Origin of the sequence: Streptomyces sp. NPDC002130 (assembly GCF_040296465.1) — a bacterium.
GTDB lineage: Bacteria > Actinomycetota > Actinomycetes > Streptomycetales > Streptomycetaceae > Streptomyces.
This window is the reverse complement of the sequence record NZ_JBEOXI010000052.1, coordinates 1-41,219: the sequence shown is the minus strand read 5'-3', so window position 1 is coordinate 41,219 and position 41,219 is coordinate 1. Positions and strand designations below refer to the sequence as shown.

34 protein-coding genes are annotated in these 41,219 nt (G+C 72.0%); 17 read left to right on the top strand and 17 right to left on the bottom strand.

What is annotated here, in order from left to right; genetic code table 11:
- The first annotated feature begins 275 nt into the window (after positions 1-275).
- On the top strand, positions 276-1,493 hold the full coding sequence (locus ABT116_RS12945; RefSeq protein WP_351631748.1) for an alpha/beta fold hydrolase: 1,218 nt from the start codon (positions 276-278) through the stop codon (positions 1,491-1,493).
- 7 nt (positions 1,494-1,500) lie between these two features.
- Here ABT116_RS12945 and ABT116_RS12940 read toward each other — a convergent pair whose 3' ends face one another.
- On the bottom strand, positions 1,501-2,619 hold the full coding sequence (locus ABT116_RS12940; RefSeq protein ID WP_351631754.1) for a glycerate kinase: 1,119 nt from the start codon (positions 2,617-2,619) through the stop codon (positions 1,501-1,503).
- 247 nt (positions 2,620-2,866) lie between these two features.
- On the opposite strand from ABT116_RS12940, the gene ABT116_RS12935 reads away from it, so the two are divergent.
- From ABT116_RS12935 to ABT116_RS12925, 3 genes are all read left to right on the top strand, one after another.
- Positions 2,867-3,940 (top strand): ADP-ribosylglycohydrolase family protein, encoded by a 1,074-nt coding sequence (locus tag ABT116_RS12935; RefSeq protein ID WP_351631745.1) that lies wholly within the window; start codon positions 2,867-2,869, stop codon positions 3,938-3,940.
- A gap of 44 nt (positions 3,941-3,984) precedes the next feature.
- The gene (locus ABT116_RS12930; protein ID WP_351631742.1) at positions 3,985-4,479 is read left to right on the top strand and encodes an NUDIX domain-containing protein; all 495 of its coding nucleotides are present in this window, start codon (positions 3,985-3,987) and stop codon (positions 4,477-4,479) included.
- Between the two features lie 80 nt (positions 4,480-4,559).
- Complete coding sequence (locus ABT116_RS12925; protein WP_351631740.1) at positions 4,560-5,294, top strand: SIR2 family NAD-dependent protein deacylase; 735 nt, start codon at positions 4,560-4,562, stop codon at positions 5,292-5,294.
- A gap of 44 nt (positions 5,295-5,338) precedes the next feature.
- Here ABT116_RS12925 and ABT116_RS12920 read toward each other — a convergent pair whose 3' ends face one another.
- Positions 5,339-6,001, bottom strand: a complete 663-nt coding sequence (locus ABT116_RS12920) for an SCO2521 family protein (protein ID WP_351631751.1) — start codon at positions 5,999-6,001, stop codon at positions 5,339-5,341.
- Between ABT116_RS12920 and ABT116_RS12915 the strand changes: the two genes are divergently transcribed.
- On the top strand, positions 5,970-6,131 hold the full coding sequence (locus ABT116_RS12915; protein ID WP_351631756.1) for a hypothetical protein: 162 nt from the start codon (positions 5,970-5,972) through the stop codon (positions 6,129-6,131). The genes ABT116_RS12920 and ABT116_RS12915 overlap by 32 nt on opposite strands.
- 48 nt (positions 6,132-6,179) lie before the next feature.
- Here the strand turns inward: ABT116_RS12915 and ABT116_RS12910 are convergent, their stop codons facing one another.
- Together ABT116_RS12910 and ABT116_RS12905 are read right to left on the bottom strand one after the other, a co-directional pair.
- The gene (locus ABT116_RS12910) at positions 6,180-6,662 is read right to left on the bottom strand and encodes a methylated-DNA--[protein]-cysteine S-methyltransferase (RefSeq protein ID WP_351631738.1); all 483 of its coding nucleotides are present in this window, start codon (positions 6,660-6,662) and stop codon (positions 6,180-6,182) included.
- A 9-nt stretch (positions 6,663-6,671) separates the two neighbouring features.
- On the bottom strand, positions 6,672-8,153 hold the full coding sequence (locus tag ABT116_RS12905) for an AlkA N-terminal domain-containing protein (RefSeq protein WP_351631735.1): 1,482 nt from the start codon (positions 8,151-8,153) through the stop codon (positions 6,672-6,674).
- 144 nt (positions 8,154-8,297) lie between these two features.
- Here ABT116_RS12905 and ABT116_RS12900 point away from each other — a divergent pair, with 144 nt between their 5' ends.
- Positions 8,298-8,660 carry an ArsR/SmtB family transcription factor gene (locus ABT116_RS12900; RefSeq protein WP_351631732.1) on the top strand — a complete coding sequence of 121 codons (363 nt, stop codon included), beginning with the start codon at positions 8,298-8,300 and terminating at the stop codon, positions 8,658-8,660.
- Between the two features lie 27 nt (positions 8,661-8,687).
- On the opposite strand, the gene ABT116_RS12895 is transcribed toward ABT116_RS12900, so the two are convergent.
- Positions 8,688-12,581, bottom strand: coding sequence for a glycoside hydrolase family 2 TIM barrel-domain containing protein (locus tag ABT116_RS12895; RefSeq protein WP_351631729.1), 3,894 nt, complete (start codon positions 12,579-12,581; stop codon positions 8,688-8,690).
- Between the two features lie 584 nt (positions 12,582-13,165).
- Here ABT116_RS12895 and ABT116_RS12885 point away from each other — a divergent pair.
- Entirely contained in the window at positions 13,166-15,211 is a 2,046-nt protein-coding gene (locus ABT116_RS12885; protein ID WP_351631726.1) for a SpoIIE family protein phosphatase, read from the top strand.
- Between the two features lie 12 nt (positions 15,212-15,223).
- Here ABT116_RS12885 and ABT116_RS12880 read toward each other — a convergent pair whose 3' ends face one another.
- A complete protein-coding gene (locus ABT116_RS12880; RefSeq protein ID WP_351631723.1) occupies positions 15,224-15,640 on the bottom strand; it encodes a DUF7144 family membrane protein in 417 nt (138 codons plus the stop codon).
- Between the two features lie 342 nt (positions 15,641-15,982).
- Here ABT116_RS12880 and ABT116_RS12875 point away from each other — a divergent pair, with 342 nt between their 5' ends.
- The 3 genes from ABT116_RS12875 (at position 15,983) to ABT116_RS12865 (ending at position 19,096) form a co-directional block, all read left to right on the top strand.
- Positions 15,983-16,561, top strand: coding sequence for a potassium channel family protein (locus tag ABT116_RS12875; RefSeq protein ID WP_351631722.1), 579 nt, complete (start codon positions 15,983-15,985; stop codon positions 16,559-16,561).
- A 3-nt stretch (positions 16,562-16,564) separates the two neighbouring features.
- Positions 16,565-17,974 carry a DUF2252 domain-containing protein gene (locus ABT116_RS12870; protein WP_351631719.1) on the top strand — a complete coding sequence of 470 codons (1,410 nt, stop codon included), beginning with the start codon at positions 16,565-16,567 and terminating at the stop codon, positions 17,972-17,974.
- Positions 17,975-18,262: 288 nt separating this feature from the next.
- The gene (locus ABT116_RS12865) at positions 18,263-19,096 is read left to right on the top strand and encodes a class II glutamine amidotransferase (RefSeq protein WP_351631717.1); all 834 of its coding nucleotides are present in this window, start codon (positions 18,263-18,265) and stop codon (positions 19,094-19,096) included.
- Between the two features lie 18 nt (positions 19,097-19,114).
- Here the strand turns inward: ABT116_RS12865 and ABT116_RS12860 are convergent, their stop codons facing one another.
- The 4 genes from ABT116_RS12860 to ABT116_RS12845 form a co-directional block, all read right to left on the bottom strand.
- Complete coding sequence (locus ABT116_RS12860) at positions 19,115-19,624, bottom strand: O-acetyl-ADP-ribose deacetylase (protein WP_351631714.1); 510 nt, start codon at positions 19,622-19,624, stop codon at positions 19,115-19,117.
- Positions 19,621-21,030 (bottom strand): phytoene desaturase family protein, encoded by a 1,410-nt coding sequence (locus tag ABT116_RS12855; RefSeq protein ID WP_351631713.1) that lies wholly within the window; start codon positions 21,028-21,030, stop codon positions 19,621-19,623. The genes ABT116_RS12860 and ABT116_RS12855 overlap by 4 nt, the downstream gene beginning before the upstream one ends.
- A gap of 181 nt (positions 21,031-21,211) precedes the next feature.
- Complete coding sequence (locus ABT116_RS12850; RefSeq protein ID WP_351631710.1) at positions 21,212-22,057, bottom strand: inositol monophosphatase family protein; 846 nt, start codon at positions 22,055-22,057, stop codon at positions 21,212-21,214.
- Between the two features lie 144 nt (positions 22,058-22,201).
- Complete coding sequence (locus ABT116_RS12845) at positions 22,202-24,028, bottom strand: gamma-glutamyltransferase family protein (RefSeq protein ID WP_351631708.1); 1,827 nt, start codon at positions 24,026-24,028, stop codon at positions 22,202-22,204.
- Between the two features lie 382 nt (positions 24,029-24,410).
- On the opposite strand from ABT116_RS12845, the gene ABT116_RS12840 reads away from it, so the two are divergent.
- The gene (locus tag ABT116_RS12840) at positions 24,411-24,710 is read left to right on the top strand and encodes a hypothetical protein (protein ID WP_351631705.1); all 300 of its coding nucleotides are present in this window, start codon (positions 24,411-24,413) and stop codon (positions 24,708-24,710) included.
- 232 nt (positions 24,711-24,942) lie between these two features.
- On the opposite strand, the gene ABT116_RS12835 is transcribed toward ABT116_RS12840, so the two are convergent.
- Complete coding sequence (locus ABT116_RS12835) at positions 24,943-25,971, bottom strand: hypothetical protein (protein WP_351631703.1); 1,029 nt, start codon at positions 25,969-25,971, stop codon at positions 24,943-24,945.
- Between the two features lie 506 nt (positions 25,972-26,477).
- Here ABT116_RS12835 and ABT116_RS12830 point away from each other — a divergent pair.
- The 6 genes from ABT116_RS12830 to ABT116_RS12805 all read left to right on the top strand — a co-directional run bounded on the left by ABT116_RS12830 (position 26,478) and on the right by ABT116_RS12805 (position 33,933).
- Positions 26,478-26,678 carry a hypothetical protein gene (locus tag ABT116_RS12830; protein WP_351631700.1) on the top strand — a complete coding sequence of 67 codons (201 nt, stop codon included), beginning with the start codon at positions 26,478-26,480 and terminating at the stop codon, positions 26,676-26,678.
- Positions 26,679-27,172: 494 nt separating this feature from the next.
- Complete coding sequence (locus ABT116_RS12825) at positions 27,173-28,876, top strand: NAD-dependent malic enzyme (protein ID WP_351631697.1); 1,704 nt, start codon at positions 27,173-27,175, stop codon at positions 28,874-28,876.
- A 128-nt stretch (positions 28,877-29,004) separates the two neighbouring features.
- Positions 29,005-30,063 (top strand): AEC family transporter, encoded by a 1,059-nt coding sequence (locus ABT116_RS12820; RefSeq protein ID WP_351631696.1) that lies wholly within the window; start codon positions 29,005-29,007, stop codon positions 30,061-30,063.
- A gap of 89 nt (positions 30,064-30,152) precedes the next feature.
- Positions 30,153-31,892, top strand: a complete 1,740-nt coding sequence (locus ABT116_RS12815; protein WP_351631693.1) for an FUSC family protein — start codon at positions 30,153-30,155, stop codon at positions 31,890-31,892.
- 240 nt (positions 31,893-32,132) lie between these two features.
- Positions 32,133-33,044 (top strand): LysR substrate-binding domain-containing protein, encoded by a 912-nt coding sequence (locus tag ABT116_RS12810; protein WP_351631691.1) that lies wholly within the window; start codon positions 32,133-32,135, stop codon positions 33,042-33,044.
- A gap of 220 nt (positions 33,045-33,264) precedes the next feature.
- Complete coding sequence (locus ABT116_RS12805; protein ID WP_351631689.1) at positions 33,265-33,933, top strand: hypothetical protein; 669 nt, start codon at positions 33,265-33,267, stop codon at positions 33,931-33,933.
- 25 nt (positions 33,934-33,958) lie between these two features.
- Here ABT116_RS12805 and ABT116_RS12800 read toward each other — a convergent pair whose 3' ends face one another.
- From ABT116_RS12800 to ABT116_RS12775, 6 genes are all read right to left on the bottom strand, one after another.
- Complete coding sequence (locus ABT116_RS12800) at positions 33,959-35,479, bottom strand: NCS1 family nucleobase:cation symporter-1 (protein WP_351631686.1); 1,521 nt, start codon at positions 35,477-35,479, stop codon at positions 33,959-33,961.
- A gap of 135 nt (positions 35,480-35,614) precedes the next feature.
- Positions 35,615-36,637 (bottom strand): TIGR03842 family LLM class F420-dependent oxidoreductase, encoded by a 1,023-nt coding sequence (locus tag ABT116_RS12795; protein WP_351631684.1) that lies wholly within the window; start codon positions 36,635-36,637, stop codon positions 35,615-35,617.
- A gap of 11 nt (positions 36,638-36,648) precedes the next feature.
- Positions 36,649-38,052, bottom strand: a complete 1,404-nt coding sequence (hydA, locus tag ABT116_RS12790; protein WP_351631681.1) for a dihydropyrimidinase — start codon at positions 38,050-38,052, stop codon at positions 36,649-36,651.
- A 94-nt stretch (positions 38,053-38,146) separates the two neighbouring features.
- The gene (locus tag ABT116_RS12785; protein WP_351631678.1) at positions 38,147-38,989 is read right to left on the bottom strand and encodes a nitrilase-related carbon-nitrogen hydrolase; all 843 of its coding nucleotides are present in this window, start codon (positions 38,987-38,989) and stop codon (positions 38,147-38,149) included.
- A gap of 155 nt (positions 38,990-39,144) precedes the next feature.
- On the bottom strand, positions 39,145-40,710 hold the full coding sequence (locus ABT116_RS12780; protein WP_351631675.1) for a PucR family transcriptional regulator: 1,566 nt from the start codon (positions 40,708-40,710) through the stop codon (positions 39,145-39,147).
- Positions 40,711-40,735: 25 nt separating this feature from the next.
- Positions 40,736-41,219, bottom strand: a 484-nt coding sequence (locus ABT116_RS12775; protein ID WP_351631672.1) for an aminotransferase class III-fold pyridoxal phosphate-dependent enzyme, incomplete at its 5' end; no start/stop codon positions are given.

Genomic DNA, 41,219 nt, shown 5'->3' with positions numbered 1-41,219 from the left:
GGCGGGGCCTCTGGGGCGGGTCTCCGGTCGGGGCCGGCCCCGGGCGGGGGGGGGGGGGGGGCGCTGTGGCCGTTAGCCCGCCCAGGCCGTGGGGGTGGGGCCGGGGGCCGGGGGCCCGGGCCCACACCCGTTTCTGGTTCAAGGACGTCACCTTCTTGCCCTTGACCGGTCAACTACCGTCGTTCGAGGCTGATTTGCGGAGAAAAAGCAGGAAGAGGAAGGTAGGAAGAGGGGATTGAATCCACTTCGTCCCATTTTCCCACCGGGAGGCGGCCATGCCCGCACCCATCCTCAAAGAGCACAAAGTCACACTTGAGTCCAAGATCCCCGCGAACGCCGGCGACATGGTGACGCTGCCCGTACGGGAGTACGACGGCACCAAGCCGAACCATCCGCACCAGCCGGTGCTCATGCTGCACGGCAGGAGCGTGCCGGCGCTGGCAGGCTTCGACCTCGCGCCGGTGCCCGGAGGGCTCGCCACCCGGTACAGCTGGGCACAGGAACTCGCGGACGACGGCTACGACGTCTTCATCATGGATCTGCAGGGCTCCGGCCGGTCGCCACGCCCGAGGATGGACGACCCGTGCAACGCCAACCCGGTCCAGCAGCCGGTCCTCGTCCCCAATCCCCTCCAGGCGCCCTGCCCGCCCCCTCCCCCGTACCCGCACCAGCTGGGCAACTCGGAGAGCGAGTGGGCGGAGGTGGACGCGGTGGTCGAGTACATCAGGGGCCTGCCTGGCCGGAAGAAGCCGATCCGCTTCATCGCCTGGTCCCTGGGCGCGGCCATCATGGGCCCCTACACCCTCCAGCATCCCGGCAACGTCGAGAGCCTGCTCCTGCTCGCCCCGGTCTTCCCGCCCAACGGACGATGGTCGGACAAGCCCGACGACCCGTTCGGCCGCCCGGCCGAGGCCCAGACGCTGCCGATGTCCAAACCGTCTGTCACCTGGGGCTTCCCGATGTTCGTCGGCACCAGGACGGGGTTCAGGACCGGGCTCGACGGCAACCCGGACCTGCGCGAGCCGGGCGTCGTGGACCTCGCCTGGGAGGCCTGCATGCGCAGCGACCCCCTCGGCAGCAAGTGGGGCCCCGAAGTCGCCCCGGGTGAGTACGAGGGCATTCTCCGGTACCGGAACACGTACTGGTGGGGCTGGAACAACCGGACGGTGCCGCACGAGAACCCGGCCGGCACACCCGTGCTCGGAAACCGGATTCCCGTGCTCATCGTCTACGGGGAGCGGGACCGGGCCGCCAACAGCCCGGCCACCTTCCCCGACCCCATCCGCTTCTCCGTGCCGGACCTCTACAAGGCAGTCAAGGGACCCCGCAAGCTGATGTTCTGCCTCGAGGGTGCGGGCCACTCGCTGGTGTGGGAGATCACCGCCAAGACGGTGCACCACATGTCGAAACAGTGGTTCAAGAACGGCAAGGTGGAGGGCCAGAGCTCCGGCAGCTTCTTCCGGGATTCGAACGGCGAGCTGATCCCCCTGTAGTGACGGCTTACGTCAGGAAGTCCCGGGCGATGCGCTCCGCCACCCGCTCCAGGATCGGGCCCGCCTCGGCGATGCACTTCGCGACGTCCGGTTCCGCGTCCGTCAGGGGGTAGGCCCGGCGGAAGCCGGCGCGGCCCAGGACCTGGGGTGGCAGGGCGAGGCGGCCGCAGACGGCCACGACGTCCTTGTCCGCGGCGCGGGCCGCCGCTGCGACGCCCGCCGGGGCCTTGCCGTGGAGGGTCTGCTCGTCGAGGGAGCCCTCGCCGGTGATGACCAGGTCGGCACGGTCCAGGGCGGGGGCGAAGCCCAGGACGTCCAGCATCACCTCGATGCCGGGGCGGAACCGGGCTCCCAGCAGCAGGGCGCCGTAACCGATGCCACCCGCCGCGCCCGCGCCGGGCGAGGCGGCGTACTCGGCGGCCTTCGGTCCGGCCGGTCCCTCCAGCACCTTCGCGAAGTGCGCGAGGGCGGTGTCCAGGGCCTCCACGTCGTCCGGCGAGGCGCCCTTCTGCGGGCCGTACACCGCGGGTGCGCCCGTGGGGCCGGTCAGGGGGTTGTCGACGTCGCTCGCCAGGACCAGCTCGACCTCGGCGAGACGCGGGTCGAGTCCCGACAGGTCGGCGGTGGCGAGCTCGGCGAGTCCGCCGCCGCCCGGGGGCACCGGCTCCCCGTCCGCGTCCAGGAACCGGGCGCCCAGCGCCGACAGCATCCCGGCGCCGCCGTCGGTGGTGGCGCTGCCGCCGACCCCGAAGACGATCGTGCGGGCGCCCGCGTCAAGGGCGGCTCGCAGCAGCTCGCCGGAGCCGTAGGTGGACGCCGTGAGCGGGGCGAAGACCCCGGCGGGCAGCCGTTGCAGCCCGCTCGCCTCGGCCATCTCCACGACCGCGGTGCCCTCACGCAGCGCGAACGCCGCCGTCACCTCGTCGCCGAGGGGTCCGGCGACCCGTACCTCCCGGCGGTCGAATCCGGCCGCGACGGCCGCGGCCACGGTCCCGTCGCCGCCGTCGGCCACGGGCAGCGCCTCGACCTCGAGGTCCGGCAGGACCCTCCGCAGCCCGGCCGTGACCCGCTCGGCGACCTCCACGGCCGTCAGCGACCCCTTGAACTTGTCCGCGGCGACGAGCACCCGCTGTGCCTTCCGGGTGCCGCTCACTGCAGCGTCCGCCACTTGCACTCCCCTTGCTCTCCGGGCCCTCACGCATGTCAAGGCCAGTCGCGCCGCTGTGACCTTAACCGCAGGAGCCCCCGCCCGTCAGCCTTTGCCCAACCCCTGGACCGACGTCAGGGGCGCGGGGAACTGCGCGAACAGCCACCGAGCACCGGCAGCCCCGAGCGCGCCGCAAGCCCCCTCCCGAAACGGGTAGACCACAACCATGACCCTCGTTGACACCGGAACGGCGCTCTCCGACCGCATCCTCGGCGGCTGGACCGGCCGCATCGCGGGAAACATGCTCGGCAAGCCGGTCGAACAGGGCGAGGTGTGGACCCGCGACCGCATCGACCGCTACCTCAGACAGGCCGCGGCCCTGCCGCTGACCGACTACCTGCCCGAGCCGATCAGCGAGCACGACGGCTTCGCGATGCGCCCCGAGTGGCGCAGTTGCGTCCGCGGCCGCATCCACGGCAGCTGCCGTGACGACGACGTCGACTACGCGATCCTCGGCCTCGATCTGCTCGAGACCCACGGCTTCGGCTTCACCACCGAGCAGGTCGGCGACCTGTGGCTGCTGCGGCTGCCGTACCTGCAGACGTTCACCGCCGAGCGGGCCGCGTACCGCAACCTCGCAGGCGGGCTCAAGCCGCCACTGACGGCGACGTACGACAACCCGTACCAGGAGTGGATCGGCGCCCTGATCCGGGCCGACGTCTTCGGCTGGACCTGCCCGGGTGTCCCGCGCCGCGCCGCCCTGCTCGCCCGGCGGGACGCGGTGCTGTCGCACACCGGCAACGGGGTCTACGGCGCGATGTGGGCGGCGGCGCTGATCGCGGCGGCGTTCACGGCGCCCACCGTGCGGCAGGCCGTCGACGAGGCCCTTGCCGTGATTCCGGCGAGCAGCCGGCTCGCCCGCGCGGTACGCCGGGTGGTCGCTCTGCACGACACCCGGATGTCCTGGGAGGACACCCTCACCACACTCGCCGAGGAGACCACCGGGATGGGCTGGATTCACTCCGTGCCTAACGCGGCCGTCCTCACCGCCGGCCTGCTCTACGGCGACGGCGACTTCACCCGGACCATCACGCTCACGGTCCGCGGCGGCCTGGACACCGACTCCAACGGCGCGACCGCCGGTTCGGTGGCCGGCGTGTTCGGCGGGGCCGCGGCCATCCCGGACCAGTGGAAGGCGCCGCTGGAGGACACGGTCCGCAGCGCGGTGTTCGGCTTCGACGGGGTACGGATCAGCGAGCTGGCGGAACGGACGCTGCGGCTGGCGGAACAGGCGGCCTGACCGCCCGGGGGACGATGCGGGGAGGTGCTGGTTACCCTGCACCGGTGACTTCCTCTCCTGACTACGCCGCCTACATCGCGTCCCTCCCCCGCGTCCTGGCCGGCGCCGCCGCGCTGTTCCGGGACGACGAGGGCCGTGTGCTGCTCGTCGAGCCGAACTACCGGGAGGGCTGGGCGCTGCCGGGCGGCACCGTCGAGTCCGACGACGGTGAGACCCCGCGGCAGGGCGCGCGGCGTGAGACGGCCGAGGAGATCGGTCTCGACCGTGAGCTCGGCCGGCTGCTGACGGTGGACTGGGTGCAGGGCGCGGGCCGTCCGCCGCTGGTGGCGTACCTGTACGACGGTGGGGTGTTGAGCGAGGACGAGTTCAAAGCCATCCGCCTCCAGGAGGAGGAGCTGCTGTCCTGGCGGCTTGTGGCGCGCGAGGAGCTGACCGAGTACCTGTCAGGCGCCAACAGCGGCCGGGTCCTGGCCGCCCTCGACGTCCTGGCGGACGGGTCGGGGACGGCGGAGCTGGAGAACGGCAGGCGGGTGTACTGACGGGTCCGGCCGCTCACCCCTCGGCGTCCCGTTCGATATCCGCTCGCCGCCGCCCCGCGGACCGGCCTACCCTCGGCGACATGGCCAAACCCCTCGTCGCCCTGCTCACCGGTGCCGGCATCAGCACGGATTCGGGGATCCCTGACTACCGCGGGCCGAACGGGCTGTGGCGGCGGGATCCCGAGGCGGAGAAGCTCGTCACGTACGAGTACTACATGGGCGATGCGGAGATCCGCCGCCGCTCCTGGCTGATGCGGCGGGAGACCGGGGCGCTGCGGGCCGAGCCCAACGCCGCGCACCGGGCGGTGGCCGAGCTGGCGCGGTCCGGTGTGCCGGTGCGGGTGATCACGCAGAACGTGGACGGGCTGCACCAGCTCGCCGGGATGCCCGCCCGCAAGGTGCTCGAACTGCACGGGTCGGCCCGCAGTGTCGTCTGCACCGGCTGCCGCGCCCGCGGCCCGATGACGGACGCGCTGGCCCGGGTCGAGGCAGGTGAGGACGATCCGCCCTGCCTGGAGTGCGGCGGGATCCTGAAGCCGGCGACGGTGATGTTCGGCGAGCGGCTCGACCCCGTCGTCCTCGGCGAGGCGGCCGCCGTCAGCAAGGCCTGTCAGGTGTTCGTCGCCGTCGGTTCGAGCCTCCAGGTGCAGCCCGCGGCCGGTCTCGCCGGTGTCGCCGCCGACCACGGCGCCCGCCTGATCATCGTCAACGCCGAACCGACCCCGTACGACGACCGCGCGGACGAGATCATCCGCGATCCCATCGGCACGGCACTGCCGAGACTGCTGAAGCAGTTCGGGGACGACGGATCCTGATGCTCCAGTCCTGCGTGACCCACCCCGGGTACGGTGAGTGAGCCTCACGCATGCGGCGTCAGATGGTCACGTATCCGGCCCACGCAAACGCTCCATTGGCGTGAGAATCCCGCGTGGGCCTCCAACCGGTCCCAGACCTCCTGGAGCCCGGCCGTGACCACTGCGCCGGGCATCCACAGGTGGGCGAGGTCGAGAATCAGCGGACGCAGCCTCTCCGCCGCTGACACCTCGTCACGATCTGTGCCGGTTCGTTCAGCGGCCGACGTCACCCTGGTGAGCAACCAGTCGTGGAAGGCCAAGTCCTCGCACAAGGTGGTCAGTCGCTCTGGTGACGCGTCGACCGACGGGGGAATCACGAGCCGGAAGGTGCGAAGGCGCTCGTCGATGAGTGTGAAAGCCCCCTGGAAGCGCTGGGAGCCGTGGTCCACGACAGCCGACCAGCGCAGCCGGGTACGCCGAGTGCGCAGCGGCGGATGCTGGTCCAGCAGCCGGGACGCCTGGAGCCGGACGAGCAGCGAGGTATTGACCGCGTTCACGTCCAGGCTGTCGGAGGCGTCCGACTCCACGAAGCTCCTCGCCAGGTCCGCGCGATTTCCGCGGCCGTTCACCTCGACCACTCCCCCGGCTGTTCCAGATAGTGGCCCCAAACCCCAACGCGTTCGGTGACCGTTTCCCGTGCTGAAGACGGCTCGTGTCGCCACCAACATCGTCCTCAGTCGCCTGCCCCTCGTGTCCAGCTCGATCGGAACGCTCAGCGATTCCGATTGCGCGGAGTTGGAGCGGATCTGGGAGCTGGGCTTCGGGCGCCAGAACGAGGTGTTGCCGAACTGCACATGAGGCCCCACCGGGGTGATCGGTCTGCGCCTGCAGACCGAGATGGCCTGCTCAGAAGAGCGCCGACCCGCGTTCGAAGTCCAGCAGGCGCTGCTTGCGCTCCAGGCCGCCGCCGTAGCCCGTCAGGCTGCCGTTCGCGCCGATGACGCGGTGGCAGGGGACGATGATGCCGATGGGGTTGCGGCCGTTGGCGAGGCCGACCGCGCGGGAGGCGGTGGGGGCGCCGAGGGCGTCGGCGAGCTGGCCGTAGGTGCGGGTCTCGCCGTAGGGGATGCGGCACAGCTGGTCCCAGACGGTGCGCTGGAAGGGGGTGCCGGCCAGGCGCAGGGGGACGGTGAACTCCTTGAGGTCGCCCGCGAAGTAGGCCTTGAGCTGCTTCTCCGTCTCCCCGAACAGCGTTTCGTCACGGGTGCCGAAGGTCTCCTCCGCCGGGCGGTGGCGCTGGTCGGTCATGTACAGGCCGCACAGGACACCGTCGTCGGCGACGAGGGTGAGGGGGCCGTACGGGCTGTCGGTCACGGTGTGCTGTTTCATCGAACGTCCCTATACCGGAAGGAAGTTGATCGGGTGGCTGTCGGTCGCCCAGAGGTACTGGACCGCGTAGGCCCGCCAGGGGCGCCAGGCCGCCGCGCGGGCGGTGAGGGCGGCCGGGGTGGACGGCAGGCCCAGTTCCCGGGCGGCGCGGCGGATGCCGAGGTCGGTGGGGAGGAAGGCGTCGGGGTCGCCGAGGGCGCGCATGGCGATGACGTCCACCGTCCAGGGGCCGAAGCCGGGCAGGGCGAGGAGCTCGGCGCGGGTGCGCGGCCAGTCGCTCTCGACGCCCAGGTGGAGGTCGCCGTCGGCGAGCCGGCCCACCAGGGTGGTGAAGGTCGTGCGGCGGGTGCGCGGCATCGCCAGCGACTCGGGGTCGAGCGCCGCGAGGGACCCGGGGGACGGGAAGAGGTGGGTGAGGCCACCCTCGGGGTCCTCGACCGGTTCGCCGTACGCGGTGACCAGGCGGGCCGCGTGGGTGCGGGCGGCGGCGGTGGAGACCTGCTGTCCGAGCACGGCCCGGACGGCGAACTCGGCCTCGTCGACCGTGCGTGGCACCCGCCGCCCGGGCGCCTTGTCCACCAGGGGGGCGAGGACGGGGTCCGTGCGGAGCTGGTCGTCGATCGCGACGGGATCGGCGTCCAGGTCGAGCAGGCGGCGGCAGCGGCTGATGGCGACGGTCAGATCGCGCAGGTCGCTGAGGGTGAGGCGGCAGGCGATGTGGTCGGGGTTCGGGGTGAGGGCCACGATGCCGTGGCCGTACGGGAGGCGCAGGGCGCGGCGGTAGGAACCGTCGCGCCACTCCTCCACACCGGGTACGGCCGTCGCGGCGAGGTGGCCGAAGAGGTTGTCCGGGTTGAGGGGTGCGCGGAACGGCAGCCGCAGGGACAGTGCGCCGGGAGTGCTCGCACCCTGCCGTTTCGGGGCGCGGGCGCGCAGCTCGCTCGGGGACAGGGCGAAGACCTCGCGGACCGTGTCGTTGAAGGTCCGGATCGAGGCGAAGCCGGCGGCGAAGGCGATCTGCGCCATGGGCAGGGCGGTCGTCTCGATGAGCAGCCGGGCCGTCTGGGCGCGCTGGGCGCGGGCGAGCGCGAGGGGGCCCGCGCCCAGCTCGGCGAAGAGCTGGCGTTCGACCTGCCGGGTGCTGTAGCCGAGCCGCCCGGCGAGGCCGGGCACGCCCTCGCGGTCCACGACCCCGTCGGCGATCAGCCGCATGGCGCGGGCCACGAGGTCGGCCCGCTGGTTCCACTCCGGGGAGCCGGGGCTGGTGTCGGGTCGGCAGCGCTTGCAGGCCCGGAACCCGGCCTGCTGACAAGCCGCCGCACTGGGGTGGAAGACCATGTTCTCCGGCTTCGGCGGCACCACCGGGCAGCTGGGACGGCAGTAGATGCCGGTGGTCAGGACGGCCGTGAAGAACCAGCCGTCGAACCGCGCGTCCTTCGAGCGGACGGCGCGCACGCAGCGCTCGGTGTCGGTGTGCATGCCCTTCTGCATGGGTCCAGCATCCGGCACCGGGCGGCGCGGGGCTGGCGAGAATCCGACATCGACGTGTCAGCGCCCCGGCGCCGCGCCCGACCACCGTACCGAGACAGATGAAGATTCATTCATGTGTTCGTGCGGGGCCGGTACGATGACGGCATGGGTCATGGAGCCGTCACCACCGCGCAGGACGCCGCCGAACGCGTACGCCTGGACGCGGACAACGTCGCGAAGGTCGCCACCACGCTCCAGGCCCTGTCCACGCCCTCCCGGCTGCTGATCCTCGCGCGCCTGCGCGAAGGGCCGCTGCCGGCCACGGAATTGGCCGCCGAGGTGGGCATGGAGCAGTCGGCCTGCTCCCACCAGCTGCGGCTGCTGCGCAATCTGGGCCTGGTCGTGGGCGAGCGGCAGGGCCGTTCGGTGGTCTACGCGCTGCACGACCATCATGTCGCCGAGCTGCTCGACCAGGCCGTGTACCACGTGGAGCATCTGCGGCTCGGCATCAGCGACGCCGCCGACTGATGCGGCGCCGCTGTCCCACCGTCGGTTCTAGTCGGTGCCGGTCCGCCGCCGCGAGGCCTCCATCGCCTCGCCCACCCGTGTCAGCGGACGCAGCCGGTAGGTGTACGCGTAGTCGCGGTCGGCGAGCAGCTTGAACTCGGGGTGCGTGTGCGCGCCCCAGCTGTCGTCGCCGCCCACGCCCATCTGGCGGTGGTTGAGCCGCAGGACCACCGCGTCCCGGGGGGTGAGCTGGTAGTCGTGGCGGGCCCCGACGGACAGGTCCTCGGGCGTGAAGTGCGAGGCGTTGACCTCCAGCAGCGGCTCACCGGACACGAGCAGTCCGCGCCCCCTGCCGTCGGTCAGCGCGGCCCAGCGGACGTCGGTCTTGTTGCCGTTCTCCTGGGGGCGCAAGTAGGAGGTCCACTGCCCGGAGACGGTGCCGGAGTACAGGCCCACGTCGGTGGCGTTGTTGCGGTCCCACATGTTCTCCTCGGGGCCCCGGCCGTAGTAGTGCAGCCGGTCCAGGCCCCGCGGGAGGAACAGCAGGGTGCCGACCTCCGGGATGTACGGCAGGTTCGCCGCGCCCGGGTGCAGGGTGTTGTCGACCTTGATCTCGCCGTTGCCGAAGACCGTGTACGTCGTGCTGTACGTGGACTCCGTACTGGTGGGCAGCGTGCCGGTGACGGTGACCTCGACGGCCCGGTCGGCCAGGGGCCGGACGCGTACGTCGGACACCTTCCGCTTCGCTCCGGCGTCGCGCCACGTCTGGTTGCGGGTGTGCTGGCCGTTGCCGTGGTCGTTGTCGGTGGGCGCGCGCCAGAAGTTCGGGACGGGTCCGGAGGTGATGAGCCGGGTGCCGCCCGCCTCGTAGGAGGTGATGGTTCCGGTGCCCTTGTCGACGGTGACGGCGAAGCCCTTGCCCCTGACCGTGACGGTTTTGTCCCCGTCGGTGTGGCTCAGGGCGGGCACGCTCCGCAGCGGGGCGGGCCGCACGGCCGGGCTGTCCGTGTCGAGGGCGAGCTGCTGCTTGGCCACCTCGAAGCCGGCCTTCGCCCACGGGGTGGCCTCCCTCGTGGTGAAGGAGAGCTGGAGGAAGTACTCCGTGCCGGGCTCGGGCCTGGCCGGGACCCGCACCGGGACCTTGATGTCCTTGCTGCTCAGCGGAGCCACGTCCAGCTGGTCGCGGGTCAGCCGGCCCCGCTGGACGACCTTGCCGTCGGCGACCAGGGACCAACGTCCCTCGAACTCGCGAAGGTTGGTGAACAGGTACTCGTTGGCGAGCGTGACGGCACCGGGGCCGCCCGAGGCCGACGTGACGCCGACGGCCTGGTAGATCTGCTTGACCTCGGCGGACTTGCCGGTGAGGCCGCGGTCGGCCGTGACGATGCCGTCGCCGGAGAAGGCACCGTCGTTGGGGTTGTCGCCCCAGTCACCGCCGTAGGCGTAGAACGTCTTGTCACGCGGGCGCTTCTCGGTGAAGCCGGTGGTGGCGGCGTCGAACCAGAAGCGCACGCCCTCGTCGTCGGGCCCTCGCGTGTCCGAGGCCAGCTCCGCGGCGCTCAGGGCGCGGGCGTACACCCGGGCCCGGCGGATGGTGCCGCTGAACTCCCGGGTGGGGTTGTCGACGTCGGTGGCGAGCGACAGGGACGCGGTGTTGTTCGCGGGGCGGCGGGTGGTGGTCCTGGTGCCCCGCGCCTGGCCGTCGACGTACAGGGTGAGCGTGCCCGCGTCCGCGTCGAAGACGCCGGCGATGTGGTGCTCCTTGCCGGTCCAGCCGTCGGGCAGCGCCCAGCTCGCGGTGACCCACTGGCCGCCGCCGTGGATGAAGAACTCCAGGTTCTTGTCGGTCTGCTTGAGGGCGTACTGGGTGTCGCCCTTGGCGACGATGGGCTGATGGCCGCCGGTCACGTCCGGGGTGACCCAGGCCTCCAGGGTCAGGGAGCCGGTGAGGTCGAGGCGGGTGTCGCGGGGGAAGACGGTGCCGCCCGAGACGCCCTTGGCGCGGTCGAAGGTGCCGGCGGGTGCCATGACCTCGCCGCGCAGTGAGCCCGGGCCGGACTCGGTCAGCAGCTTGCGGGTGGGGGTGGGCCAGCGCAGCGCCTGGTCGACGAAGTCCCAGATCCAGCCGCCCTGGAGGACGTCGTACCGGCGGACGATGTCCCAGTACTTCTTGAAGTTGCCGTTGGAGTTGCCCATGCCGTGGGAGTACTCGATCATCACGTACGGCCGGGTGTCGCTCGTGTCCTTGGCGCGCTGCTCGACCCGCTGCGGGCTGTCGTACATCTCGGAGCGGATGTCACTGATGCCCGGGCGGTCGTCGCCCTCGTACTGGATGACGCGGGTGGAGTCGTAGGAGCGGATCCAGTCGTGCATGGCGTTGAAGGTCGTGCCGCCGCCGGCCTCGTTGCCGAGGGACCAGATGACCACCGAGGCGTGGTTCTTGTCGCGGTGGACCATGTTCTGGGCGCGGACCACACACGCCTCGGTCCACTCCGGGTGACCGCTGCCGGGGAACTTGTCGCGGATGCCGTGGGTCTCCAGGTTGGTCTCGTCGACGAGGTACAGGCCGTACTCGTCGGCGAGTTCGAGCCACAGGGGGCTGTTGGGGTAGTGCGAGGTGCGGACGCTGTTGATGTTGAGGCGCTTGATGATCTCGATGTCCTCGACCATCTGCGCGCGGGTGAGCGCCGAGCCGGTGACAGGGTGCATCTCGTGCCGGTTGGTGCCGCGGAAGGAGACCGGCTTGCCGTTGATGCGCATCAGGCCGTCCTTCAGCGCGAACTCGCGGAAGCCGACCCGGTGCGAGAGGGTCTCGACCACCTTGCCGGCCGGGTCGCGCAGGCGGAGCACGGCGGTGTAGAGGTTCGGGTGCTCGGCCGACCACAGCTTGGGGGTGGGGACGGCCCTGGACGCCTCGGCGGTGGCCTCGTCGCCGTCGGGGACGTCGACGGCCCGGTTCATGGGCCGGGGCCAGACGGCGTGACCGCGCGCGTCGTAGAGCTGGGTCTCGACGGTGTAGCGGCCCGCGCCCTCGCCGCCGTAGTCGCGGACCTGTGCGGTGACCTTGAGCTCGGCGGAGGTGTAGCCGTCGCCCAGCGGGGTGTCCAGGCGGAAGTCGCGCACGTGCACGCTGGGCGTGGAGAACAGGTGGACCGAGCGGAAGATGCCGCTCAGCCGGATCATGTCCTGGTCCTCAAGCCACTCCGCGTCGGAGTAGCGGTACACCTCGACGGCGATCTGGTTGGTGCCCGGCTTGAGGTGGGGGGTGATGTCGTACTCGGCGGAGGTGTAGGAGTCCTCGTGGTAGCCCGCCAGCTTGCCGTTGATCCACACGTAGTGGGCGGACTTGACGCCCTCGAAGTGCAGGAAGGTACGCCGGCCCGACCAGTTGCGGGGCACGGTGAACGTGCGGCGGTACTGGCCGACGGGGTTGTAGCGGGTCGGGGCGGCGGGCGGCTGGGCGTTCTCGCCGCCGCCGTTGGGGCCCCACCAGGGGTAGGTGATGTTGACGTAGATCGGGAAGTCGTAGCCGTGCATCTGCCAGGCCGAGGGCACGGGGATGGTGTCCCAGCCGGAGTCGTCGACGTCGGTGCCGTAGAAGTCCGGGTCACGGTCGTCGGGGCGGTCCGCGTAGGCGAACTTCCAGGTGCCGTCGAGGCTCAGCCGGTACGGCGAGCGCTCGCGGTCGCCCTTCAGGGCCTGCCCGAGGTCCGCGTAGGGCATGAGGGTGGTGTGCGGTGGCTCGGTGCCCACCCGGTACACGCTCAGGCCGTCGTTCCACTCCGGAGGGCCGTCCGCTGCCGGGCGCCGGCCGGCCGCGTGCGAGGCGGTGGGCGACGCCGAGAGGGCGAGCGCGCCGAGCACGGCGGCTCCTCCCTCCAGCAGACGACGGCGGCTGACGACGGGGCGGTCGGCGGGGGACGGATGCGGGGGGTGCGGCATGAACGTGGCCTTCCTCGGTTCGACAGGTGCGGTGCTGCACGGACTGAGGGCACGTCAGATGCGATCCTCAACTGCGCACCCGTGGTGGGTGTTTCTGTTGATTCGATTGGCAACTGACGGTGACAGAGCAACTGCTGAGCAGGCACACCCTAGAACTCGCACACAATCGAAGCAATGACCGCGTCGGACTTTGTGCGGTCCTGATGATTCAGGCCATGAGGAGGGCGAGCAGCTCGCTCGTCAGCCGCGCGGGCGCGTCCAGCGGGACGAAAGGGGATCTCGTCGGTGCGGCGCTGGTCGGCCTGCCCGATCTGCCGGGGGAAGGCTGCCTGCCCCTCCTCCCCCGTCCAGGGCCTGACCAGGGCGCACCGGTTCCGGCGCACCGTCCCCGGCCCCGTGAGGAGGCTCTCCCGCGGGGTCCAGTCCTCCGGGATGCCACTCGCTCCCTCTGTCCGTACCGACCCGCGCCCTTTTTGTCATTTCGGCGCGACAGTGCCGCTCCTCCGACCGTAATGTGACCTCATCGGACAGCCCGCACAACAGATCATGGCGGTACCTTTGCCGCGCCGGAAGGAGCGGCCCGCATGAACGGCTACGCGACCTCGGACCGCGACGCCGTCACGGCCGCGCCCGGTGGGCTGCTGGATCTGCTCAAGGTCGCCGCCGTGGTTCTCGACGCGGGCGGGCACATCGCGCTGTGGAGCCCCGAGATCGAGCAGCTGCTCGGCTGGACCGCGCAGGAGGCCCTTCGGCAGCGCGCCGACACCCTCCTGGTCTCCCCCGAGAACCGCCCCCGGGGCAGGGAACTGTTCGCCCAGGTCAGCACGGGGGCGCGGTGGGCCGGTGTGTTCCCGCTGCGGCACCGCGACGGCACGGAACGGGCCGTGGAGTTCCGTACGATGCGCCTCCTGGACCCCGAAGGGCAGCCCCACCTGCTGGGACTGGCCACGGACGCGACGACCGTGCGCCAGGTGGAGCGCGACCTCGCCCTCTCCCACAGCCTCGTCAACCAGACCCCGCTCGGTATCGCCGTCTTCGACAACGACCTGCGCTGGGTCGGCGTCAATCCCGCGCTGGAGCGGATCAACGGCGTGCCCGAGGAGGCCGTGCTGGGGCGCCGGGTCGGGGAGGTGCTGCCGGACCTGGACGTGGCGGCCATCGAGACCCGGATGCGGCACGTCCTGGAAACCGGCAGACCGCTGCTCGACCAGCAGACCGTCGGGCGTACGGCGGCGGACGCGCAGGACCGCGCCTACTCGGAGTCCTACCACCGCATCGAGGACACCGACGGCCGGGTGCTCGGGCTCGCGATGGCCGTGCTGGACGTCACCGAACGCCAGCAGGCCGCGGCCGAGGTCGCACAGGCACGCCAGCACCTGTCGGTGATCGCCGACGCGGGGATGAAGATCGGCACCACGCTGGACCTCCAGCAGACCGCCCGGGAACTGGCCGGCGTGGTCGTGCCCCATCTGGCGGATCTGGCCGCCGTGGACGTCCTGGAGTCGGTCGTGTCCAGGGGCACCATCACGCCCGTGTCGGGCGGCTCCCCTGCCGAGTTCCGGGCGCTGGCCGTCGCGGCCGGTTACCCCACCGACGCCATCCACGCCGCCGACCCGGTGGGCGAGCTCGCCACGTACGGTTCGTCGCGGATCATCACGCAGTGCGTCCGCAGCGCCCGCCCGGTCCTGGTCGAGCGCGTGGACGGCAAGATGCTGCGGCGTCTGGCCCGGGACTCACGCGCCGCCCAGGCCCTGCACGAGGCCGGTGCCCACTCCTACCTGGCGCTGCCGCTGATGGCCCGGGGCAAGGTACTCGGCACGCTCTCGCTGTACCGCACGGTCAACGAGCGCCCCTTCGACGACCGGGACCGGGTGCTCGCCTCGGAACTCGCCGCGCGCGCCGCGATCTGCATAGACAACGCCCGCCTCTACGGCCGCGAGCGCGGCACCGCCCTGACCCTGCAGCGCAGCCTGCTTCCGAGCACGCCCGCCGAGCGGGAAGGGCTGGACATCGCCGCCCGCTACCGCCCGGCCCTCAGCGAGGTCGGCGGCGACTGGTACGACGTCCTCCCGCTGGGTCCGGGACGCACCGGGCTGGTCGTCGGGGACGTCATGGGCAAGGGTGTCCAGGCCGCGGCGATCATGGGGCAGCTGAGCACGGCGACGCGGGCGCTGGCCCGGCTGGACCTGCCGCCCGCCGAGCTGCTGCGGCACCTCGACGACATCGCCGGCTCGCTCGGCGACGCGATCGCGACGTGCGTGTACGCGGTGTGCGACCTGGGGCGCGGCACCTGCGAGCTGTCCAGCGCCGGGCATCTGCCGCCGGTGCTCGCCGGGGCGGACGGCAGTGCGCGGCTCGTCGACGTGCCGGGCGGTGTGCCGCTCGGGGTCGGCGGCGTCGAGTTCGGCACGGTGGAGGTGGAACTCCCCCCGGGGTCCCTGCTCGCCCTGTACACGGACGGCCTGGTCGAGAACCGCGGGGAGCCCATCGACACCGGCCTCGGCACCCTGACCCGGCTGCTCCAGCACGCGGGACCCAGCCTTCAGCGCGCGAGCGACAGTCTGCTCAGCGCGCTGAGTCCCGAGCCGGACGACGACGTGGCTCTGCTGCTGGTCCGCACGCGCGCCTGAGCCGCGAGGGGCTCAGGCGTCACCCCTGCGCGGCGTGCACAGGGCCCAGATGATGAACGCGGACATCGCGATCATGATCACGGACCAGACCGGGTAGGCCGGCAGGGAGAGGAAGTTGGCGATGATGACGAGGCCGGCGATGCCCACGCCGACGACGCGCGCCCAGCCCGCCCCCTGGAACAGGCCCATGCTCACCAGCACGGCGGCCACGCCCAGGGCGAGGTGGGTCCAGCCCCAGCCGGTGAGGTCGAACTCGAAGATGTAGTTGCGGGTCGCAACGAAGACCTCGTCCTCGGCGATGGCCGCGATGCCGCGCAGTACGGCGAGGATCCCGGCGATCATGAGCATGATCGCCGCGAAGGCCGTCATGCCGGTGGCCCAGCCGCGCTTCGCCGTCGTGCGCCCGTGCGTGGGGTGTGTGGCAGCCATCCTGCTCCTCGATTCTGCTGGGTCCGGATCGGTCAGCGACAGGAAGCGGGGACCGGGACGCCCTGTGCGGCGAAGCCGCCGCGCGCCAGGTCCGCCGGACAGCCCGGCGAGCTCCTCGGCACCGCTGGGCCGGTCCTCGCGCCCCGGGAACCGCTCCTTGCGGTCCTTACGTCCCGGGGACCCGCCCGGCAGCGGTCCCCGTCCACCTCAGCCTGCCGGGGCACGAGCCGGACCGCCTCACCCGTGGCGGGTGATCCCTGTGCGGCGCGGGGGCGCTGAGGTGGTGGGACAGGCCTTGTGGGGCCCGGTGCCGGAGGCAGGACCGCGACCGAGAGGCGCGCGATGGACGATCCAGCGGAGCAGCCGCACCGGCGGTGGCCGGGACGGCAGCGGCGTGCGGCGGTCTCGACCCTCGTGCGTGCCGCGCTCGTGGCGGCCGGGCTCGTCACCGTCTACTACGTGCTGCCCCTGGACGGACGCGGCACGAGAGGCGATTCGGTGCTGCTGGCCTGCGGTCTGCTGCTGGTGGTCGTGGTCTTCTGGTGGCAGGTGCGGGCCATCGTGACCTCGCCCCACCCCCGGCTGAAGGCCGTCGAGGCCCTGGCCACGACGGCCGCGCTCTTCCTGCTGCTCTTCGCCGGTGCCTACTTCCTGCTGGAGCACACCACCCCCGGCTCGTTCAGCGAGCCGCTGACCAAGACGGACTCCCTGTACTTCACGCTCACGACGTTCACCACCGTCGGGTACGGCGACATCGTGGCCCGCTCGCAGACCGGGCGGGTGCTGACCATGATTCAGATGGCGGGCGGTCTGCTGCTGGTGGGCGTGGCGGCGCGGATCCTCGCCGGCGCCGTGCAGGCGGGGCTGCGCCGGCAGGGCCGGGAGCCCTCGGACGACTTCCCCACGCGGCGGAAGGACTGAGCCATGACCGTACCGAGCCCCTTCACGGCCTTCATGTCACCGGCCGAGCGGGCGGCCGCCGGCCGGGAGGCGCGGCGGCGGGTGCCGCGGTCCTCCCACGCCCGGTTCGAGGCGGGGCCGGACCGGTTCGACCCGGTCGACGTACTGGAGCACCAGTCGGCCACCCGCGTACCGGAGTTGGTGCCGCTGCGCTACGCCCGCATGCTGGAGTCCCCGTTCCGCTTCTACCGCGGCGCGGCGGCGATCATGGCTGCGGACCTGGGGGCCACCACGGACACCGGGCTGCGGGTGCAGCTGTGCGGGGACGCCCACCTGCTGAACTTCCGGCTGCTGGCCTCGCCGGAGCGCCATCTGGTCTTCGACATCAACGACTTCGACGAGACGCTCGCCGGGCCGTTCGAGTGGGACGTCAAACGCCTCGCGGCCAGCTTCGCCATCGCGGGCCGCGCCAACGGCTTCAAGACCGCTGAGCAGAACAGTGCGATCGAATCCTGTGTCCGGGCCTACCGGCGGCGGATGCGGGACTTCGCCGGGATGCGGAACCTGGACATCTGGTACGCCCAGGACGACGCCGACCACATGCGGGAGCTGATGGCCGCGTCGATGTCCAAGGAGGCACGGCGCCGCACCGCGAAGGCCACGGCGAGCGCCCGGACCCGCACCCACATGCAGGCCTACGCCAAGCTCACCCGGAACACGGCCGAGGGGCGGCGGATCACACCGGACCCGCCGCTGATCACCCCGCTGCGGGACCTGGTGGGCGACTCCCCGGAGCACGGACGGGAAAAGGAGCTGCGCGCCGTCCTGGAGGGATACGCCCGCAGCCTGTCGTCCGAGCGCCGGCATCTGCTGCGCCGGTACCGCCTGGTGGACATCGCCCGCAAGGTGGTCGGGGTCGGCAGTGTCGGCACCCGCTGCTGGATCGTGCTGCTGCTCGGCCGCGACGACGACGATCCGCTGCTGCTCCAGGCCAAGGAGGCACAGGAGTCGGTGCTCGCGGCGCACAGCGGCGGCGACCGCTACGACAACCAGGGCCGTCGCGTGGTGGCGGGACAGCGGCTGATCCAGACGACCAGCGACATCCTGCTGGGCTGGACGCACGCCGTGGGCCTCGACGGGCAGGAGCGGGACTTCTACGTGCGGCAGTTGCGGGACTGGAAGGGCATCGCCCAGCCGGAGACCATGGACCCGGGCCTGCTGCGGCTGTTCGGGCGGCTGTGCGGAGCGAGCCTGGCACGGGCTCACGCCCGCTCCGGTGACCCCGTCGCCATCGCGGCCTACCTGGGCGGCGGCGACCGCTTCGACCGTGCCCTCATGGTGTTCGCCCAGGAGTACGCCGACCAGAACGAGCGGGACTTCGCGGCGCTGCGGACGGCGGTCCGCTCGGGTCGGGTCCGCGCGGCGGCGCAGTGATGCCCTACCCGCGGGCGGCCCCGGGCAGACCGCGGGTACGCCCCCGTCCTGCCGGGGTCCGCTCCGGCGGGACGTTCGCTCCGGCGGGACGTCACGCTCTCACCCGCCGCCGGCGCACCCCCGGCGCGACCCGGGGTTCCGTGGAACCCACGGACACCACCCGCGTCACGCTCTCACCCGCCGCGGGCGATGCGCCCCCGGCGCGACCCGGGATTCCCTGGGGTCCACGGACACCACCTACGGAGCCGCACGGGTCCGGCCCGGGCGGCTCGGAACGGGGGTACGGCCATGTGCCGCTGGCTCGCCTACTCGGGCACTCCCGTGCTGCTCGACGACGTCCTCTACCGCCCTCAGCACTCGCTGATCGACCAGAGCCTGCACGCGCGGATGGGGGTCGAGACCACCAACGGGGACGGTTTCGGCGTCGGCTGGTACGCGTGGCATCTGCGCACCCCCGCCGTCATCCGCGACACCGGCCCCGCCTGGAGCAACCGCAACCTGAGGGAGATCGCCGACCACGTCCGCTCGCCGCTGTTCTTCGCGCATGTGCGTGCCTCCACCGGATCGGCCGTGCAGCAGACGAACTGCCATCCGTTCCGCCACGGGCGGTGGATGTGGATGCACAACGGGGCGATCGACGGGTTCCGCGAGATGCGCCGGGACCTCACGCTGGCCGTGGACCCGGGGCTGTTCGCGTCGATGGAGGGCACGACGGACTCCGAGGTGATGTTCCACGTGGCGCTCACCCTGGGGCTGGACGGCGACCCACCGGGCGCGGTGGCCCGGATGACGGGGCTGATCGAGCGGCTGGGCCGCGAGCACGGGGTGCCGCAGCCGCTGCAGATGACGGTCGCGGTGACCGACGGCGAGCGGGTGTGGTTCTTCCGCTACTCCAGCGCGGGAAAGTCACGGTCGCTGTACTACAGCAGCCGGGTGGAGGACGTGCGCGCCCTCCACCCCGACCTCGGCTTCCTGAACCATGTCTCCGACGAGACCCGGCTGGTCGTGTCGGAGCCGCTGGGCGATCTCCCCGGCGTGTGGAACGCCGTACCGGAGAGCACCTACGGTGTCGTGCAGCCCGGGCGGGACCTGCTGCGGCACTTCGAGCCGGAGCCCGTCTGAGCCCTGCCTTCGCCCGGCTCAGCGCAGTCGCGCGGCGAACGCCTCGTACGCCCGCTCGTCGAAGAGGACGAACCTGACCTCCTCGACGGTGGTGTCCGCTGCCCGGACGGTCTCGACCGCGATGCGGGCGCCGTCGTCCATCGGCCAGCCGTAGACACCGGTGGAGATCGCGGGGAACGCCACGGTACGGGCGCCGAGTTCACCGGCGACGCGGAGCGACTCGCGGTAGCAGGAGGCGAGCAGGCCGGAGCGGTCCTCGGTCGTGCTGTACACCGGGCCGACGGTGTGGATGACCCAGCGGGCGTCCAGGTCGCCCGCGGTGGTGGCGACCGCCCGGCCGGTGGGCAGGCCCTTGCCGAGGTGCGCCGCGCGGAGCCTGCGGCAGTCCTCCAGGATCGCGGGGCCGCCGCGACGGTGGATCGCCCCGTCGACCCCTCCCCCGCCCAGCAGCGAGGAGTTGGCCGCGTTGACGATCGCGTCGGCGCTCTCGCGGGTGATGTCGCCCCGGACCAGTTCGACGGCCGTCATATCTGCCTCAGTCGCTTCCAGACGGCCTTCGCCGCGTTGTGCCCCGACATGCCGTGCACACCCGGGCCGGGCGGGGTCGCCGACGAGCAGATGAAGACGGCCGGATGCGGGGTGCGGTACGGGAACAGCGTGGGCCTCGGGCGCAGCAGGAGCTGGAGGCCGGAGACCGCGCCGGAGGCGATGTCCCCGCCGATGTAGTTGGCGTTGCGGGCGGCCATTTCGGGCGGCCCCGCCGTGGCACGGGCCAGGACGCGGTCGCGGAACCCCGGGGCGAAGCGCTCCAGTTGGCGCTCGATGGCGTCGGTGAGGTCGCCGGTCCAGCCGTGCGGGACGTGACCGTAGGTCCAGAAGACGTGCTTGCCCGCAGGGGCCCGGGTGGGGTCGACGACGCTCGGCTGGACGGTGATCAGGAACGGCCGGTCGGGGGCCCGGCCTTCCCGGGAGGCCGCGCGCAGGGCCGATCCGATCTCCGCGCTGCTGGCGCCGACCTGCACCGTGCCGGCGGCGCGGGCCTCCTTCGCGGTCCAGGGCACGGGGCCGTCCAGCGCGTAATCGATCTTGAAGACGCCCGGTCCGTAGCGGTAGCCGCCGTAGTGGTTGCCGAAGCCGGCGATGCGGGCCAGGGCGGTGGGTGAGGTGTCGAAGACGTAGGCCCGGGCCGGCGGCAGGTCGTCGAGGCGCCTGACCTCGTAGTCGGTGTGAACGCTGCCGCCGAGGTCGCGCAGGTAGGCGGCGAGGGCGTCGGAGAGGGACTGGGAGCCGCCGCGGGCGACGGGCCAGCCGCGGGCGTGCGCCGCGAGGGCGAAGACCAGGCCGATGGCGCCGGTGGCGAAACCGCCGAGCGGTGCCATGACGTGGGCGACGAGCCCGGAGAACAGGGCCTTGGCCGGTTCGTCGCGGAAGCGGCGCATCAGCAGCGTCGACGGGGGCAGCCCGGCCAGACCGAAGCGGGCGAGGGTCACCGGGTCGCGGGGCAGGGCGGTCAGCGGCAGTGACATGAAGTCCCGGGCGAGGGTGTCCCACTTGGGCAGGAAGGGCTCGACGAGCCTGCGGTACGCGCCGGCGTCGCGCGGGCCGAAGGAGGCGGCCGTCTCGCCGACGGTCCGGGCCAGGACGGCCGCCGAGCCGTCCGGGAAGGGATGCGCCATGGGCAGCTCGGCGTGCAGCCACTCCAGGCCGTACCGCTCGAGCGGCAGGGCGCGGAACGCCGGGGAGTTGATGGCGAGCGGGTGGGCCGCTGAGCACGGGTCGTGACGGAAGCCGGGGAGGGTGAGCTCCTCGGTACGGGCGCCGCCGCCCACGGTGCTCCGGGCCTCGAAAACGGCGACGGAGAAACCGCGGCGGGCCAGCTCCACGGCCGCGGTCAGTCCGTTCGGCCCCGCACCCACTACGACGACATCGAGCATCGACGGCACCTTCGGACCCCTTCGTCAGCCGACGGCCACTGAGCCTCAGGATATGCCCGGAGACTGACAGTCACCGGCCGCAGGTGATTTCCGCTGCGGAAGGCCACTTCGCGGCGGCCGAAACGCCCACGTGCGCACACTGCGTAACCAACTGTGTGCGACACGCAACGGTATTCCGTACTCAGGCCCCGTCCGACAGCAGGCCCACCACTCTGCGGGCCGTGGCCGCGTCACGGGCGGCCGTGAAGGGCAGGGCGTTGCCGCCCTGGATGCGGAACGGGTCGCCCGCGAGGGTGAGGTGAGCGCCGCCCGCCTCCTCGACCAGGAGCAGACCGGCCGCGTGGTCCCATGCCGCTTCCCAGGAGAATGCCACCGCGTCCAACTCGCCGCGCGCGATGGCGAGATACTCCAGTCCGGCGGAGCCGCACGGGCGCGGTGCCACACCGTCGGCGCGCAGGCCGAGCAGGGCGTCCTTCTGCTCGTCGGTCGTGTAGTCGGGGTGGGAGGTGGCCACGCGCAGGTCCCGGCCGGGCTCCGGCACTCCGGCGAACAGCCGCTCCCCGTCGAGGTGGGCGCCCTTGCCCCGCTGGGCGAAGGCGAGCCGGTCGCGGGCGGGCGCGTACGTCCAGGACGCGAGCACGGTGCCGCGGTGGGCCAGCGCGACCAGGGTGCAGAACCCGGCCTCGCCGCGCACGAACTGGCGTGTCCCGTCGACCGGGTCGACGATCCAGACCGGGGCGTCGCCGCGTATCGCCTCGTACGACGCGGGGTTGGCATGCACCGCCTCCTCGCCGACCACGACCGAGCCCGGCAGCAGGGCGACCAGGGCATCGGTCAGGTACAGCTCGGCCTTGCGGTCGGCGTCGGTCACCAGGTCGTGCGGGCCGCTCTTCTGGTCGACCTCGTGCGCGGCGAGCCGGCGCCAGCGGGGCAGGATCTCGGCGGCGGCGGCCTTGCGGATCGCCTCTTCGACGTCGGAGGCGTGCTCTGCGAGAAACTCTTCGATGGTTTCGTTGCTGTCGATCACCCCTCCATGACAACACGGGCCACTGACAAGCCCTGCCCGGCGGGTGCACTCCGGATGGCATCGCGATGAACAGCGGGGGCGGCCGGGGCGCGGCCGGACGCCGATGCGCGCCACGCGCTCGCGCGTCTGCCGATCCCCGCCGGATCACCGGCCCACCGCGTACCCCTGCATCCCGCGCGGGTTCGCGGCCGCCGACAGCACGCCCGTCTCCGGGTCCCGTGCGACCACGCACAGCCGGCCTTCCGACCAGGGGCCGCCCACGGTCACGTCGTGGCCGCGGCGCCGCAGCTCCTCGACGACGGCGGGGGCGGTGCGGGACTCCACGGTCACGCTGCCCGGGCGCATGCCGCGCGGGTAGAAGGAGCCGGGGAAGCTGTCGTTGTGCCAGTTCGGGGCGTCGATCGCGCCCTGGAGGTCGGGGCCGCCGCGCACGGGGCCGCGCAGGGCGACCGCGAGGAAGAAGTGCAGCTGCCACTGGTCCTGCTGGTCCCCGCCGGGCGTGCCGAACGCCATCACGGGCACGCCGTCGCGCAGGGCGATCGAGGGCGTCAGGGTGGTGCGGGGGCGGCGGCCGGGGGTGAGGGAGTTCGGCAGGCCCTCCTCCAGCCAGGTCATCTGGAGCCGGGTGCCGAGCGGGAAGCCGAGTTCGGGTACGACGGGGTTGGACTGGAGCCAGCCGCCGCTGGGCGTGGCCGAGACCATGTTGCCCCAGCGGTCGACGACGTCGAGGTGGCAGGTGTCGCCGCGGGTGGTCCCGTCGGAGAGGATCTCCGGCTCGCCCGGCACGGGGGACGCCGGGCCCTTGGCGACGGTCGGTTCGCCGGCACCCAGGGCGTCGAAGCCTTCCTGTGCGACGGCCGCCACGCGCGCGTGCGCGCACAGCCGCGGGGTGCGCCCGCCGGGGCTGCCGGGCCGCAGGTCGTTCTCGGCCCGCTCGCCGACGAGGGCCCGGCGGGGCGTGTTGTACGCGTCGGACAGCAGGTCGTCGAGGGGCACATCGGCAGCGTCGCCGTACCAGGCCTCCCGGTCGGCCATGGCGAGCTTGCAGTTCTCCACCAGGAGATGGACGTAGTCGGCCGAACCGTACGGGGGCAGTTCGGCCGGGAGCAGGGCGAGTTGCTGGAGGAGGACCGGACCCTGGCTCCAGGGGCCCGGCTTGCACACGGTCCAGCCGTTCCAGTCGTACGTCGCCGGTGCCTCGTACGTCGCGGACCAGGCGGCGAGGTCGGCGGCCGCGAGGGTGCCGGTGTGGTGTTCGCCGCTGGTGTCCCTCGTGGGGCGCCCGGCCTGGCGGACGAGGGCGTCGGCGATGAAGCCGGTGCGCCACACCTGCCGGGCGGCCTCGATCCGTGCCTCCCGGTCGCCCGCGCCGGCGGTCTCGGCGAGCAGGCGCTTCCAGGTGGCGGCGAGAGCGGGGTTGGCGAAGAGCTCGCCGGGGCGCGGCGCCTTGCCGCCGGGGAGGTAGACGTCCGCCGAGGAGGTCCACTCCGTCTCGAACAGCTCGCGCACGGTCTCGACGGTCTCGCCGACCCGCTCCACGGGTGCGTGTCCGTGCTCGGCGTAGCCGATGGCGTACGCCAGGACGTCGTCGAGGGACTTGGTGCCGTGGTCGCGCAACAGCAGCATCCAGGCGTCGAACGCGCCCGGCACGGAGGCGGCGAGCGGCCCGGTGCCGGGGACGAGATCCAGTCCGAGGCCCTGGTAGTGCGCGACGGTCGCGCCCGCCGGTGCGACGCCCTGCCCGCACAGCACCCGCACCTCGCCACCGGCCGGGGCGAGCAGGATCGGCACCTCGCCCGCCGGGCCGTTGAGGTGCGGCTCGACGACGTGCAGCACGAACGCGCCCGCCACGGCTGCGTCGTAGGCGTTGCCGCCGCTCTCCAGGACGGCCATCGCCGACTGCGAGGCGAGCCAGTGAGTGGAGGACACCATGCCGAAGGTGCCCTGGAGGGTGGGGCGGGTGGTGAACATACGGCCTCTCACCTCGCTGTTTACGTGTACCGGCCCGGACGATGGGCACCCAGCACGGGTGCTGGGGGAGAATCTGGGGAGTTTGCGCCAGGGACCTCCTCCCGCTCCCCCAGAAGGCTATCGATCGCCTTGACGTTCCGGACCGGAACGCAGTGGGTCCACCTGCCGCAGAAGTACGGCAACTGGCGAGGCGCCTGCAACCGGCTGCCGATGTGGGCCATCGACGGCTTGCGGGCCCCGGCCGCGTGCTGTGTTCGTTCTCATGGGGGACGACTCCGCACTGAGCCGCCAAGCCGGCAACGTTTTCCAAGGTCCGGCCCGATCCGGGTCATTACTGAGTCAAGCCTCTTGCAGGTGCTGGAATCGCAGGGATCATGACCACATGCACTGGGCATTGGTGGGGGTGGCCGTCGTCTGCGTGACGGTCATGGCTGCGGGAGGTGTCGCGGCCGTCCTTTGGCGGTGGGTACCGCCGTTCGGCCGCGACCGGGCGCTGCGGCCGAAGCTGTGGGGCGCCGGGGTCCTGATGAGCGCCGCCGGTCTCGGCCTCTTCATGTTCCTCGGGCCGCTGGGCGCCGAAGACCCGGCGGTGAACTTCGCCGTCCCGCTTGCCGGGATGGGGATCAACTTCGCCGGGCTCGCCGTCCAAACGCTCGCCCGGCGCCCTGGACGCGTCACCTGATGTTGCGCCGGCTCTCCGTGGGCGAACGGCCGACCGCTTGATGCGGTGCCTGGGTCCGCTGCGCCTGGGGCCGGTGGGCCAGGTTTGAGCGACGCAGATCGCTTCTCATGCCGAGGCCGGAGGTCCACGGTTCAGCAGCCCTCGCGGGATGCGGGAAGCTGCGGAGGAACTACGAGTGATCATCGGGTCCGCCTGTTCGAAGGGGAACGCAGGCGGGGGTCTGCTCCGGCCGTCAGGATCGCGGGGCCCACGGGTCGTGCTCCGTCGGATCAGGCTGTTCGGGGTGGAGCATCTCTCGGACGCAGCGCTGCAGTCCCGTCTCGCTGGATCCGCCCGCGGCGGCCATCCAGGGCAGGTCGTCCATGGCGTGGGCACGCTCGTCGGTGGCGAGGTCGTCGACGGCTGCGCGCAAGTCGTCAGGGGCGGGTTCGTCGGTGAGGCAGAGCCAGCCGATCGCGGCGGCCAGCAGGGCCTCGGGCACTTGCGTTCGGTCCCGCCAGCGCTCCCGCATCCACACGGTGGTCGGCGGGTGGGGGTGGGCGCGGGTGGCTTCGGCTGTGGCGAAGACCAGGGCGGCGTGGACGATCGGGTCCTGCTCGGCGTCGAGCCGGGTGCGGAAGGCGGCACAAACCGCGCGGTCGAGGTCGGTGGCGGCGGCCAGTGCGTAGGCGGCGCGGATCCGGATCGCGGGGTCTGGGTCATGCAGAAGAGGCGTCAGGAGGATGGCGTCGGCGGTGATCGCGCCCCGGGCGGCGACAACCGACCAGCCCGCCGGGTAACCAGTCACCTCGACGCCGTAGTCGCCGTAGAGGTCGTCGTACTGGGGCTCGGCGCGGTGGCGCAGCAGTTCGCCGCGGGAGGCGACGCCGAAGTAGCGGGCGCGGGCCGGGGAGGAGACTTCAGCGAGCGCGTCGGCACGGTAAGGGTGGCGGGGGTCGGTAGCGATCCGGATCAGAAATGGCACGGCGAGTACGGCGGCGGCCCGCATGTCATTGGCGCACATACCGCTCACAACACCCGTTCCGGTGCGAACGGGCGAGCCACTGGTGTGGAGCAGGTGGATGGCCTCCCTGACGTGATCCCCCTGCGGGAAGTTCTCCCAGGGGACTTCGTGGAGCAGGAATCCGTCCTTGACCTCAGGCCGTATGGCGGCCACCACCGCACGCACATCGAACGGCCCGCCCACGAACGAGTACAGATCTGCCCCGTCCGTCAACGCCCGGCACATCGCGAACGTCGGATCGGTTCGCCACTCGCCCACGCCACGTCACCCCACCGCTGAGTCCCATCGGAGTAGATCATGTCCGAGCGGACCGACATCGCTTTCGAGGCACTTCCCTTGCGCGGCATCCACCCCTCCGAGGTCAAGCCCACCACCGTGGTGCGATCACCGGAGCACACCTGGTGCGCCCCTGGTCCGGGCTGGCGCGAGGTTCAAGGATGGGATCCTGATCGAGCGCCAAGAGCAGGCCGCGTAAGCGGGAGGATGAGCCACCCCTCCCCCATCCACCCTCGGAACAAAGGTGATCAGACATGGTTCCTCGGATCGGCGACCACGTAATCGTCTCCTGTGAGCCGGCAGCCGCTCGGGTGGTTGGGGTAGATCGCTACATCACGCTGGAATGGCCATGGAGAGCGATCGACAATTCCTCCAGTTTCCGATGGAACGGGCAGGTCGCACTCCCGCACGGCGAGTCCCACGAGGAATGGAGCCCATTTCGTCTCGAGCCGGCACCTTCCACCCTCCGCGATGGACACGTTTGCGCCGTGTCCATCCCGCCGACCAGGCTCTACGTGGGGCACTACGAGGAGTACCACCCTCCACGCAACCTCGGCTGGGCTCCCGCGCCCACCGCAGGACTTTACGTCGTACCACCGGAGCGGATGGACGTAGACATGGAGTACGCGGGGTACATGCTCTACCTGGGCGGATCTGATCCCATTCGCGTCGAACCACTCAACGACTGACCCGACACGTCGGTCTCCAGCATCACGCAGCCGAAGTACACCGGGGCAAGGGAGTTGGGTTGCACAGCAGCCACCTCCTGCACCGACCCGCGCCCCGGCGCCACGGCCGGTGCTCGACCGCGCCCTGCGCCCACTGGAGGTGACGGAACGCCACGGCGTGCCGCTGCGCGTGCCGTCATAAGAATCGCCCTGCACACCAAGGTCCCGCGCCGGCCGCGTCGAGGAGTACGAGGCGGCGCACCAGCGGTACCGACCTGTTCCACGTCCTGAGGTCGGGGACTTCGCCGCTGGGGGGCTCCCTCCCCTTCGCTGCCCCCACCCGCGCGACGTCGATCACAGTCGGCGGCTCGGCCGACTCCGCGCCGACGTGAAACCGCAGGTCAAAGTTCGAATGTCCTGAGGTTATGGATCTCCGTCATGTCAGGCATTGGACGCATGCCACGCAGGGTCACAGTCTGGAACGAGCCCCGGTACCGACATTCTGAGGAGTCATCATGGGCACAGAGAGGAGCACCGTCGACGGTGTCATCCGGACGAGCGCGCGCGGACACTCCGTTCTGAACAGTCCGCGTCTGAACCGGGGTACGGCCTTCACCCGGCGGGAGCGGCAGGAGCTCGGGCTGACCGGCCTGGTGCCGCCGCAGGTCCTGACGCAGGACCAGCAGGCCGCCCGCGCCTACGCGCAGTTCCGGTCCCAGCCCGACGACCTCGCCAAGAACGTCTATCTGACGGCACTGCGCGACCGCAACGAGGTGCTCTTCCACCGGCTCCTCGGCGACCATCTCGCCGAGATGCTGCCGATCGTGTACACCCCGACTGTCGGCACGGCGATCGAGCGCTACAGCTACGAGTACCGCCGCCCGCGCGGCGTGTACCTCTCGGTCGACGACCCCGAGTCCATCGAGAGCTCCCTGCGCGCCTCCGGGCTGGGCGCCGACGACGTCGACCTGATCGTGGCGACGGACGGCGAGGCGATCCTCGGCATCGGTGACTGGGGTGTGGGCGGTATCGACATCGCGGTCGGCAAGCTCGCCGTCTACACGGCCGCCGCCGGCGTGGACCCGGCCCGCACCCTGGCGGTGATGCTGGACGTCGGCACCGACCGGCAGGAGCTGCTGGACGACCCGCTGTACCTGGGCAACCGGCACCCGCGCGCGGACCGGGACCGCTACGACGCCTTCGTCGACGCCTACGTCGCCGCGGCCACGAAGCTGTTCCCCGACGCCCTGCTGCACTGGGAGGACTTCGGCTCGTCCAACGCCCGCCGCATCCTGGACCGCTACCGCGAGAAGACGCTCACGTTCAACGACGACATCCAGGGCACCGGCGCCGTCAATCTGGCCGCCGTGCTCTCCGGCGTGCGCGCGGGCGGTGCCGCACTGCGCGACCACCGGGTGGTGCTCTTCGGCGCCGGAACCGCCGGCATCGGGATCGCCGAGCAGCTCCGCGACGCGATGATCGCCGACGGGCTGACGCCGCGGGAGGCCGCGGAACGCATCTGGGCCGTGGACCGCCACGGCCTGCTGACCGAGGGCCAGCAGGGGCTGCGGGACTTCCAGACGCCCTTCGCCCGTGGCCGCGCCGAGGTCGCCGGCTGGCGGCACGACGAGAACCTCGGTGGCGTGCCGCTGGCCGAGGTCGTCGACCGGGTGCGCCCGAGCGTCCTGATCGGCACCTCGGGGCAGGGCGGCGCCTTCACCGAGGACATCGTCCGCGCCATGGCCGCGCACACCGACCGTCCGGTCGTCCTGCCTCTGTCCAACCCCACGCGGCTGGCCGAAGCCGTCCCCGCCGACCTGCTCGCCTGGACCGGCGGCCGGGCCCTGATCGCCACCGGCAGCCCCTTCGAGCCGGTGGAGACGGACGGCGTCACCCACCACATCGGACAGGCGAACAACGCGCTGGTCTTCCCCGGTCTGGGGCTCGGCACGGCCGTCGCCCGGGCCGAGCGGATCACCGACGGCATGCTGGTGGCCGCGGCCCGCGCCATCGCGGACCAGACCGACCCCGCGGCACCGGGCGCGCCGATCCTGCCCCCGATCGACCGGCTGCGCGACACGTCCGTGGCGGTGGCCGTGGCCGTGGCCCGCGCCGCGGTCGCCGACGGCGTCGCCCGGGAGAGCGCCGACGAGACGATCGAGGAGCGCGTCCGCGCGGCCATGTGGCATCCGGTGTACCCGCCGATCGAGGCCGTCTGACGGGCCTCCGCCCGGGTACCGCTCCCCACCCCCAAGGGGGCGCCGACCGGATTGTCTCGGCTCTCTGACATACCGTCACCGGCCCCCACGGTCGCGCCTCCGCCTTGCTTCAAAGGATTGACGCAGTCATGTCTTTCGCCGAGATCTTCACCGTCGTGGTGCCGGTCTTCCTCCTCATCCTGGTCGGCTACGGCACCGGCCGCCGGGCGCTCTTCGACGCGGGCGGTGCCCAGGCACTGCGCGAGCTGACCATGCAACTCGCGCTCCCTGCCGCCCTGTTGCTGAGCATCTGGCAGACGCCACGGCACGTGCTGGTCGAGCAACTGCCCCTGGTGAGCCTGCTGGCGTTCGGGTTCCTCGCCGTGTACGCCGTCCTGCTGGGCGTGCTGCGCCTCGCGGCCCGCCGGCCGCTGAGGCGGGCGGCCCTGTTCGCGCTGGCGTGCGTCCAGCCGCAGTACGCCTTCATGGGCACGTCCATCCTGGGGGGCCTGTTCGGGACCGCGGAGGCCGCCGTGCCGATCGCCGTCGCGGGCATCATCGTCAACGTCGTTCTCGACCCGGTCGTCCTGATCCTCCTCGGCATGCCGGAACATGCGGAGCCCCGGACGGTCACCTCCAAAGCGGCGGCCCCCACGCGGCGGCCCGTCCTGGCGGCCGTCGGCGGGGGTGCGCCCGAGGCGGCCGCCCGGCCGGCCCCCGCCGAGTCCGGGTCGCCCGGCCCCCGCCCCTCCGTGCTGCACACCGTCGGGCACGCGCTGCGCGAGCCGTTCTGCTGGGGCCCCGTACTGGGCCTGGTGCTGTCGGTCGCGGGAGTCGGTGTACCTCAGATCGCCGACTCCGCGCTGAGTCTGCTCGCGGGCGCCGCCTCGGCGACGGCCCTGCTGTACGTCGGCGTCTCCGTCGCCCGGATCGGCCGGCCCGCGCTGTCCCCCGCCGTGTGGGCGGTCTCCCTCACCAGCGTGGTCGTCCTGCCCCTGCTCGTCTACGGGACGGGGCTGCTCCTGACCTCCGAGGCGGTCGCCGCCCAGGCCGCGCTGATTCTCGCGTTCCCCGTCTCGCCCGTCCCCCTGATGTTCGCCGCCCGGCACGGCTCGGCCGAGGACGTGCGGACCATCGGCTCCGCCGTCGTACTGAGCCTGCTCCTCTCCTTCGTCACCCTGCCCCTGCTCATCGAGCTGGTCGGCTGACCTCGGCCGGGGCGGCACTGCCGGCCCCGACCACCTCGCGCGCTCCGCACACCGGACTCCAGCCGACCACCCCGAAGGGACACGGCCTCATGACATCAGCCGCAGACCCGCGACCGGACCGTCCGCGCCGCCCGTCGCGGCCGTGGTGGCCGCGCTCCGTTCTCGGCCGCCTGCCCGGGTCCCTGCCCTTCGCCGCGGCGGCGCGGGGGGCCGTCGCGCTCGCGCTGCCCCTGCTCGCCGGGCTCGCCACCGGGTGGGTCGTGCTCTCGGCGATCGCCGCCATCGGCGCCCTGTGGGGGGTGAGCCAGGACGGTTCCGATCCGTACCGGGTCCGGGTGCGGCGGCTGGGCTGGACCGGGGTGTCCAGCGCGCTCGGCCTGCTCGCCGGTGAAGTCGCCCTGCGCAGCGGGGAACCGGCGGCGGTGGCGGGGTGTCTGGTGGCGGCCGCGCTCGTGGCGGGCGGTGTCGGCCTGCGCGGGCGGATCGCGTCCGTGTCGGGCATGCACCTGCTGCTCGGCGTCACGATCGGCAGTGGCATCCCCGTGCCGGGGCCGTGGTGGCAGCCGCCGCTGGCGCTGCTCGCCGGTGTCGTCCTCGTCCTCGTGCTGTCCGCGGCGCCCTGGCTGTGGCGTCGGCACCACGTCGAACGGGCCGCCGTGCTCGCCGTGTACCGGAGCGCGGGCGAGGCGCTGACCGCGGCGGGTACCGATGCCGCCGAGGAGGCCCGCAGGCGGATGACGCTGGCCCTGAACCACGCCCACGAGGTGATGGCCCCCCATCTCGCCCCGCGCGGGCGGCGGCAGCGGGAGGACACCGGGGACCTGGTCCGGGCGTTCCACTACGCCGTGCGGCTGGGCGAGGCCGTGACGGCGGTGGTGTGGGAGGGCCGTGCGCTTCCGCCCGCCCTGACCCGCGTACCGCGGCACCTGGCCGGACGTCTGCTGCCGGGCCGGCTCGCGGCCCCGGAGGACCGTGCGGCGCAGGCGGCACCGGTGAGCGGCTCACCGGGCAGGCGCGCTCTGGCCGAACTGGTCACCGCCGTGGACGGTGAACCGGACGGGGCCGACCTGGAGTTGCGTCTGCCGGCGCACGACGGGCCCGGGCGGGCGGCGCGGGTGCGGTACGCCCTGCTGCTGGCCGGGTGCGTGCTCGCCGCCCATGTGCTCGCAGAGGTGTTGCACCGGCCTCGCGGTTACTGGCTGCCCATGACGGTGGCCTTCGTCTACAAGCCCGACTTCGGGCCGCTGTTCCCGCGGGCACTGCACCGGTGCGTCGGCACGATCGTCGGGGTGGCCGCCATCGGGGCGGTGTCCGCGGCGGCCACCGGTACGTACGCGGTTGTGGGCGTCGTGGCCGTGTTCGGCGCGCTCATGGCCATCGGCGTGCGGCACCACTACGCGCTCGCCACACTGGGCCTGACCGCCGTCGTGTTCGTGCTGCTCGACCTGCTGGGCGACCACCGTCCGTTGTACGGCACGCGGGTGGTGGACACGGCGCTGGCGTCCGCGCTGGTGCTCGTCGCGCACTTCGCGGTGTGGCCGGACTCCGCCGCCCACCGCGCCGAGGCGCAGACCGAGGCCGCCGTCGCCGCCGCACGGCGCTACCGAGACGCCGCAGCGGAAGCGGGCCCGGTGCAGCGGCAGTCGCTGCGCCGTGCCGCCTACCACCAGCTGGCCGAGGCGCGCCGCACGGTCGCTCACGCCCGGCGGGAACCGGCCCGCCGTGGGCGGCCGCTGCCCGACTGGGAGAGCGCGATCACGGCGGCCGAGCAGCTCTGCGACCGGGTGACCGGGCAGGTGGTCGCCGACGAGGCGAGCCCGACCCGGTAGCGGGGCCCGGCCCGGTGCCGGATTCCAGCCCGGTGCCGGATTCCAGCCCGGCAACGGCCTTTGCCCGATAGCAGATCTCGGTCCGGCAGCGGGCCCGGTCCGACAGCGGGCCCCGGTCCGACAGCGGGTCCCAGCTCGGTATCGGAACCCGATCGGGCAGCGGGTCCCGGCCCGGGTGTCAGTTCACGTCCGGCGTGCGGCGCGATCCATGCCGTCGCCGCCTGGGTTCATCAGCGACCCATGACGGGGAAGAATGGCACCATGGATCTTCAGGTGCTGCGTTCCTTCCAGTCCGTCGCGGAGGGAACGACGGTGACCGACGCCGCGACAGACGCCGGCATCACCCAGCCCGCCCTGTCACGGGCCCTTGCCCGGCTGGAGGACGAGGTCGGCGCCGAGCTCCTGCAGCGCGTCGGGCGGGTGCTGCGCCTCACCCCGGCGGGCCGGGTGTTCAAGGAGTACGTCGACGGGGTGCTCGACAACTACGACCGGGGCCGGCGAGCCGTGGCCGAGATGGTCCACCCCGACTCGGGTGTGGTGTCGCTCGCCTTCCTGCACACCCTGGGCACCTGGCTGGTCCCCCAGCTCGTCACCGACTTCCGGCGGACCTTCCCGCAGGCGCAGTTCGAGCTGCACCAGGACGGCGAGATGGGCCTGACCCGGCACCTCCTGGACACGACCGCCGATCTGGTCATCACCAGCAGCGACCCCGGCCACCCCCTCATCACGTGGCGGCGTCTGCTGGTGGAGCCGCTGCGGCTGGCCGTCCCGTCCCGGCACCGGCTGGCCAGGCGCCGCCGGATCCGCCTGGCCGAGGTGGCCGACGAGCGGTTCATCCTGCTCAAGCAGGGATACGGACTGCGTGACATCACCGCGGGACTGTGCCGCGAGGCCGGCTTCACGCCGGTCATCGCCTTCGAGGGCGAAGAGGTGGAGACCCTGCGCGGTCTGGTCGCCGCGGGGCTGGGGGTGTCCCTGATCCCGTCGTCACCGGAGGTCACGGCGGCCTCCGAGTCCCCGATCCGCTACCTGGAGATCACCGACGTACGGGGCGCCCGGGACATCGGCATCGCCTGGCTGAGCTCCCGCGCCGTGCCGCCGATCACCCGGCGCTTCCTCGACCACGCGCTGCGGACGTCGACCGTGGAGTGAATGTCCCTTCCTGTCGCGGGAAGTTGGGGCATGTCCGGCCTTGTCCCGGGCGACGCCGACCGGTTGCGCCCGGCGCAGCGCGACGGCGCCGACACGCACGGTGTTCCACACAACGTGTGGGGGAGGCGGCACTTCCGCAGCACAGGGACGCATGTGACACTGTCGTCCCGTCCGCCGTGCGGACCCGTTCCGCACCGTCCGTCCCCACCTGAAGGGCGCCGTGCGTTCCCTACCTCTGCCCCTGGCCCTGACCGCCCGTCTGTCCCCGGTGGTGGTGCTCGCCGCGGTGGGCTGGGCGCTGTCGTCCGGTCCGCTCGCCGCGCCGCAGGCCGCCGAGCACAAGCCCGCCGAGGAGAAGACCGAGACCCGCTCGCAGTCCGCCCCGTCCACGTCGACGGTGCCGAAGGCGTACTCGACCGCGCCCGCCCCGTGCGAGAGCGTCGCCAAGAAGACCATCGAGGCGCTGGTGCCGGGCGCCAAGACGGCCGGCAAGGAGATCCCCTCCACGGACTCGCAGCTGCGCCGCACCTGCTCATGGAACGCGCTCAAGGGCTACGACTACCGCTGGCTCGACGTGTCCTACGAGCTCCTGGAGTCGGACGAGGCCGCGCAGAAGTCGTACCGGGCGCACACCGAGAAGCAGAGCGGCGGCGGGGCGGTACCCGGTCTGGGGGACAGCGCGTACTCCGTGGTGAACCTCACGACGGAGGACAAGCAGGAGACCCGCGAGGGCGTCGTGTTCGCCCGCGCCTCCAACGCGCTGGTGACGATCACCTACAACGGCAGTGACTTCGAGTCGAAGAAGGCACCCAGCACGGACACGATCAACAAGGGCGCGATCAAGGCCGCGAAGGAAGCGGTGGCCGCGCTGGAGAGCGACAAGGACTGAGCGCCCTCCAGCGCGCCGGTCTTCCTCAGCGGGTGCTGCGGCCCCGGGTGGCCATCAGCGCCAGGTACAGAATCATCGAGGTGCCCAGGCCCACGGCCCAGCCGTAGTCGGCCAGATCGGCCAGCGCGGGAATGGGACGGCCGTCGGTCAGCGGCTTGAAGCTGGCGCCGCCCACGGCGAGGACACCGCCGACCGCGAAGGCGACGACGGCCCGCCAGTTCCAGCCGCCCTCGTACCAGTACCGGCCACCCGGGCGGTACAGGTCGGCGAGGTCGAGGCGGGCCCGGCGCAGGATCCAGTAGTCGGCGATGAGGATGCCCGCGACGGTGCCGAGCAGGCCGCCGACCAGGCCGAGCCAGGTGAAGATGTAGCCCTGCGGGTCGGAGTAGAGCTTCCACGGGAAGATCAGCACACCGAGGACGCAGGTGGCGAGGGCGCCGGCCCGGAAACTGATGCGCCGGGGTGCGATGTTGGAGAAGTCGAACGCCGGCGAGACCAGATTGGCCGCGACGTTGACGGAGAGCGTCGCCACCAGCACGGTGACCAGTGCGAAGAGCAGGCCCACCGTGTTGTCGGTCTTGGCCGCGAGCTGTACGGGGTCCCAGATGGCCTCGCCGTAGACGGCCTGGGAGCCGGAGGTGACCATCACCGACAGGAAGGCGAACAGGGTCATGGTGGTCGGCAGGCCGAGGGCCTGGCCCCGGGTCTGTGCCTTCTGGCTCCTGCCGTAGCGGGTGAAGTCGGGGATGTTCAGCGACAGCGTGGACCAGAAGCCGATCATGCCCATGAGGGCGGGCGCGAACAGCTTCCAGAAGTCGGCGCCCCAGCCGAGCTTGGAGGGCTGGTCGAACAGCGGGCCGAAGCCGCCCGCCTTGTCACTCATCCACCACAGCATCACGAACGCGCCGACGAGCACGAAGGGCGCCGCCCAGTTCTCGAAACGGCGGATGGTCTCCATGCCCCGGTAGATGATGACGACTTGGAGCGCCCAGAAGATCGCGAACGACAGCCACATCGTCCAGGCGTAGCCGCCGACCTTCGCCGCGTCCGTCCAGCCGGTGCCGATGAGCTTGCCGGCCAGGAAGTAGATCGCCTCGCCGCCGATCCAGGTCTGGATCCCGAACCAGCCGCAGGCCACCAACGCCCGTACGACGGCGGGCAGGTTGGCCCCGCGGATGCCGAAGGAGGCCCGGGCGAAGACCGGGAAGGGTATGCCGTACTTGGGCCCGGCGTGGCCGGTGAGCAGCATCGGTATCAGCACGATCACGTTGGCCAGGGCGATGGTGAGCACCGCCTGCTTCCAGTCCATGCCGACGGCGATGAGCCCGGAGGCGAGGGTCCAGGAGGCCGTGTTGTGGGCCATGCCGACCCACAGGGCGGAGAAGTTGTAGGTGGTCCAGGTGCGCTTCTCGACCGGGACCGGCAGCAGGTCCTCGTTGGCGTAGGGGCCGGTCGGTGCGGGGGCGCCCGGGGCGATTTCCACCCGGCCGTCGGCGAGGGTGACTTGGGTGGTCGGCGGTGGTGCCGTGGGAGCGGTATCGGTCATGGGCCGGGCCAATCAGGGGAGGCGGGACGGGAAAGGCCGTGCGGTGAGCCGATGGGGGGTGCGCTCGGGAGCGTCCTGGGCCCCCTTCCCGAGCCGCTGGGAAGGGGGAGTTCACAGGGGGTGGGGCAGCGTAGGTCAGCCGTTGACGGCCGGGATCACGTGGGATCCGTAGGCCTCGATCACGGCCTCCTGCGCGTCGTGCATGTCGTAGAGGGCGAACTGGTCCACGCCGAGCGCGCGCAGCGCCTCCAGCTTCTCGATGTGCTTCTCGACCGGGCCGATCAGGCAGAACCGGTCGACGATCTCGTCGGGCACGAACTGGGTGTCCGGGTTGCCGGCGCGGCCGTGGTGGGAGTAGTCGTAGCCCTCGCGGGCCTTGATGTAGTCGGTGAGTTCGTCGGGGACGGCGGCCGAGTGCTCGCCGTACTTGGAGACCAGGTCGGCCACGTGGTTGCCGACCATGCCGCCGAACCAGCGGCACTGCTCGCGCGCGTGGGCGAGCGCCTCGGGCGAGTCGTCCTCGGTGACGTACGCCGGTGCGGCCACGCAGATGGTCACCTCGGCGGAGTCCCGGCCCGCGGCGACGGCCGCGTCCTTCACGGCCTTGACCATGTACTCGGTGAGATAGAGGTCGGCCAGCTGGAGGATGAAGCCGTCCGCCTCCTCGCCGGTCATCTTCAGGGCCTTGGGGCCGTACGCGGCCATCCACACCGGCAGTTCGGCGCCCTGCTCGATCCACGGGAACCGGACGACGGTGCCGCCGCCGAGGTCGGCCTCCCGTCCGCTGCCGAGGTCCCGGATGACCTTCATGGCCTCGCTGATGCGGGCCAGGGTGTTGGGTTTGCGGCCGGCCACCCGCATCGCGGAGTCGCCGCGGCCGATGCCGCAGACCGTGCGGTTGCCGAACATGTCGTTGAGGGTGGCGAAGGTGGAGGCGGTGACCTCCCAGGTGCGGGTGCCCGGGTTGGTCACCATCGGCCCGACCTTCAGGGTCGTGGTGTTGGACAGGATCTGGCTGTAGATCACGAACGGTTCCTGCCACAGCACGGCGGAGTCGAAGGTCCAGCCGTACGTGAAGCCGTTCCGTTCCGCGCGCTTCATCAGGCTGATCACCCGCGAGGCCGGCGGGTCGGTCTGCAGGACGAGTCCGAAGTCCATCTGCGCCGCTCCTAGTTGAGGTACTGACAGGTGGAACGCGGGGTGAACACGCCGTGCCCGGCGTGGCCGGTGTACTCCCGCTCGGTGATGACCGGTTCGCCGCGCGAGAGGACCGTCTCGACCCGGCCGGTGGTGCGTTTGCCCTCGTAGGCCGAGTAGTCGACGTTCATGTGGTGCGTCTCGGCGGACATGACCTGCTCGGCGTGCGGGTCGTAGATGACGACGTCGGCGTCGGCGCCCGGCGCGATGGTGCCCTTCTTGGGGTAGAGGCCGAACATCCGGGCCGGGGTCGCGCAGGCGATCTCGATCCAGCGGCGGCGCGAGATGTGCCCGTCGACGACCGCCTGGTGGAGGAGGTCCATACGGTTCTCCACGCCCGGCAGGCCGTTGGGGATCTTGGAGAAGTCGCCGCGGCCGAGGTCCTTCTGGCCCGTGAAGCAGAAGGGGCAGTGGTCGGTGGAGACGACCTGGAGGTCGTTCGTGCGCAGGCCCCGCCACAGTGCGGCCTGGTGCTCCTTCGGCCTGAGCGGGGTGCTGCACACGTACTTCGCGCCCTCGAAGTCCGGTTCGGCGAGGTTGTCGGTGGACAGGAACAGGTACTGCGGGCAGGTCTCGCCGAAGACGTTCAGTCCCTCGTCGCGGGCCCGGGCCAGCTCGGCGACCGCCTCCGTCGCCGAGACGTGAACGACGTACAGGGGTGCGCCGGCCACCTGCGCGAGTTTGATGGCGCGGTGGGTGGCCTCCGCTTCCAGGAGGGCCTTGCGGACCTCCCCGTGGTAGCGCGGGTCGGTCTCCCCGCGCGCCAGCGCCTGCTCCACCAGCACGTCGATCGCGATGCCGTTCTCGGCGTGCATCATGATCAGGCCGCCGTTCTCGGCGGAGCGCTGCATGGCGCGCAGGATCTGGCCGTCGTCGCTGTAGAAGACGCCCGGATAGGCCATGAACTGCTTGAAGGAGGTGACGCCCTCCTCGACCAGGTGGTCCATCTCCTTGAGGGTGTGCTCGTTGACGTCGGAGACGATCATGTGGAAGCCGTAGTCGACGGCGCAGTTGCCGTCGGCCTTGGCGTGCCAGGCGTCGAGTCCCTCGCGCAGGCTGTGGCCGACGCTCTGCACGGCGAAGTCGATGATCGTGGTGGTGCCGCCCCAGGCGGCGGCGCGGGTGCCGGTCTCGAAGGTGTCGGAGGCGAAGGTGCCGCCGAAGGGCAGCTCCATGTGGGTGTGGGCGTCTACGCCGCCGGGGATGACGTACTTTCCGGTGGCGTCGATCGTGCGGTCTGCGGTGAATGTTTCGGCGGCGGGTGTCCCCGTGGCTGCGAGGGCGGCGATTCGGCCGTCCTCGATCAGGACGTCGGCGTGGATCTCGTCGGATGCGGTGATGACGAGGCCGCCGCGGATGACTGTACGGCTGCTCATGTCGTGATCGCTCCTCGCTGTGGGTCGGTGCGGGTCGTCAGTGGCTGATCGCGCAGTTCCCCGCGCCCCTGAGGGCACGTCCCCCACGGACGTCTCACGGTGCTGTCAGTGGTCCGTACGCGCCCGGTGCCCGGTCCCGGTAGAACTGCCAGCGGTCGCGGACCTCTCGGAGTTTGGCCATGTCCAGGTCGCGGACGACCAGTTCGGGCTCCTTGTCGCTCGCCACCTCGCCGACGAACTGGGCCTCCGGGTCCACGAAGTACGACGTGCCGTAGAAGTCGTTGTCGCCGTACTCCTCGACTCCGACCCGGTTGATCGCGCCGACGAAGTACTCGTTGGCCACGGCCGCCGCCGGCTGCTCCAGCTGCCAGAGGTAGCCGGACAGGCCGCGGGAGGTGGCCGACGGGTTGAAGACGATCTCGGCACCCGCGAGGCCCAGGGCGCGCCAGCCCTCGGGGAAGTGGCGGTCGTAGCAGATGTAGACGCCGACCTTGCCGACGGCCGTGTCGAAGACGGGCCAGCCGGAGTTGCCGGGACGGAAGTAGAACTTCTCCCAGAAGCCCCTGACCTGGGGGATGTGGGTCTTGCGGTACTTGCCGAGGTAGGAGCCGTCCGCGTCGATGACGGCGGCGGTGTTGTAGAGGACGCCGGGCTGCTCCTCCTCGTACATCGGCAGCACCAGGACGATGCCGTGTTCCTCGGCGAGTGCCTGGAAGCGCCGGACGATGGGGCCCTCGGGGATCTGCTCGGCGTACTCGTAGAAGGCCGGGTCCTGGACCTGGCAGAAGTACGGCCCGTAGAACAGCTCCTGGAAGCACAGGACTCGAGCGCCCTGAGCGGCCGCGTCGCGGACCGCCTGCTCGTGGACCTGGATCATCGATTCCTTGTCGCCCGTCCAGGCGGTCTGGAAGACGGCGGCACGGATCACTTGGCTCATCGGGACCTCCGGTCGCTCGGTGTGCCGTGAGCCTAGGAAGTCGCGCGGTCGTCTTTGAGTTGCAGCGTGTCACGTCCGAGGGCGTGCGGCGTGCCACCGTGTCACTCTTTCGGGGTCCCATGTTTCACCGCCGTTTTCCCAGGTGGTCGCGTGTTTCACTGCTGTTGCGCGTCGTGCGCGAGGAGTGCGATGTGCACCGAGGCGGCCTGCTCGAAGTCGTCGAGGTCCACCCCGAGCCGGACCTGTATGGCCTCCAGGCGGCGGTAGAGGGCGGGCCGGGAGACGTGGTGGAGCTGGGCCGTGCGGGACTTGTTGCGGCCGGTGGCCAGGTAGGTGCGCAGGACGGACAGCAGGTCCTCGTCACTCTCGCGCAGCAGCCCGTCCAGCTCCCGCTCCGCGAAGGACTGCACGTGCGGGTCGTCGCGCAGCAGCCGGATCAGGCCCCGCAGGTGGACGTCCTTCAGGCGTACCACCGGTGGGAGGTCGAGGACGGCGGAGGAGTCGGCCACGGCGTCCGACACGTGCTGCGCCTCGCGCAGTCCGGTGGGCACGTCGTCCCAGGCGGCGCGCGGTTCCGCCGCGGCGACGACCGTGTGGTCCGGGCCGGACTCGGTGCGCAGCCGGGTCGCGAAGTGCGCGGCGAGGGCGCCCGCGTCCTGGTCCCGGGGGACGCTCAGCAGCACGGCGGTGGCCCCGTCGGCCAGTTCGGCGACCAGTCCGGGCAGGCCCAGCAGCCGCAGGAGGCGTTCGAGCCGGGCGGGGTCGCCGTCGCGGACGACCAGCGGCACGAAGGTGCGCCGGTTGACGGGCAGCCCGGCGGCGCGGGCCCGGGGCAGCAGTTGCCGTGCCGGTACGACGCCGCTGACCAGGTCGGTCAGCAGCCCCTGCGCGGACTGCTCCTCCCAGGAGCAGGTGGCGCCGCCGCCGAGCATGCGGTGCAGGACGAGGGCCTCGGCGGCGCGGTCGGCCAGCAGCCGTCCGGTGGCGGTGTCGCCGCGGTAGCCGCACAGCACGATCCGGCCCCAGCGTTCCCCGCGTCCGCCCAGTTCGGCCCGGATCCAGCCGTCACCCTCGGTGCCGCCGGCCTGCCGCGCGATGCGCTCCCAGTCGCGCAGCACGTCGTCCACCGCGGGCCGCTCCCCCGCCGTGCCGAGGACACGGTGGGCGAGGTTGGTGACGACGACCGGGCAGGCGCTGTGCCGGGCGACCTCGTCGAGCAGGCGTTGCAGCGGGGCGCCGGCGGTGATGAGGGCGGTGAGTTCGGTGCGGACGGCCTCGGAGAGGCTGACGGCGGCGAACTTGCGCCGCACGAGCCGCGACTGGACCTCCTCGGTCAGGTCGGCGAAGGGGAAGGGACGGTGCAGGACGACCATCGGCAGTCCGCAGCGCTCGGCCGCCCTGCGCATCACGTCCGGGGCCGCGGGGAAGGCACGGCCGAGTCCGAGGACGACGGCGGCGGCCTCGGCGCGGTGCAGGGAGCGGACGTATTCGGCCTGTTTCTCCTCGTCGCCGGCGAGCAGCACGCCGGTGGTGAGGACCATCTCGCCGCCGCTGAGCATCACACCGACGTCGGCGGCCTCGGCGACGTGCACCCAGCGCACGAGCCGGTCGAGATGGCCCGCGCCGGCCACCACCTCGGGCTCCCCGGCCAGTACCCGCTCCAGGGTGAGGACCTGCCGCACCGACAGGGCGGGCTCCAGGGAATCCAGGGTGATGGTCATGGCGGGTCCCTTGCTCAGTGCACTGCTACTGGATGCTCCTCAGAGCGTTCTCGAGGATCGCGGCGCCCTCCTCGGCCTCCGCGACGTTGAGGGACAGCGGCGGGGCGACGCGCAGCGAACTGGTGTTGTGGCCGCCGCCCTTGCCGATCAGCAAGCCTCCCGCGCGGGCCGCCTCCAGGACGGCCGCCGCGGTCTGCGGATCGGCTTCGTCGGTCCCGGGTTTGGTGACCTCGATGCCGATCATCAGCCCCCGGCCGCGCACCTCTCGTACGGCCGGCACGTGCGCGGCGACGGCCCGCAGCCGCTCGATGAGCAGTCCGCCGACGCGCCGGGCGTTGCCCTGGAGGTCGTGTTCCAGCAGGTAGTTGAGGTTGGCGAGGCCCGCCGCCATGGTGATCTGGGTGCCGCCGAAGGCCAGCAGCGCTCCCTCACCGCGACGCGGATGAACGGGGCCGGTTACGACGTGCGCATGGAGCTCGCCGGGGAGCGCGACCAGATCGTGGTCGGCC

Coding starts and splice junctions, on each gene's coding strand:
- ABT116_RS12910 (WP_351631738.1), bottom strand. CDS start 6,662: ATGAAACAGCACACCGTGACCGACAGCCCGTACGGCCCCCTCACCCTC.
- ABT116_RS12920 (WP_351631751.1), bottom strand. CDS start 6,001: ATGTTGGTGGCGACACGAGCCGTCTTCAGCACGGGAAACGGTCACCGA.
- ABT116_RS12880 (WP_351631723.1), bottom strand. CDS start 15,640: ATGGCTGCCACACACCCCACGCACGGGCGCACGACGGCGAAGCGCGGC.
- ABT116_RS12860 (WP_351631714.1), bottom strand. CDS start 19,624: ATGACGGCCGTCGAACTGGTCCGGGGCGACATCACCCGCGAGAGCGCC.
- ABT116_RS12780 (WP_351631675.1), bottom strand. CDS start 40,710: ATGACCATCACCCTGGATTCCCTGGAGCCCGCCCTGTCGGTGCGGCAG.
- ABT116_RS12935 (WP_351631745.1), top strand. CDS start 2,867: ATGACCCTCGTTGACACCGGAACGGCGCTCTCCGACCGCATCCTCGGC.
- ABT116_RS12925 (WP_351631740.1), top strand. CDS start 4,560: ATGGCCAAACCCCTCGTCGCCCTGCTCACCGGTGCCGGCATCAGCACG.
- ABT116_RS12945 (WP_351631748.1), top strand. CDS start 276: ATGCCCGCACCCATCCTCAAAGAGCACAAAGTCACACTTGAGTCCAAG.
- ABT116_RS12885 (WP_351631726.1), top strand. CDS start 13,166: ATGAACGGCTACGCGACCTCGGACCGCGACGCCGTCACGGCCGCGCCC.
- ABT116_RS12875 (WP_351631722.1), top strand. CDS start 15,983: ATGGACGATCCAGCGGAGCAGCCGCACCGGCGGTGGCCGGGACGGCAG.
- hydA (WP_351631681.1), bottom strand. CDS start 38,052: ATGAGCAGCCGTACAGTCATCCGCGGCGGCCTCGTCATCACCGCATCC.
- ABT116_RS12870 (WP_351631719.1), top strand. CDS start 16,565: ATGACCGTACCGAGCCCCTTCACGGCCTTCATGTCACCGGCCGAGCGG.
- ABT116_RS12825 (WP_351631697.1), top strand. CDS start 27,173: ATGGGCACAGAGAGGAGCACCGTCGACGGTGTCATCCGGACGAGCGCG.
- ABT116_RS12785 (WP_351631678.1), bottom strand. CDS start 38,989: ATGAGCCAAGTGATCCGTGCCGCCGTCTTCCAGACCGCCTGGACGGGC.
- ABT116_RS12795 (WP_351631684.1), bottom strand. CDS start 36,637: ATGGACTTCGGACTCGTCCTGCAGACCGACCCGCCGGCCTCGCGGGTG.
- ABT116_RS12840 (WP_351631705.1), top strand. CDS start 24,411: ATGCACTGGGCATTGGTGGGGGTGGCCGTCGTCTGCGTGACGGTCATG.
- ABT116_RS12845 (WP_351631708.1), bottom strand. CDS start 24,028: ATGTTCACCACCCGCCCCACCCTCCAGGGCACCTTCGGCATGGTGTCC.
- ABT116_RS12815 (WP_351631693.1), top strand. CDS start 30,153: ATGACATCAGCCGCAGACCCGCGACCGGACCGTCCGCGCCGCCCGTCG.
- ABT116_RS12905 (WP_351631735.1), bottom strand. CDS start 8,153: ATGCAGAAGGGCATGCACACCGACACCGAGCGCTGCGTGCGCGCCGTC.
- ABT116_RS12810 (WP_351631691.1), top strand. CDS start 32,133: ATGACGGGGAAGAATGGCACCATGGATCTTCAGGTGCTGCGTTCCTTC.
- ABT116_RS12800 (WP_351631686.1), bottom strand. CDS start 35,479: ATGACCGATACCGCTCCCACGGCACCACCGCCGACCACCCAAGTCACC.
- ABT116_RS12900 (WP_351631732.1), top strand. CDS start 8,298: ATGGGTCATGGAGCCGTCACCACCGCGCAGGACGCCGCCGAACGCGTA.
- ABT116_RS12820 (WP_351631696.1), top strand. CDS start 29,005: ATGTCTTTCGCCGAGATCTTCACCGTCGTGGTGCCGGTCTTCCTCCTC.
- ABT116_RS12895 (WP_351631729.1), bottom strand. CDS start 12,581: ATGCCGCACCCCCCGCATCCGTCCCCCGCCGACCGCCCCGTCGTCAGC.
- ABT116_RS12865 (WP_351631717.1), top strand. CDS start 18,263: ATGTGCCGCTGGCTCGCCTACTCGGGCACTCCCGTGCTGCTCGACGAC.
- ABT116_RS12855 (WP_351631713.1), bottom strand. CDS start 21,030: ATGCTCGATGTCGTCGTAGTGGGTGCGGGGCCGAACGGACTGACCGCG.